The sequence below is a fragment of the Maricaulis alexandrii genome, assembly GCF_005871165.1.
GTDB lineage: Bacteria > Pseudomonadota > Alphaproteobacteria > Caulobacterales > Maricaulaceae > Maricaulis > Maricaulis alexandrii.
Genome location: NZ_SWKP01000006.1, coordinates 200,001 through 254,321, shown reverse-complemented (window position 1 = coordinate 254,321; position 54,321 = coordinate 200,001). Strand labels below are relative to the sequence as shown.

Below are 54,321 nucleotides of genomic sequence, written 5' to 3'. Positions count from 1 at the left end.
GGGTAACAGCTTCCGTCCTCCTGATCGGGGATGAAGTCCTGTCCGGACGTACCCAGGACAAGAATCTCCAGCAGATCGCCCGTTTCCTGGCCCCGCTTGGTATCAATGTCGTGGAATGCCGCGTCGTGCCGGATATCGAGGACGAGATCGTCGAGGCGGTGAACACGCTGCGGGCCAAGACCGATTATGTCTTCACCACGGGCGGGATCGGCCCGACCCATGATGACATCACCGCTGACAGCATCGCCAAGGCTTTCGGCATGGGCATCGATGTCCGCGACGATGCGCTGGAGATCATCGAACACTGGTATGCCAAGACCCAGACGCCGGTCACCGAGAGCCGCAAGCGCATGGCGCGCATCCCGGACGGTTCCAGCCTGATCGACAATCCGGTCTCCGGTGCGCCGGGCTTCCAGACGGAGAATGTCTTCACCATGGCCGGTGTGCCCGCCATCTGCCGCGGCATGCTGGAGGATATCGCGCACCGTCTGGAAAAGGGGGCTGTCACCCTGTCCCGCTCCGTGAAGGGCGACAATCTGCGCGAGGGCGAGATCGCCGAGGCGCTGGGCACACTCCAGGACGAGAACCCCAATGTCTCGCTCGGTTCCTACCCGTATTTCATGGAAGTGAAGGACGGGAAGATCAAACGCGGCACCCACCTCGTCGCCCGCTCCACCGACAGCGCCGCCCTGGACGGCGTCATCGACGCCCTGACAAACATGGTCAGCGATCTGGGCTATGTGCCGCGGGTCGATCCGGAGGATTAGGAGCTGCACCATCGGCCATCCTTCCCCTCGATGGGGAAGGTGTCCGGCGAATGCGGGACGGAAGGGGTGAATCACGGAGGGACCCGTTTGTTTGCCGGGTCGCCCACCCCACCGCGCATATGCGCGGTCCTTCGTCACGTCGACCAGTCCCCCAGACTGTTCTTGGGCTCCTCAGCGCCCATCAAGGGCGAGGAGAGACAAGGACGCCCCCAAATCGCCCTGATTTCGTCTTCTCTCCGCAAACTTTCCCACCCACGGTCGCAATTGAGGGACATCAAAGGGAAGGGGAGAGGCCATGAAACGGGCACTCTTGCTGGCCAGCGCCATCGGCCTGGTCGTCGCCGGCTGTACAGCCACACTCGAAGATCATCGAGACCGGGAGGCTGCGGAAGACGCCTACCAGCCGGTCCCTTCACCGCCGCCTCCGCCACCTCCGTCCATGGACATGTTGAGAAGTGCCGAAAGAGCGATGGCCTCCAGTTCAGCCCTCGAAACAAGCAGCTTGGGCAGGACCAGTCCCCGCCCGCCCGTCATTGTCGGCCAACCGGAACCAGAAGACCGCGAACGCTATGAGGACGTCGACGCCAACCCGGTCATCTCCACCGCTGACGAACCCGTCTCCACCTTCTCCATCGATGTCGACACGGCCAGCTATGCCGTGGTGCGCGATTATCTGATGGATGGTGATCGCCTGCCGCCCTCCGATGCCATTCGCATCGAGGAGATGATCAATTATTTCGACTATGACTATGCCCTGCCGGATGGCCCAGAAGAACCCTTCGCCACGCATGTCACGGTCACCCCCAATCCCTGGAACGCCAACACCCAGCTCATGCATGTCGGCATTCAGGGTTTCGAGATCATTCCGGACGAGCGCCCGCGCGCCAATCTGGTCTTCCTGATCGATGTCTCCGGTTCGATGAGCTCGCCGGACAAGCTGCCGCTCGCCGTCCAGGCGATGCACATGCTGGTTGATGAGCTGGAGCCGGACGACACGGTCTCCATCGTTGTCTATGCCGGCGCGGCCGGTGCCGTTCTGGAACCGACCCGGGCCCGCGACAGCCACCGCATCCATGAAGCCCTCGACCGTCTCAGCGCGGGCGGCTCCACGGCAGGCGGAGCCGGTCTGGCCCTGGCCTATGATTTCGCCCGACAGAATTTCGACGAGGACGCGGTCAATCGCGTCATGCTGCTCACCGATGGTGATTTCAATGTCGGCGTGACCCGCGATGAAAGCCTGGAAGACTATGTCGCCCGCCAGCGCGAGAGCGGCATCTATCTCTCCGTGATGGGCTTCGGGCGGGGCAATTACAACGACCAGCTCATGCAGACCATCGCCCAGGCCGGCAATGGCACGGCCGGCTATATCGACAGCCGCCGCGAGGCGCGCCGCATGCTGGTCGAGGAGAGCTTCTCCTCGCTCTTCCCGATCGCCAATGATGTGAAAATCCAGGTCGAGTTCAATCCGGCCCGCGTCGCGGAATACCGGCTGATCGGCTATGAGACGCGTCTGCTGGACCGGGCCGATTTCAACAATGATGCCGTGGATGCCGGCGAGGTTGGTTCCGGCCATGCCGTCACCGCCATCTATGAGATCGCGGCGCCCGGTTCTGAAGGCGTGCTGATGGATCCGCTGCGCTATGGCGGAACCGGCGAGCCCGCCGCCGACCTGTCCGGCGAATTCGGCCTTGTCCGCCTGCGCTACAAGGAGCCGGGCGAGGATGACAGCATCTTGATGGAACGGACCGTCACCGATGCCGACGCGGTGGAACGCTTCATGGATGCCGACACCGAGGTCCGCTTCTCCGTCTCCGTCGCCGGTTTCTCCCAACTCCTGCGCGGCGATCCCTATCTGGCCGAAGACTACAGTTTCGACAGCGTCATTGGCGCCGCCTCCAGCGCGCTGGGGGAGGATGAATTCGGCTACCGCGCCGAATTCATCGACCTTGTCGAACGCGCCCAAGCGCTCTCGGAAGACGTGACCAAGCCGTAGGTTTTCCTCCCCACGTTGTGGGGAGGTGGATCGCCCGCAGGGCGAGACGGAGGGGCCGCCAGAGCGGAGCGAAGGCGGAATTCGGCGCTGACGCGCCGCCCCTTCGACCCGGTGCTTTGCACCGGCCCACTTCCCCATCAAATGGGGAAGAAACCGGGCTGTTGCCAAACCTGCCCAACCCTCTGGCCCCGCCCCCGAAGGCGTGTAGGATCGCCCCGCACACCAGCCGCGGGCGTGGCGGAATTGGTAGACGCAGCAGACTTAAAATCCTTCCAGTGCCAGTTCGAGTCTGGCCATGGGCACCATTCAAATCTTTGTATTACAAAGGTTTTCAATATTTCTCTGGTTCCAGATATCTGCCTGTGATACCGTGCACAAATGATGCACAAAAACACACTCATTGACGGGAGAGCCCCGCAGGAGCGGCGATAATGGCCGTTCACAAGATTTTAGGTGGCAAAGTTCGGCTCTATCAGAGGCCCGGCACACCGCATTGGCAGTGTGCGGCCCGGTTCGATGGGAAGAACTATCGGAAAACCACCAAGGAAGAGAGCCTGTCGCTCGCTAAAGAGTTCGCCGAAGACTGGTACCTGACGCTTTGTGGAAAGGCGCGGGTAGGCGAGCTCAAAAACGAAAAAACCTTCAAGCACGCCGCCAGGCAGTTCGAACAAGAGTTCGAGATCATCACCGGCGGCACACGAAGCCCGGTCTATGTCGGTGGACATAAGCGTCGGCTGAAAAACTACCTCGTTCCTTATTTCGGTGACATGGGACTGTCCGAAATCACGGGCGGAAAGGTTCAGGAATACCGCATATATCGTCAGACAAACTCGGTGGCGCGGTTTGGGCGTGAAAATAAAAATTATGGCCCGCCGGCTCCGAGCACCATCCACCAGGAGATTGTCTGCCTGAGGCAGGTTCTAAAGACGGCCATTCGGCATGGTTGGCTGACGCATTTGCCGGACTTGTCGATGCCGTATGAAACTGCGCGGAAAGTGCGGCACCGCGCGTGGTTCTCCCAAGAGGAGTACGAGCAGCTCTACAAGGCTACCCGAAGACGAGCGGGTGAGAACAAGGGCAAGCGCTACGAGTGGGAAACCGCCCAGCTGCATGACTTTGTCCTCTTCATGGCCAACACCGGTCTTCGCCCAGATGAAGCCTACAAACTCCAATATCGGGATGTGGCGATCGTCGAGGACTACGATACCGATGAAACGATCCTGGAGATCGAGGTTCGCGGCAAGCGAGGGGTTGGGTTCTGTAAGAGTATGCCGGGGGCTGTCAGGCCGTTTCAGCGATTGGTGAAGCGCAACGACCCTGAACCGACGGATCTGGTGTTTCCGCAGTCGCACCTGACGCTTTTGAACACGATCCTCGACGAGGAGGGGCTCAAGTTCGACCGAGATGGCAATCGGCGGACGGCCTACAGTCTGCGCCACAGCTACATCTGCTTCCGTCTCATGGAAGGGGCCGACATCTATCAGGTCGCGAAAAACTGCCGAACCAGCGTTGAGATGATCGAGAAACACTACGCCGCCCACATCAAAACCAGCATCAATGCGGCGGCCGTGAATGTGCGCCGTGTGAAAAAGCACAAACCCGTCGAGGAAAAGAAGAAGCGCCAACGCTGACGTTGGCTTGTTCCCGGAACCACATCTGGTAATCAGTCAGCGCGGTTGGATTCCAGCCGCGCGTGCGGACGTGGCGGAATTGGTAGACGCAACGGACTTAAGCAATTTGAGTGCGCCAGGGGAAACCCTGGACGTAGAACCGCTCAAATTCGGGGAAGGCTAAAGGGCGAGCACTCGCCCCAAGCTAATCCCGAGCCAAGCCCTAGGCCCTAAAAAGCTCGGGGAAGGTGTAGAGACTAGACGGGCGGCGTCTAAGGCTTCGAGGCATGCTCGAAGTACGACGAAGGGATAGTCCAGACCCCAAACACTCGCGGGATGCTGCATCCTGGAAAGCGAGTGGCGGCGAAAGCCGTAGCAGGTAAGAAAATCCGTCGACCGCAAGGTCATGAGGGTTCGAGTCCCTCCGTCCGCACCACCCTTGTTGCCCGCTCTCCAGGTTCGTTCCGGGGAACACCGGCGCTGATCCGCTCCGGTCTGACCGTTTTCACGGGCCTTGTTTTGGAAACCTGCTGCGCCGGGTTCGCTTGGCGCAACGCTTGTGGGGAGGTTTCTTCGCCATGAGCTGCGCACATTTCCCCGCCCATCCAAGAAACATCCCCGCCAGCGTCTCTCCTACGGGACGCCTCTGACGAGGTGCGCCGCTCTCCCGAACGCAGCCGATCGCTCTCCAACAGGCCGTGAATGAACACGGTCTCGAACAGGAGACAGATCAATGACTACCGGCTTTGAACCCCGCATCTACGTTGCCTGCTTGGCGGCCTACAATAACGGCTATCTGCACGGCTCCTGGATCGATGCCACCGACGATCTGGAGCGTATCCAGGACCAAGTAAACGCGATGCTCGAAGCGTCCCCAATCTCGGATGCCGAAGAATATGCCATCCACGACTATGAAGGTTTCGGCGGTGCCGACATCGGCGAATACGCCGGATTGGCACGAGCCCATGAACTGGCGCTCTTTGTCGAGGAACACCAGGGCCTCGGCGCGTTGGTGCTCGAACACGTCTCAGGAGACCTTGAAGACGCGCGCACGATGCTGGAGCGCTACAGCGGCACATACACCTCAGGGGCTGCATTTGCGGAAGAATATGTTGAGCAGTGGTACGAGATTCCGGAACAGCTCGCGTATTACATCGACTACGATGCCATGGCCCGGTCACTTCAGCTCGGTGGAGAAATCGAAACCGTCACCGAAGGGTTCGAGGAGGTTCACATCTTCTGGGGGCAATAGCCCCCACCGCCGCAAATGTCGGACGTTTGTTTTCTCCATCTTCCGGTTTTGGCCCCGGCCATAAGGCCGTGACAACAGGGTGGAGACTGCAACATGAAACTACGGGCATGGCCGGCCAAAGGGGCCACAAGACGGATCTATATCAACCATCGAGGCCACTGGAGCGTCGATGTCTGGCTGGAGCCTTCCAAGGCGAAACCGGATTGGCAGCTGACCGTCAAACTGAAAGATGCGGAGAGTGAACGGCGGAGCAAGGAGCTCGTCGCCGATTTCACAACCAGTGTTCGGGCGTTTCTTGCCGAGCTGGTCCTCCGCAAATGGGGTGTGGCCGACATCCAGGACATTCACTGGTCGGAATGGCTAGACCTGGCGAGATCGCCACGCAAGCAGTGCTATTGAGCCGGGGCATGTTCTTTCAGGCGCGTGCGACAGCAGATCGTTACGTGCACACCGGCGCGGGCAAACATTTGTCCGAGTTCACACCCGATGACGCCACCGCCGATAACCACCATGCTCTCTGGCAGCCGATCTAGTTCGAGCGCACTGGTCGAATCTAGTGTTTGAACGTTTTCGATGCCAGGGATCGGCGGGATGCTGCTGGAAGAGCCAGTAGCAATGATGATCTTCGCAGCGCGTATTGCCCGCCCGTCGAAAGCAACACCGCCCTCTACTAGGCGGGCAGGAGCTTTCGTTTCGATGTAGTCGATATTTTCGTATTCGGGCAGCAAGGCTTCGTATTTTTTGTCACGAAGACCCGAAACAAGTGCGTCTTTTTGCGCCTGGACCGCTGGCCAGTCATCGACCCTGGATGCCACGGACACACCCGCAAACCTGCGGGCAGCAGCGCCTGAGTGCGCCGCTTCCATAGCGCGGATCAGGGCCTTCGATGGCACGCAGCCAACGTTTACGCATGTGCCGCCAATCGTTCCGTGACCGATTATCGCCACGCGCGCGCCAGCTTCGGCGGCGGTGATCGCCGCCGAGAATCCAGCGGACCCGGCGCCAACAACGGCGATGTCGTATTCGCCATTGTTCCCATCTGAGCAGCAATCTTTCATTCGTGACTTCTCCGTCTGACCAGTGATCTGGCGGCGCTTTTAGTGTTGATGTTCTGCTTCGGAATGGTCGGCATCTTCGGCGTTGGAGGCATGTGCGGGATAACCAGCATCGGTGGATGCCTGACCAACAAGCGCTGCAGTTGTCACACTCGGATCAAATCGAACAATTGCGGTCTTGGTTTCGAAGTCCACTTCAACCGAATCCACGCCTTCAACACGGCTCATCGCAGTCCGAACTGTGATCGGGCAGGTCGCACACGTCATGTTCTCGATGTCGAATGTAGCGGTTTCTGTTTGAGCAACGACTATATTCGTCTTTGCTGATGTCTCTGACGGCGCATAATTGAATGCCGACAAACCGGCTCCTGCGATACCGAGCAGGGCTACGGATAGTATTACGGTGGATGTTCGTTTCATTGTGTGTCTCCTAGTAAAAAAATGGGGCCCACCAGTCGATCGTTGCGGCGAGCAGAACGATCGCCAAGCCGACCCAGAGGGCGATTTGGGTGATGATGTTGGATTGGGGTTTTGCGCAATATGAGCCGTCTTCGCATGGTGGCTCAGACTTGAAATAGACGTGCCAAAATCCCGCGCCGATAAAGGCCAGCGTCACCACTATGAAGTAGGGCTTGTACGGATCGAGCGCGGTGAGCGACCCGATCCACGCGCCACTGACGCCGGCGAGTACCAACACCAAAGGCAAGATGCAGCAGGATGACGCCACAATGGCGCCGATAATGCCTCCCGCTGCGAGCCAGCCTCGTTTTTGACGGGGGGCTGGTGTTTGGTCGCTCGATTGTTCGATTTCGGTCATTCGTTTTCTTGCTCATTCCTCGATTTTCAACTAGGCTAATCCCTGTAGTGACTACAGACTCAAGGAGAAAATGAACACGAAAACACACGCTCGCGTGAAGGCACTTACGAGAGGCGAGCTTGCACGTCTCACCGGCTGCCACGCAGAAACCATTCGCTACTACGAAACTCAGGGCGTGCTGCCTGCGCCTCGCCGCGCAGAAAACGGATACCGACTTTACGACCGCCGCCACATCGCGGTTCTGACCTTCATCAGACAATTCCGAGATCTAGGGTTCTCGCTGAACCAATGTCGTGCGCTGCTGCGTTTGGAGCGCGACCATTCTGGCCAGTGCCAGGCGGTTGCTAGCGAGATCAACGCCCATATTGAGGTGGTCGAAGGGCGTATAGCGGAACTGAAATCAGTCGCGTCCACGCTGCGCGCGGCGGCCAGAAAGTGCTCAATTGAACCGAACGCCGGCTGTCACGTTCTGGACGCGTTACTCCAAGTCGATGCTGATAAGTCCTCCGGCGCGAAGTCGTAGAGAGCATCAACTATCGGGCATTCCGGCACGACACCGCCGTCGCACTGTGAGGCCATGTCACCAAGAACACTTTCTAGACGTTTTAGGTCCGCAATTTTCTTACGCACCGATGCCAAGTGGTCGAGAGTTATATCTCGCACCTGACCACAGCTATAGGCGTTGTTGTCGACCAAGCTGAGGAGGTTCTGGACCTCGGCGACAGCAAATCCGAGATCGCGTGCGCGCATCAAAAACTTGAGCCGTCGAACATCGTCATCCGAATAGGTTCGAAACCCATTTGCCGCACGAGCAGGTTCGGGCATGAGGCCGATGCTCTCATAGTACCGCACAGTCTCTAGATGGCAGCCCGTGAGTTTGGCGAGTTTACCGCGGGTGATGTTCATCAAGTCGTCTCGGTTTGTTGCTGCGCTCAGTCTAGGGTTTTTGACCAAACCGCTTGCGTTCCCAGTTGTCGATGGCCCGGATTGGGCCCGGGCAATAGTGATCACGTGCGCGGCGCCCGGCCAGCCGACCAATCAAAATCGGGAGAGCCCGCATCTCGCAGCCGGCCGTCGCGAAGATCGCCGCGAGCACGAACGATATCCCAAGATGCCCGTAGACATAGATGTTCAATATCGCGATCGCGTTCCAGAGCGATGATGACGCGACTTCACCGGTTGATTGCCAACCCAAATAGGCGGCCGCTGCGATGCCCAGCGCTGCAAGGAGGCGTGGCCAGAACGATAGCTTAATGCCGAAGCCAATGTTCACCGTGTAGGGAATGAGCTGCAATGCGAAGAGCGTAAATCCAATCACGGAGAGATTGGTAAGCGCGCCAACGTCGCCAAAACTCACAATCTGATAGACCCAATAAAGTGAGCCGTAGCCAAAGAGCGCGCGAGCAGCACGACCGATCCACCCTGGCGGTGGAATTGTGCCAGCGTCGTCGAAACGGAACGTCGGTTTAGCGTCTGCCATGTTACCTCCGCGTCCAATCCAAAACCCAACTTTGAAGTTTGAACTCGTACTGCGGCAGGATGAATGCGGCGATGAGGAACGTTGTTCCGATCACCCACCAGATCCAAAAAGATCTCGATGCTTGGCCGCGCCATATTGCATAGGACGCCGCAACGGCGAGCAATCCCGCAGATGTCCAGAAGAAGTAAGGTTGCCAGCGCGCGAACCAGCCAAGCTTCGCGACCAATCCACTCGCGACCCCGAAGTGCACAAGCATTATCGGGATGACGCAACACGACGCGCCTACGAAAGCGGCGAAGCCGCCGAGCACGCCGCCGCTCGAAAGCGCTCTTGAGAGCCAACCTTGATCTGTACCCGCTACTGACATAACGCCACAATAACATCTGTAGTTACTACAGATGCAAGGCGTTCTGGGCCGTAGAGCGATCACGAGTTCGAGACTGCTCGCCCCTTAGGAGGGGCGAGACGCTGACGCTATCCCACCCTTACCCACCCTTTGGGCCTGCGGCCTGAAGCGTGATCCAAATTGGCCTTAACCCGGCCAATTGTGTCTCCCACTTCTTGAAGAAGAATCCGTCTTGTGACGGCTTCTTGGCGACGGCCTTCCTAGAGTCCCCAAGTGGGGACGCGTCAGGCCCTCGTGACACATGTGCCACGGTGTTTGGGGTGAAGCATCGGTGCAACGTCACATGTGTCGGTTGTGCTATAGCTCGGCGTTTCAACCTGGAGTATGCTTCCGCGGATGAGATCGACTTGGGCGAGAGCAAGCAGGATGTATACGGGCAAAAATGCTCCGTTACATGTATACCATTCAGACCACACAAAGTGTGTCCTCAAGGCATATCCTGCTTGTCCTTCAAGTGCCAGGAGGGCTTAACGAATGCCGCCAAAGGGTCATCGAAAGTCACGCGCCGAGGTTCGATCCGAGAGGATCGACGTCTATGTCACGCCAACTGAGTTGGCGGCCATAAACGAGGCGGCGGAGACTTGCGATCAGACCCGTGCGGCCTTCGTGCGTGCATGTGCGTTGGGGGCTCGTCCCCAAGCGAAACCTGCACGCGTCACAGCGGATGCCATTCGCCAACTGACCTCGATTGGGAACAATCTCAATCAGCTTGCAAAGCAGGCCAACGCCGGCTTCGTGGTATCCGCTCCCGCGGTACACGCAACCCTGGACGCCGTCCTGTCCGCTGTGCGCCGGCTCAGCTGAGCTTTCTTGTGATCGGAGAAGCTCAGACCGGAACCGGCTTTGGCGGCCTCGCCCGATACCTCGCCACGGGGCAGCGTGGCGATCGACCTGAGAGGGTCGAGTGGGCAGAGGCGCGCAATCTGCCGACAACCGATCCGGACACATATCCTGCGATGATGCGTGCCACGGCGCGGATGTCGCGACGGGTCCAAGATCCCGTCTTTCATTTTTCTGTTAGTTGGCCAGTAGACGAGCAGCTCGAGCCCGACGCCATGGCGGGCGTCGCAGATCAAACGCTCTCAGATCTCGGTTTATCGGAGCATCAGTCGGTCATCGTCTGTCACAACGATACGGAGCACCCGCATCTCCATGTGATGGTTAATCGGGTGCATCCGGAAACCGGCAAGGCCTGGCCAAAGTGGCGCTACAAGACCCGCCTTGAACGCTCTCTCAAAACCCAAGAGAGGGAGTTAGGCCTACAGGAGGTTCCTGGAAGGCTCTCCCGTGTGTTGAGCTTTGGGGAGCGTTTGAAGAAACGGGCTGAAGGCGGATTTGACGTCAATGCGCTTGTCGCCTGGGGCAAGGACAAGATCGGTGAGTTGCGCCAGTTCATTCGGCCGCACTTCGATGAAGCGTCCTCATGGAATGATCTTGAAGATCGGGTTTCCGAGCGTGGGCTTGGTATCCATGGCAAGGGCCAAGGATTGATCTTCAGCGACGGGAAAGGCTTTGCCAAACTCTCCCAGGTCGGGGGCAAGAGGCATCGGTTGGCTATGCTCGAAGCGCGCTTCGGTGACTGGAAGAGCTATGAGGCGGAGCGGAAGAAGTCCGGTGGCCCCATTCGTCGTGGGGACCTTCTTCTTCATGTAGAAGAACAAGAAGAAATAGATCGCCGGCTAAGCCGTCGGCGTGGGCGTGATCGCGACGATGATGATCGCGAGCGCTAAGGCGTGACGCACGTCACGCTCACCTCAGAAATGTCATGGTATGGCTGCGCGGTTTTTCGAGGGAGCTGATTGTGGCGGAATACATTTTGAATAAGAACAAGCAGAGCGCGGCGGCTGGTGGAAATTACGAGGTTCACAACGTCTCCACCTGCAGCTATTTGCCAAATCCTGAAAACAGAATTCACATCGGTTATTACGAGACGTGCGGCCCTGCGAAAGCCGAGGCTAAGCGGAAGTTTCCAGCCAATGCCTCAGACATCGATGGCTGTGCCCATTGTTGCCCAGCTTGCCATACCGGCTGATTGTTTATGTCGAGTGGTTGTGGATTGACCGTTCGGTTTGAAATTTATCTCAAACATACACTTATGGTGTGAGTTTGAGGGGAAAATTAAACTATTGGGTTGTGGTGGTTTAATAAATGCCGTAAACTTACACCATGAGTGTAAGAAGCGCGACAAAAATAAACCAACTTTTGAGTGACGTGCCGGCTGGTGTCGTGATGCTCTCAGCTTGGTTGAAAAAGCGGGGATATGGTCCCTCGCTACAGCAGCGATACAGAGAGAATGGTTGGTTGGAGGCTCTAGGCAATAGAGTTCTCAAGAGAGCGGGAGATGAGGTTGATTACCTCGGGGCGCTCTATGCGCTCCAAACTCAACTCGGTTCGTCAATACATCCAGGTGGTCGGACGGCCTTAAACCTCACCCGCAATGCGCACTACCTCGAGTTTTCGACCAAACGGGCCGTTCTCTTCGGCGCAGATGGTGAGGCTCTACCAACCTGGTTCAAGAACCATGATTGGGGAGCAAAAATCGATTTTCATGCCTCCAAGTTTCTACCGCCAGAACTCGGATTGGTAGAACTGGAACACAAGGCATTTACGCTCAAGGTCTCGGGGGCGGCGAGGGCTCTCATGGAGTGCCTATATCTTGCGCCTAAAGACCAGGACCTGGTTGAATGTTACGAGGTCATGGAGGGGCTAAACAATCTCCGGCCGGCGCAGGTTCAAAAGCTCCTTGAGGCGTGTGGGTCGATCAAGGTGAAGCGCCTTTTTCTCTTCATGGCGAACAAGGCAGGCCATGATTGGCTGAACTATCTCAAGCTAGATCGCGTTGACCTGGGCAGTGGGAAACGCCGCATCGTCAATGATGGTGTCTACGACGCAACCTACCTAATAACCGTACCAAGAGCGCTGGCGATCGATGCAGAGTAAAGTCTACCAAGATCAGGTTCGATTGTTGCTCAGCGTCCTTCCGGAGGTGGCGAAGGAGGAGTGCTTTGCCTTGCATGGCGGCACGGCCATCAATTTATTCGTGCGAGACATGCCACGGTTGTCGGTTGATATCGATCTGACCTATGTGCCGATCCAAGATCGCCAAACCTCGTTCGCGGAGATCCGCGCAGCACTCGGGCGGATCAAAGGTCGTGTCGAGGGCATACTTGCAGGCGTTCGCATCGAACCGCGTGATGACATTTTAAAACTGTTGATCTCGCACGACGGTGCGAAGATCAAACTTGAGGTCAATCAAATCGGGCGCGGCGTTCTATCGCCTCCGGTCACAATGCCGCTGTGCGACGCTGCCCAAGAAATGTTTGACGCGTTCTGCGCAGTTCCGATGGTTTCGCTAGGGCAGCTCTACGGTGGCAAAATCTGTGCGGCACTAGACCGTCAACATCCGCGCGACCTGTTTGATGTTCGCTATTTGCTCGATAACGAAGGGTTCTCGGACGATATTAGAGAGGGCTTCGTTCTGATGCTCGCAAGCTCAAATCGTCCCTTCCACGAAGTCCTGTTTCCAAACTTGATCGATCAGCGCGATGCTATGGCCAACCATTTTGATGGGATGACCGTAGAAGAGTTCTCCTACGACGACTTTGAAGCAACCCGCGATGAACTCATCAGCGTTGTCCAAAACGCGTTGAAGGGATCGGACAAGGCGTTCCTTCTCAGTCTGAAGAGCGGTCAGCCCGACTGGTCAATCTACGACTTTCAACGTTTCCCGGCGGTTCAGTTCAAGTTGCAGAACCTTGAGAAACTCAAAGAAGCAAACCCTCAAAAGCACGCTGCGCAATATCAAGCGCTCGCGGAGAAACTTGGCATGGAGCAAGATGAGCAAGCCTAACACCGTGCTCGCTCCGGCAACCCCGCAAGGGGGTATGCCCTCCGCTGCGCTCGGTGTTGCTGGGAAGGCGTCGGCTCCGAGGGAATGCCGGTGTGTCTCACCAAGGGAATGGTGACGGAAGTTAGTGGAATAATCCGCGGACGAATGCCCAAGTGCGCTGGAGCCAGCTCGTGGACTCGATTCCTTCCGTTTTCTTTTTCCTGTCGGTCTGTCGAATCTGAGTTATTTGCTGATTGTGCATGTCGCCAGCCCACTGCACCTGTCCATCGCGGATCCAGTAGTGCGAACGACATGGGAAGCTCCAATTGCCAATAGACGGGTGAAGCGAAACTGTTTCACCATCGTAGACCAGCTTCCAGTCTGTCCGGCTAAGCGGTGTGACGACTTCAAGGCCGCAACCGCACTCACAAAGATGAACTGCGGTGGCAAATTCGACTGAAACATACAATGTCCCAGGTTCGATCGCCTCTGGGATCGCATCAACGAACTCGTGTTTGATTTGCTTATTCTTCATGGAAATGGCTGTTCGTTATGACGTTGCCGTCGATTGTGAAATTGGATTGGTGCTCCCGCTCCAGATCCCCGTAAAATCCGAAAAGTTTCTTCCACCGAATAACCGCCAGCGAAGCATTCAACGCATTCAGATCAGCAATCTGAATGTTTTGCCGATACGCATCATCAACGTCGGTTGCGCCGGTGTTTACACAGGTCGTGAAATGAGACCGCTGATTGGGCGAGCTGGTGGTCGTGCGAACGACGCCAAAAAGAGCGTCGTCCACAATACTGATGCCCATTCCGACGTCGATGAAGGGGATTCCATCCGCTTCGAGCTTTTCGGCGATTGCGCCCTTTAATTCGCCTTTGTCGATCGCAACGAACACAAAGTCCATGCCATCAAGGAGCGCCAAATTCTCGACCGACAAATACTCCGGGTGAGGAACGATACCTTTCCGCATCGAGCCATAGGTGTCCGCCAGGTGTTCCACCTTCTTGAGCCGTTTTCGCAGCTGTTCGACGGTAATAGCGCCCGGCGCCCTAAAGGCGTTGTGCTGGATGAACTCGTCACCATCAATCAAATGAATTTCGCGGACGGGCGTCTTGGCAACAAGATCAAGGATGTACGCTCCCGTACCGCCTAGGCCAACAATAGCGATTTTCGAAAGCTTCAGTTTCTCTACAATCCCAGCAACTCCAGCGCGGCTTGAAGCGGTGTCGATGTAATTGAATGGCGAGTCTTCATCGCTCGGTTCTATTACCGCAAAAGTGCGCGCGGTGACTGTCGGATCGATGGCTTCCGCTGGTCCGGAAATCATCGCCGCATAAGTCGTCATTTTCTCGTAGTAATCTGCGTAGCGACCAGTGCCGGTGGGCTTGCATGAGAAGGTTCGTTCAACGACGAGGCCGTCCCCAAGGTTTTCACGAGTTGTGCTGTGGACCATGTTTTTTAAAGCACAGCCGTCTTTGTCGCACGGGTGCTCACCCGCGAATTTCATTACATGAGTGCTGGGTTGCGCCGTTTGATCGCCCGCGAGATCGAGAACGGAAACAAGCGTGCCGCGCCTTATGGTTTTGTCACCGGCGACATAGGGCACATTGCTGACGACAAGATGGCCCGACACGATGGATACTTCGTACCCATCATCAAAGAGTTTTCGTAGATCTGCGCTACGACTTATCAGTTGCTGTGACATTGAAGATCATACCTTTTTTGACCTTCACCATTTCTCCTTCCGCCAGATTGCCGTCCGGCTTGTTGCCGTGCCCCTTACGATAGGTGATGGTGAAACAAATGAATTCGCCGGTCGGCGGATTGTCGAATGCGAGCTCAACAAGCTCATCAGATGAGATTGTTTTCCCGCTCACTGTCTTCTCGCGACCGTTGACGACGATCGAGAGTTCCTTGTTCGGTTTCTTTTCGTTTTTCATTCTGGTGTTCCTTCTGCTCTAACCTTTAGGCGGATACGGATCGTTGCCGTGGCTATCGCTCTGGGCAATCCGTCCATCCTTGTTGTGGATGCGAAGCTCACTACCCTGGTTGCGACTGATCTCGCGTCCACGGCTAACCGCTTCTTGTTTCGTGTCATGGTGGCTACTTGCGCGTTGCGCGCCACCTCCTTTGACGTCCCATCCCCCGTTCGGGTTTGGAACGATGTGGTGGGACTTGGGCCCTTTACTCATTATCTATCTCCGTAGTTATTGGTTCATTTTATGCGCACAAAAAGTTCGCTATACCGAACAACATAATTCATTGATATTCGGAAGTCAAGGTGATAATGTTCGGAAAAACGAACAAGGAGATAGCGCTATGGCAGGGGACCTGGGTGCTCGAATTAAAGAGTTGCGAAAAAAGCGCGGCCTAACCTTAGATCAGCTTGCTGAGCTGACCGGATCGAGCAAAAGTTATATATGGGAGCTGGAGAACAAGGCACCGCCGCGGCCGTCCGCGGACAAGCTCTCGAAGATTGCTGACAAGCTCGGCGTTACCATCACTTATCTGATTGGCGAGCAGGCGGAAGAGGATGCGACCGATGCGAATTTCTATCGCAATTTCCAGAAGCTCGATAAGGAAAAGAAAGAGATGTTGCGGCGCATGGTCCAAGTCTGGGACGATGATGAATGACTAGGGAGCGTTCTCCGACACGCTGGGCATTTGATATAACGCTGGTACTCAATGAAGTGCTGAAGGACGGTCGGTTTCCCGTCCCTGTTATCGATGTGGCAAAGGAATATTCCAAACAGATATATCCCGATGATGCCATCACGCTGATCAAGCCTGGGCGCCTTGATGGGTTCGAAGGCATGCTAGCGCCTGCGCCTCGCGATCGTGGCAAGACTGGCTGGGGGATCTTTTACAATGATGGCATCGAAGTGCCGAGCAGGGTCAACTTCACCTTAGCGCATGAATTCGGCCACTACCTGGTCCATCGAAAGCAATTTCCAGACGGGCGAGAGTGTAGCCAGCGGGATATGACCCGCTGGGATAGCGAGTATGCGAAAATTGAATCTGAGGCGAATTTGTTCGCCGCAAATTTGCTAATGCCGCTCGATGATTTTCGCGGTCAGCTTCCAGCAGATGTAGCGCCAACCTTTGACGACATCGGTGCATGTGCGTCGCGATACGACGTGTCGTTGACGGCAGCCATCCTGAGATGGCTTGAGTACACGTCGAAAAGGTCGTTGCTCGTTGCGTCGACTGATGGCTTCGTGCTTTGGGCAAAACCAAGTCGGCCGGCACTACGATCTAGGCTCTACATTAAAACGCGAGGCGTGCCGCCGGTGCCATTACCGGAAAGTTCACCGGCAGCCGACCGTGCCGTTGTGATCGATCAAACGACTAGTATGGCTCACGCGCCAGGTGTCTGGTTTCCCAAGGAGGGGTGCGAAGAACTGGTGTTGTTCGCTGACCGTTTCGATTTCGCCCTGTCGCTGCTCCATTTTGGCGATGAACCACGCGGCGGTTTCGATGAGGAGGCCGACGACGATGACGCGAGGCTCCTCGCGTCAGATCAAGGTATGCGTTGGAAATAGGCTGTGCACATATGTGCATCTATCTGCTCGGTCCCGAAAATGGCGTGCGCCGGCCTTCCAGCTTTTGCTATCTAGGCGGATACGCACTTCGTACCCATCGACAGACTTTTTCGATCGATTGTCTGGTTATCAAAGAGTTACCGTTCGGAGCGGATAATTCCGGTCTGACGGGTGTGCACACACTCACAACTCGGTGAGGTCGCCAAAGCTGTCAATTTGAACACATTTTCGTACACAATACTAAAGTATATCTAAAATAATCACCTAAAAACAACGGTTTATGTCTTGATGTATACGACTTAAAATCTGTCGGCCGCAAGGTCATGCCGGTTCAAGTCCGGCCGCCCGCACCAGGTTTTTGATCTCACGGCAGTTCGCTGCGCGAACGCATCCGATGGGGCGGCGCATCAGGCGCCGGCGCGCAGTCGCGCTTGCGAGCCCGGCGGGCTCGTAAGAAACTTGCGTCCTGATTGGCGGTGTTAAGTTCAGCCAAAGGGGCGACTAGGATGAAGCGGCGGAAAATATACTCGGTCGGCGAGCACTGCGTTGCCGACAACGGGAATATCATCCGGGTGTTGAACCCGGATATGGCAGGGGTTGGCTCGGATGGCATCAACATCCGCAACCTTGAAGTGGAAGGCCCTGACGGGGCTTTATGGCGAGTTTCTTACACGCTCCCCTACAAGACCGACGTGGAAAATTACATTGTATCCCTGTCGGTAGAGATTGCGGGCGGCTTGCTCGACAGCGGCATGAAATCCTATTTTGCGACCGATTTTCACGGGTTCGAATACAAATTATCGCCTGACATGAAGGCAACCACGACGACGGGACGTCGATCCAAATAGACTAACCCCGCCGCTTCCGCGGCATCATCCATTTCAGCCGGTAAAACGTCAGCACAACTCCGGCCAGGCCGAACACGATCGACACGGCTGCGAACATCTTGATCCACCAGGAATTGAAGTTTTCCCGGGTGTCCCAGTCCATGATGTGCAGGCCCCAGAAGAAGTCGTAGACACGCCAGAGCGTGGTTCGGACGGCGCGCAGCTCGCCGGTCTGGGAATTGATATAGAAGGTCGCCGGATCCTCCGGGCCAAACTCGAAACGCCAGGCAGGCACGCCCAGCCCGGCTTCGCGCGGCGGATTGTCCAGACGGTCCTGCGCGATCAACCCGCCATTCCCGGCATAGCGGAAGAGAGCGATCTGGCGGGCCAGGTCTTCGGAGACCGGGGTGAGGTCGGCGCCGGTACGGGCATCCACCATGGCGGGGCCGTTTTCGGTGGTCAGGCGCCAGACCGGTTCACCGGCCAGCCAGCCGGTCGTCGCATCGGTTACCGGGGAGGTCTGCGTCGCCAGCACATTGGCCAGGGGCAGGGCGTCCTCGGCCCAGTTGATCGCGGCTTCCTGCACAGGCGTGCGCAAATGCTCGCCGCGCACTGTCTCGATGTCCCACAGCACCATGATCAGGCCGGAGACCAGCCACAGCATCACCTGGACGCCGACAACCAGGCCCAGCCAGAGATGGATCTGACCCATCAATCGAAACAGTTTCATGCGATCTCCCCCGAAAAGCCGAAACGGCCACCGCGACCCTAGCCGCGGTGGCCGTTCTCAGGCTAGCCCCGGATGCTGATCCGCACGCCCAGGGAACGCTCATTGCCCGGCAGGCGTTCGCCCAGGGCAATGTCGGAGCCGGCATTGCGGTTATACCCGGCCAGATGGTCTCGCCAGGCCTGGTCGAGAATATTCTCGATCCCGGCCGAGAGGCTGACACCCTCGCGGATATCCCAGCGGGCATAGGCATTGAGCAGGACCTGACCCGGCGTCGCCTGCTCGCCATTGGACAGCGAGACCCGGTCCTGCTCGGCGGTCGCCAGCGTTTCCAGGGTCGCGCTCCAGACCGACGCATCATAGCTCACACCGACCCGCAGATTGGGCGGCGCGACGCGATAGAGATTGTCGTCGATATCGCGGCGCTCCCCGCGCACCCAGGACAGCGTCCCGTCCACACGCCAATGGGCATCGACCCGATAGCCGAAATCGGCGTCCAGCCCGTAGAGTTCCGCCTCGACATTGCCGAAGCGCAGCGGCGTCGGATCGCCATTCATCGCAGAGACCATTTCCACCGGCGTGTCGATCAGGCCGGGTGTGGCGTCAAAGGGGACGCCCTGGATGTAGTTCTCGATCCGGCGGATGAAGAGGGTGGGGCGGGCATAGGCGCGCTCACTCGCCCAATCCAGCCCGATCTCGCCGATCCAGGCGGTCTCGGCTTCAAGGTCCGTATCGCCGACATAGGTATTGCCATCGGCCAGACCGCCACTGGCCGGTGTCGGCAGCCAGGCAAAACGCTCCACATAGCCCGGTGCGCGGGTCTTGCGGGCCAGGGTCACGCGCAATGTGGCGCTGTCATTGAGCGGACGCCACAGGCGGACGACCGCATCCAGCGTGTCATCCTCCCAGCTCCGGTCAGTCTGGTTGAACGCCATGGCCAGCATGCCCGGCATGGCCGGTGCTGCGGCCCCGGTCGTGGCCAGTCCGGCTCCGGCCGTGTGGTGATCCACCCGCAGGCCCAGCTCGCCCTGCCAGCCGGAAGGCAGCGCACCTGCCCATTCCACGAACCCGCCGGTCCGTTCCATTTCGATGTCCGGGAAGGAGGTCAGGAAGAAGGCGGAATTGGCCGGATTGGTGATGGTGACGCTGTGATCGGCGGCCCGGTGATCCAGACCGACGCGCAGCTCGCCACCCATAGCCTCCGTCGCCAGTGCGGCCGACAGGGTCCGGGTCTGGGCCTGCGCATAGGTTTCGCGCCAGCGCATCATCGCCGGAGCCGGACGCAGATCGTAATTGTTCATGGCATGGTCCACATCGCTCCAGCCGGCACCCAGCTCCAGCCGCACCGTGTCGAACTCACCGCGATAGCGCAGCTGCGCCATGTCGGTGTCGAAATAGCGGATATCCATCGGGAAGGGCGGATTGCCGGACGGCCCGGTCTCGGACCGGCGAATGTCCAGCGCCAGCTCATGGCCGCCGGACTGCCAGCCGCCGCCCAGTCCGAAGACACGGCGCTCATGCTCGGACCCGCCGATCGTGCCATAGGGCGTTTCCCGGTCGCCGCCGGCTTCCTGCGATCCCAGCACGTGGAAGCGCCAGCTCGCATTGGCCAGGCTGACCAGTCCGCCCGCGGCGTAGCTCTCATCGGCGCTGTGGGCCGCCAGGGTCAGGTCGTAACCCGTTTCAAAATCCGCGCCTTCGCCGAAGCGCGAGGATTTCAGGACCGCATCCAGGCCGCCCGCCAGGCCCGGGCCGGCGTTGACCGGGCTGACACCCCGGTCCACTTCGATCCGTTCGATCAGCGGCACCGGCGCATAGTGCAGGGGCGGGTCCATCAGATTGGGACCACCGGAGGCAAAGCTCTGGCCATTGATGCGGATATTCAGCCGGTCTCCGAAAAGGCCGCGATACTGGACTTGGCCCGACAGGACGCCATTGCCGATCGAGGCCGCGCCCGGCAGGCGTGCGATCAGGGCGGTGGTGTCGGCGCCGGCGACGACCGGTTCGCTGTCTGGCGAAACGGATTGGGTCTGTGTCAGCGCGCTGCGCTGGCCGGTCACGGTGATGACATCGGTCAGCGGGCTGGTCTGGGCCAGGGCGACCGGGCTGGCAGACAGGGACAGCACGGCCAGGCTGGCCGGCAAAAAGATTTTGGACATGGGGATACGCTCCGAAGCCCGCAGCGCGTCGGGCTGCGGGTCATTGATTCACAAACGGGTTTGGGAATTCAGAGCGTGGCGGGTGGAGCGCGGGCCGGCGGCAGCCGGTCCCGCAGGACCGCACCATTGTGCCGGATGGCTTGCGGCGCGGGCGCGCGTGCCTGCGACAGGCGGGGCACCCAGGTCGCGATCTCGACGAGGGGCGCATCGGCGGCGGCCATTGCGGCAGTGCAGGGCGGACGCGGATCATCCTTGTCCGTCGTGCCATGGGCGGTGTCGCTGACTTCGCCGGTTTCCAGTTCAACCCAGCGGGTTGCGCTGCCTTCACCGGTACAGAAGACGACGGCCAGCCGGCCATCCTCGCCGCGATCGAGCATATAGCCCTGCGGAATGGCCGAATGCACGCTGGCCGCAATCAGGGCCAGGGCGAGCAGGCATTGGGCGAACAGCCCACGCGCATATCTCAGATCCGACAACATCAACCGGCCTCTAGCACCCCGCCTGTGGGCAAGCCATGCGGCAAATCACCCTTTCACTGGGCAAGCGGGCAGGGCGGGGCTAGCGTGGGGGCATGCCGCACCGTGCTGTCCATACCCATTTGCTCGACGCCGCCGAGCCGCTCTTCCCGGACCTCCACGCTGCGCTGACGCGCCTGGGTCCGTTGGAATTTCCCCGGCGGGATGATCAGGGCTTTCCCGAATATCTCTGCCGCGCCATTGCCGGACAGCAGATCTCCGTGAAGGCCGCCCGCAGCATCTGGTCCCGCGTGGAGGAGAGTGCCGGTGGTGTGCCGCTACTGGATCACTTCCATGAGGGCAATACGGCGTGCTTGCGCGGCTGTGGCCTCTCCGGGGCCAAGACGAAGACCATCATCACCATTGCCGACACGCACCGCACGGTCGGGCTCGACACCGAGGAGCTCCGCGCCCTCAGCGTGCCGGAACGCACTGCACGCCTGACTTCGATCTGGGGTGTAGGCCAGTGGACGGCAGACATGATGAACATGTTCTATTTCGGCGAACCGGACATCTGGCCCGATGGCGATGTTGCCGCCCGAAAGACGCTGGAGCGCCTCACCTCCAAACGCCGCAAGACGGTCCGCACGGCGCAGATGTTCAAACCCTACCGCTCCTGGCTCGCCCTCTACATGTGGGCCCATGTCGACGCGCCGCCGGATGGGGACGTGGTCTGAAGCCCCGCCGCAAATTGCCCTATACGTCACTTCATCGCCTGCTCGACATCCCATACCGCCCCCTCTAACGTCCCGGTGAACACGGTTTGCCTGCACGACGCCACCAGAAGCACATGCAGGGCTGGTCACGCCAAGAAGGGGAAAAACATGTCCGAACCCGATATCCTGAAGGGCAAGCTGCGCCTGCCCGTTTTCGGCTCGCCGCTTTTCATCATTTCCAATCCGGACCTGGTCCTGGCCCAGTGCAAGGCCGGCATTGTCGGCTCCTTCCCGGCGCTCAATGCCCGTCCGGTCAGCCAGCTGGATGAATGGCTCGACCAGATCACCTCCGAGCTGGAAAGCTATAACCGCGCCAATCCGGATGCGCCGGCCGCACCCTTCGCCGTGAACCAGATCGTGCACCGCTCCAACCAGCGGCTCGAAGAGGACATGGCCCTGTGCGAGAAGTACAAGGTGCCGGTCGTCATCACCTCGCTTGGCGCGCGCGAGGATGTGAACCAGGCCGTGAAGGGCTGGGGCGGCATTTCCCTGCACGATGTGATCAACCAGAAATTTGCCCACAAGGCGATCGAGAAGGGCGCGACCGGCCTGATCTGCGTCGCCGCCGGCGCCGGCGGCCATGCCGGGGCGCTCTCGCCCTTCGGCTTCATCGCGGAAACCCGGTCCTGGTTTGACGGTCCGATCCTGTGCTCCGGTTCGATCTCGACCGGCGGCGGCGTGCTGGCGGCCCAGGCCATGGGCGCCGACTATGCCTATATCGGCTCTGCCTTCATCGCGACCGAAGAGGCCCGCGCCGAAGAGGCCTACAAACAGGCCATCGTGGAGAGTTCCGCTGAGGACATCGTCTATTCCAACCTCTTCACCGGCGTGCACGGCAATTACCTGAAGAAGTCGATCATCGACGCCGGTCTGGACCCGGACAATCTGCCGGAAAGCGATCCGTCCAAGATGGATTTCGGCTCCGGCGGCGGGTCCAAGGCGAAGGCCTGGAAAGACATCTGGGGCTCCGGCCAGGGCATCGGTTCGGTCCAGAAAATCCGCCCGGCCGCCGAATACATCGCCCAGCTCTCCGCCGAGTACGACGCCGCCAAGGCGCGCCTTTGCGGCTAGTCGCAGAGCCTGACCGACACAGCAAAAGGCCGGTTCCGCGAGGAGCCGGCCTTTTTTGCGGGTGCTGATCTTGGGGTCAGGCCTGGCGGGCTTCGCTGATCTCGGCCTGGGCGAAAGCGGCGATCTCGTTGGCATCGCGGAACATCACGTCCGGGCCCTGCGCTTGCAGCACGGCTTCCGTCGCGAAGCCCCAATTCACCGCAGCGGCAACGCAACCGGTTTCGCGGGCGGCTTCGATGTCGCGGACTTCATCGCCGATGCTCAGCGTGCGCGCCGGCGTTGTGCCCGCCTTCTTGATCACCTTGCGGAAAACGGAGGCCTTGCCGAACAGCGCCGCGCCGCAGGCGAAAATCCTGAAATGCTGGCACAAATCCTCGCCCAGCACGGCCCTGACGGCAGTTTCGCCATTGGAGGAGACGACTGCCAGCGTGATGCCCTGGGCGGACAGGTCCCGGATCATGGCGCGGATGCCGTCGAACAGATGGATCTTGTCGACATTCTCGGCGGCGCGGGCGCGGACATCGGCCGCAAGGAAGGGGATTTTCCAGGCCGGGATGTTCAGCTCGCTCATGATCTGCTTGGGCGTCAGGTCGCGCAGGGCTTCGGCGCGTTCGCCATCGATCGGCGGCAGGCCGTGCTTGTCGACCAGATCGCCCAACTCCGTCCGGAACCAGGTGAGACTGTCGGCGAGCGTGCCGTCAAAATCGAAAATGACCAGATCGTAGCGTGCCAAACTCTACCGTCCCGCTTGTCGTCAGCTGTCGCCTAGCCGCCAAGCGGCCTCCCCATCGGTCATGTCTGACCGATTCTTGTGACAAGTAGACGTCGTAACGCATTCAGTTGGATACGAAAACGGGCGGAGGTTAAAAAACGCTCCGCCCGCTGACAATTTCCACGATCCGCGAATGATCAGATCGAGGTCAGCCAGTCCGGCTTGACGTAGGGCATTTTGAGATCGTCTGCGACCGGCTTGTAGCAGATCTCGCCTTCGGCCGTGTTCAGGCCGCGCGCCAGGTGCGGATTGTCGTTCAGCGCCTGTTTGGGACCCTTGTTGGCGATCTCCAGGCCCAGCGGCAGGGTGGCGTTGTTCAGCGCCAGGGTGGAGGTGCGGGCATAGGCGCCCGGCATGTTGGCGACGCAATAGTGCACGACATTGTCGATCACATAGGTCGGGTCATCATGCGTGGTCGCCTTGGAGGTCTCGAAACACCCGCCCTGGTCGATCGCGATGTCGACGAGCACGGCGCCGTCCTTCATCTCCTTCAGCGTGTCGCGCGTGACCAGTTTCGGCGCGGCAGCCCCCGGGATCAGCACAGCCCCGATCACCACATCAGCGTCCTTGACGGCCTGTTCCAGCGCCGCGGCGGTGGAGTAGGCGGTCTTCACGGCGCCGGAGAATTGCTCGTCCAGTTCGGCCAGGCGCTTGTTGGAGCGGTCGAACACGGTGACATCGGCGCGGGCGCCAATGGCCATTTCCGCCGCATGGGTCCCCGCGACACCGCCGCCGATGATCACGACCTTGGCCGGCAGGACGCCTGGCACGCCGCCCAGCATCAGGCCGCGGCCACCCTGGGCCTTCATCAGGCAGTGGGCTGCCACCGAAACCGACATGCGGCCGGCGACCTGGCTCATCGGCGTGAGCAGGGGGAGGCGGCCATCATTGTCGGTTACCGTCTCATAGGCGATCGACAGGCAGCCGGCCTTGCGCAGGCCCTCGGCCTGGACGGCATCGGCGGCCAGGTGGAGATAGGTGTAGAGCGTGTGGTGCGGCTTCAGCATCGCCGTTTCCGACGGCTGGGGCTCTTTCACCTTCACGATCAGCTCGCCCTTTTCAAAGGCGGCCGCCGCGTCCGGCACGATCGTGGCGCCGGCGGCCTCATACATCTCGTCGGAGAAACCGATGCCGTCGCCGGCGGTCGACTGGACGAAGACTTCATGGCCGTGGCGCACGAATTCGGTGACGGAATTGGGCGTCAGGCCGACGCGATATTCCCGGACCTTGATTTCCTTGGGGACCCCGATACGCATGATTGTTTCTCATTTGGCTTGGTCGCGGGAGGAATATGCGGAATCCTTCGATCCGGACTTCCTGACGCGAACGAAATTGACAACCCGCATCGTTTGGTGTGAATTATCGTGCACCATTCGATGTTGATGGCGACGTATATACGAACCATTGCAGCAAATCCAGAATGATCTGCTGCCAAACCGTAATTATTGGGGAGAGTGTGTCTTGCGGCTTGATAGTGTCGATATCTCCATCCTGACCGAGCTTCAGGAGCGTGGGCGGCTGACGAACGCGGAATTGGCGGAACGCGTCGGCCTGTCGGCCTCGGCCTGCCATCGCCGGGTGAAGGCGCTGGAGCAGGCGGGCGTGATCGACCGCTATGTCGCCATTCTATCGGAAAAGGCGTTGGGCCGCGGCATCACGGTTTATGTCCAGGTGACGCTCGACAACCAGAAACGCGAGACCCTGGTGGCCTTCGAAGGGGCCGTGGAAGAGGTCCCGGAAGTCATGGAATGCTATCTGATGAGCGGCGAGGCGGATTACCTCATTCGCGTGCTCGTCCGGGATGCCAATGATTACGAGCGCGTCCACCGGGAAGTCCTGTCAGGCCTGCCCGGCGTCGCCCGCCTGCATTCCAGCTTCACCATCCGCCGCGTCTTCTCCCGCACGACGATGCCTGTCCCGGACACGGTGGATGTGGCCGAAGGTGTCTAGGGGCGCTGTGTCAGGGATTGGGATTGTCGACGATTGGATAGCCGTCGACGACAAGGCAGTAATTCAGGGCAATGGTTTCGGCTTTGAGTGGGATGGGTTCCGCTTCACCGGTTTGACCCAAAATCTGGGCATTCATGGGCAGTAGATTGACGGGATCGGCGTAGACGACGACCGGGCTGTTCTCGCTGAAGCTGGGAATGAACGCGTCGTCGGGCGAGCCCGTATCGGGTTCGTTTGCACTGGCTTGCAGGAAGTGCGCATGGGCGCGCAGCTGGGCGTCGCTCAGACTGATTTCCGATTGTCCGAACTGAGTGCCAGCATAGCGGGCGTTTGCCGGGTCTATCCCGACCGGAACGCGGCGTGTCAAATCCGGCAGATAAAGCTGTGACGGGTCATGACTGGGCGGACCGTAAATATTCTGGATATACCAGTCCAGGCACATGGCTGTTGCGGTGTAGAGTGAGCGGCCATTCGCCACCCGCGTGAATGACGGGCAATCCAGATTCGTGAAAATGAGATACTCCCCGGCGCCGTAGCCGCTCGCCGGCGTGTTCCCCGAATAGCATTGCTCACCGGGCTCTCTCGGCACATCGCCATCCAACCAGGCTTGCACTCGCGCTACGATGCCGGAGGCATCCGGCGACCGGTCCGGACCGTTCGTGCCGACACTTTGTTCTCGTATTGCCCCGCCCAAATCAGGCATTTCACCGCCATAGGCGATGCAGGCATTGAAGTTGAAATAGGGGTGGACGATGTCGTAGCCGGGGTCGCCCGCGCCTGCGACAGTTTCTGCGTTCAATGTCGTGAGTGTGCCGGACATGTCGCTCGTGTAGGCTTCGATGGCCGGAACAGGCACGGCAAAGGTGTTCTCTTGAGGGGTGGGAGAGTCGGCGGACTGGGTATTTGCAAGTACACGGTGCGTGTGCGCCGGCACGTTGTTCGCGTCGACTTGAACGTTCGAGCGTCCGCTCACAGAAGCAAAGCTGTCGGAGCCCTCCCTTGCGTCCTCTCCGATAAAGGCTTGCTCGACAAAGCGTCCACGAAGATCCGGCAGCAGGACATTGTCACCGTTTGTACCGAAAGAGTTGCCGATGACTTGCTGTAGCTGGGTGAATTCTGGATTCTGGTTCAAATCGATCATTCGACCGTCTGCCAGCGTGTAGTTCGGCGGGCAGGCATAAGGAAAATATTGGATTTGGCCGATGACAGGATTGACCTGACCTTGTGCAATCCCGGGCAGGGCGAAGAGAGCAGAGAGAGCCGCGGCCAGAACGGCAGCCCGAGCGCGCAGTGGCTTGGCCTGCGTAGGGGGCCCCGGAACAGGAGAGTGAAACAGTGTCATTGCCCGGCCTCCAGCAGTGATGAGTCGGGCATGACCCCAAACGCCTGGATGCAAATGATTTGAGCCATGACGGGCTGGTACAGGCTTACCGTCTCCCAGTCTGGATCGCCTGCCGTACTCATCGCCTCGATTGCGAAACTGCGTTCCTGGAAACTCCCCATTCTTGAGGCGTAACGATCTATGTTTTCCGTGGAGGCGGACGTGGGAAGTATGTTCTCTTGGGGTTCGCTGGTGTTGGCCTGGGAACTGCTGGCTGAGAAAGTATGGGAGTGCCGGGGCAACATTCGAGTTGCCTCTGCGCGCCCTCCCGTGCCGAACAAGGGATAATCGATACCGCTTTGCGACGTGCCCGCCCCCATGAGCGAGGCACTGCTCAGATTGGGAACGGCAAATGTCGTCCGCCCATCGCCGCCGTAGCGGGTCCCGAAAATCAGGAACAGTTCCTGATACCGCGCAATCGGGAGCGGTGTGCCGTCTGCGGCCACCGCCATGTCCGGACAAGTTTCGCCTGCCAGTATTCGAAGCTGCCCGACATAGTAATCTTGCTCGGTGTGCCCTGAAACACTTGGCTCTGTGTTGGTAGCACAACCCGCTACAGAGCCGCATATCGCGAGCATCGCTGTGATGGATCGAACGGTTTTCATCTGGCGCCCCGAAGATGACTGAAATTAACCTAAAATTGCTTTGCAGCAGGGGTCAACTTATTGGGTTGGGCGTGTGTTGATACCGGAGAGGCGGTCCTCCGTCTTGCCAGCCAGCGTATTCGCCGCTAACTCCCCGCCATGACCGACAATCGCTATGACGCTCTGGGTCAGCTCGGTGCCTCGACACCGCTGCCCGACAATCCCGAGACCGCCGAGCTGGAGCGGGTCGCGAACCCGTGTGACGCGCCCTACATGACGCGCTTCGTCTGCCCGGAATTCACCTCGCTCTGCCCGGTGACCGGCGCGCCGGACTTCGCTCATCTGGTGATCGATTATGTGCCGGACCAGTGGATCGTGGAGAGCAAGTCGCTCAAGCTCTATCTGGGCAGTTTCCGCAATCACGGGGCCTTCCACGAAGCCTGCACGACCGGCATCGGCCAGCGCCTGGTGAAGGAACTGGATCCGGTCTGGCTGCGCATTGGCGGTTATTGGTATCCGCGCGGCGGCATCCCCATCGACGTCTTCTTCGCCACCGGCGAGCCGCCCAAGGGTGTCTGGATCCCGGAGCAGGACGTGCCCGGATATCGCGGCCGCGGCTGAGCCCCCCAAACAAGACGGACGCACCCGTGAAGGCGCGCCCGCTGAAAGGTGTCTGCCCGGCGAGTGAACGGGCAGATGGGATTTATGATCTCTAGAAGTCGAACTGCAGGCGCATTTGCAGCGTATCGCTGGTTTCGCTGAAGGCCGGGGCGTCCAGTTCCGCAGTAACATAATTGGCCGTCACGCGGACATGATCGAGCGGGTACCAGTTCACGCCGACACTCGTGGCCCGGTAGTGACCCAGATTGGCATCGCTCATATCGGTCACGTCGTGACGCGCGGCGATTTCCCAAGCGCCCGGACCGCCCTCGCGCAGTGAGCGCGCCGGACGGGTCCGGTCGAAGGCGGCCTTGGACATGGAATAATTGCGGCTCTCACCGGTGAGGAACCAGCCGGCCTGAACGTAAGCGCTGTCAAAGGCCGGATCGCCGGCCGGACCATCGATCTGCAGGCGGCTCAGCTCGCCCTGGGCGTGGAAGGGGCCGCGGACCGCAGCGGCTTCCAGGCCGAAATAGTCGGACCGGTCGGCCTCGCCCAGGGCCGAGCCCGGGCGGTAGTCGGCCGCGCGGAAGCGGTTGGACAGATGCGCCTGCGGGTAGGCGCGGACCCGCAGGCCCTGGTCATGATCCAGCCGGCGCCAGGAGCCGCCCAGGTGCAGGCGTGTATCGCCGATTTCGTCGGACCAGGCGATGCGGGCCGCGAGAGCCCGGCTGTCATCGCGTTCGGCAAAGCGGAAATTGTCGTCCATGGGCGCGCCGAACACGCCGGCCGCCGCGTAGACCGTTTCGTTCGACCAGAACCAGGCCAGTCCGATCCGGCGGTCCAGGCCGAACAGATCGGTCGACAGGCCGCGCTCCATGAAGGTGATGTGACGCGAGGAGGTCTGCTCGTCGAGCGAGTTCATCGTCTTGAAATGGCCAAAGCGGACATTGCCGACCGGGCTGGCGTACTGGACGAACACGTCATTGGGCTTGTTGTCGGCACTGGAAAAGTCGAACTCGGCGACGAATTTGAAATCGCCATACTGGCCCTGCACGCCCAGACGGGCAGTGCGGAACTCGTCCCGATCGCCTTGACCACCGCCATTCGGGCTCGACCAGTCCACGTCCGCCAGATCGTAGAAGACCCGGCCGCGCAGCTTGATGGAAAACTCGCCGTCTTCGCTCTGCCAGGACGGCACGCGTTGATACTCGGCCAGGCGATCCCAGCCATTGTCCTGAGCCAGGGCGGACGGGGTCAGACAGGCGCCCAGGGCGAGCGCCAGAAGAGAGATGGATTTGCGCATTGGGGGTGTCCTGTCGTCTTAGGCGGCACGGATCTGTTCGAGGAAGCTGGCGAGCGCTGATTTCAGGCGATCCGTGTCGCCTGAAACGCCGCGGGCTGCTTGCAGAACGCTGGCCGCGCCTTCATCGGTTTCCCGGACATTGCCCGAGAGGGCGGCGATGCTTTCCGTGACCTGGCTGGTCCCGGCGGCGGCCTGGGAGACGCTGTTGGCAATCTCGCGGGCGGCGGCATCCTGCTGCTCGATGGCCGACGCAATGGCTGTCGTGCTTTCGGAGACCTTGTCGATCAGGCCGGTCATCGAGGAGATGGCCGTCACGGCCCGGTCACCAGAGCTCTGGATGGCATCGATCTGGTCGGCGATTTCGTGTGTGGCCCGGGCCGTCTGGTCGGCCAGCGCCTTCACTTCGGATGCGACCACCGCGAAGCCCTTGCCGGCATCGCCGGCGCGCGAGGCTTCGATCGTGGCGTTGAGCGCGAGAAGATTGGTCTGCTCGGCGATGGACTGGATCAGGGTGACCACCGTGCCGATCTTGGTGACCGCTTCGGACAGGCCGGACATGGTTTCCCGCGTGACGCCGGCTTCCTGCACTGCATCACCGGTCAGACCCTGGGATTCATTCACCTGACGCGTGATCTCGCGGATCGAGCTGGTGAGCTCCTCGGCAGCCGAGGCCACAGCCTGGGTATTGGCGGAGGTTTCCTCGGCGGCGCTGGCCACGATGGCGGATCGTTCGTCCGATTGGGCCGCCGTCGAGCGCAGCTGGTCCGAAACGGCGATCATGTTCACGGCCGCTCTGGCGACATCCTCGGCGATAGAGCCGACCGAAGCGTCGAACTCATCCGCCATCTCATTCATGATGCGCCGCTTCTCTTCAGCTGCGCGGGCATCGGCTTCGGCCTGTTCGGCCCGCAGGCGTTCCACTTCGATCAGGCTCTTCTGGAAGAAGACCACAGCCTTCGCCATCTGGCCGATTTCACCGCCCTGGTCGGTGGCCGGGATGGTCTGGTCCGTCTGGCCATTGGCCAGATCGCCCATGGCGTGCGTCAGGTCATTGACCGGTTGGGCAATGGAGCGGCTCACCAGCCAGCACAGCAGGCCGGCGATCACGGCGATGCCGCCGACAATGCTCATGGTCAGGACGCGAATCTGCTGGCGATCCGACTGTAGGGCGGTGCTGGCAGCCCGGCCTTCCTGGCGCGCCCGGTTCATGATCGTGTCGAAATCCGGTTCCATCGTGGCGAAGATTGCGCTGAGCTCGGACACGGTGTCCTGCTTTGCCAGTTCGCCTTCTGCCCAGGCGTGGAAGCCGCTTGCATAGTCGGCCATCAGGGCCGTGATGTCCGCCTTGTCGCGATCAGAATAGTCACGCTGAGCCAGCAGGTCTGCGAACTCGGTCTGGCGCTGGTCGAAACTGTCGATGTATCGGGCGCTGCCGCGAAGCATGAAGTCCTTCTCGTGCCGGCGCATCATCAGCATGAGCACAGTCAGTTCGGCATCGCCAAAGCTTTCCAGGCGCTCTTCCACATTGTGGACCGCGCTGCGCAGTTCGCCTTGCAGGCCGGTGTCATGGGAGAGGCCCAGACGCGTCTGTTCCTCGACCACGCTGGCGAAGGTGCGCTCATGCAGTGGCATGGCTTCGACGAGGTGCTCGATGGCGGCATTGATCTCGGCCGGGGCATCCAGATCGCTGATCTCTTCGAGATGGGCCGAGACCTGTGCCGCATCGGCCAGATAGGCGTCAAAATAGCGGGTCTCCTGGCGCAGAAGGAAATCCTTCTCACGCCGGCGCATCTGCAGGGCACCGATCTCGACTTCCAGCGCCAGCCGCTCGATCTGGGCGAAATTCTGCTGGCGTTCGAGGGCCGCGCTCGTGGCGCGATCCGAATACCACAGGGTGGCGGCCAGGGAGATCAGGGTGAAACCGATCAGCCCGCCCAGAATGCCGACGCGAAAATAAACTGGAAGCCCTTTGAGCCCTCGCATGCCTGTCTCCTTCACCGGCGACCCTCGTGCCTGAAAGGGGCCGGATGTGATTAACTAAGGCGGAGGCTGATGCCGGGTCAGCGGCGGGAGTTACAGTTATATGACATGCGCAAGTGTTTATATTTGAGTAGGAAATTCGACGCCGTTAAATTACGGAAAAATTCGAAATGTAAATTTGCAGTCCTTGGCATAAAGGGCGCGGCTTTTTTGCAAATCTTTGGCGGCAAACGCCAAATTGGACTGCCGTCCTGTTGGATGTGAGGTTGTGCCCCTCGTGCCAGCGGCCGGAGCCAGCCAGGATGCCGGCAGGCGGCTTAACGAAATCCCGGGCCGCAAACGGCCAATCTGCATGAAATATGAGGGGCAGTCTGTCCGGTTCTACGTGAACGGGGTTCGTGTATCGCCTTGGAATTGCTCACCTTGCCGAAAACGGGGCGGTCTCGTCCTACCAGTGATCGACGCGCGCGGCCGGGCGGACGCGTTCCACCGGCTCGTCCTCGGCCGAACCGACATAGAGATAGCCGGCGATCCGCTCGCTCGGTCCCAGACCGAGTTCGGCGTTCACATCCGCATCAAAGGCATACCATTCCGTCAGCCACTGGGCGCCGAAACCCATGGCCGAGGCGGCAATCAGCAGGTTCTGGCAGGCGGCTCCCGACGACAGGACCTGCTCCCATTCCGGGATCTTGTGGTTCTCGGTGACCGAGGAAATCACGGCGATGACCAGCGGGGCCCGTTCGAACCGGCCCGCCTCGAAAGCCACTTGTTCATCGCTCGCATCGGGATTTTTCGCCTTGAACACCTGGCCCAGGGTCTGACCGAAGCGTGTGCGGGCCTCGCCCTGGAAGACGATGAAGCGCCAGGGGGCCAGCTTGCCGTGATCGGGGACCCGGCTGGCAATCGCGATCAGCTGATCGACCTGTTCCGCGGACGGTCCCGGCTCGTTCATGGCCAGCGCCACGGTTGACCGGCGCCGGCTCAAGAGGGCGAGGGTCTCGGCATTGGCATGGTGCGGCGCCAGGCGTTCGCCAGGGGCGGGAAAAGCGAGCTGGGTCGGTTCATCATTCATGACAGGGTTGTCCCGGAAGTGTGTGGCAGTTTTGACCAATTCAGTCCGTGATCGGTATACCTAGTGACGGGCAGGCTCAAATGCGAGCCGGGGAGTGAGTGATAAACATGGCTGCTGAAGCAAGCACGGACGTCGATGACACGCCGGCCGACCGTCGTCGGCGCAAGGTGCGCGAAGCGATCATCGACGCCGCAGAAACCATTTTTGCCACCGATGGGGAAGAGGGGATCTCCATGCGGCGGCTGGCGGAGGCGATCGATTACTCGCCGGCGGCCATCTACAAGTATTTTGCCTCCAAGGATGACCTGTTCACGGCCATTCGCGAGATGTTCTTTGAGCGTCTGATGGCGCGCATCAATGAAGCGATGGAAGAGGGCGGCGGCACTGCCCAGCTCTGCGCCCGCTGCATGCGGGCCTATATCGAAACCGGCATGGAAGAGCCCAATCACTACATGATGGCTTTCGCGCCGTCCGTGACGGCCAAGCCGCATCTGCACGAGGAAAAGGAAGTCGCCTTCGAGGCCGAGGCGGCCCTGGTCGAAATGATCCAACAAGGTCAGGCGGAGGGCAATTTCCGGGCCGGAGATCCGCGGGTCTTCGCCAAAAGCGTCTGGGCCAGCCTGCACGGTCTGACGCAGCTGATCGTCTGCCTGGACGAGTTCCCGAACGGCATTCCGGGCTCAGAGCATGTCACTTTGGACTCGGTGATCGATGTCCATGCGGATATGATCATTCGGGGTCTCATGAATTGATGCATGAGGCGAATACGAAAATAATTTAACGGCGTTCACTTTTCAAACGACGTTCAGTGTCCTACATCTCCCTGCATCTGACAGGCGAGGGTGCAGGCATGTCTCTATACAAACGACCTCTGGGAGCCGGATCGATGGTGGCGGGTGCCGCAATCGGTGTGGCCATTCTTGTATTCGGTGTCTCCACCTTGCGGGCGGAAGCCAATTCGGCTCTGCCGCCCCCGCCGCCCCTGCCGGTCTCCGTGATCGAGGCGGACTATGATGCCGGTCTCGCCGTGGAAGACCTCTATCCCGGCCTTGTCGCAGCCCGGCGCGAAACCGCGCTTGGCTTTGAGCGGGCCGGCCGTCTGGATGCGCTGACTGTGGATGTCGGCGACCGTGTCGCGGTCGGCGATGTCCTGGCCCGGTTGGATACGCGGGCCCTGGACGCCCAGATCATTGCCGCCGATGCCCAGACCGCCGAAGCCGCCGCCCAGACCGCACTCGCCGAGGACACACAGGACCGCCAGGCCCAATTGCTCGAGCGCGGCCATATCTCGCAACAGCGCTTTGACGAGGTCATCACCTCGACCCGCGCCGCCCAGGCCCGCCAGAACGCGGCCGCCGCGGCCGCCGACGCCTTGCGCGTGCAGCGGGATTTGTCGGTCCTGACGGCACCGTTCGAAGGTGTGATCACGGCGCGTTTTGCTGATGAGGGCGCCATCGCCCAACCGGGACAGGCTCTGCTCGAACTGGTCGAGGCCGGGGCGCTGGAAGTCCGGGTCGGCCTGCCGCGCGATACCGCCGCCGGCCTCAGCATGGGTGATGTGCTGGACTTCGTGACGCCTGCGGGCCGTGTGCCGGGCCGCTTCCGCGCCACCACAGGCGTGGTGGACCGGCAATCGCGGACCGTCACCGTTGTCTTCGACCTGGATCAGGCCAGCGGCATTGCGGCCGGTGAAGTCATTCGGCTCTCGCTGGATACGCCCATGGAACAGGCCGGTTTCTGGGTACCCACCCAGGCGCTGGCTGAAGGCCGCCGGGGTCTCTGGTCTGTCTACGTCCTGGTGCCGCAAGAGGGCGAGGGCCACGCCCTGGAGGCCCGTCCGGTGGAAGCCCTGCGCGTCGAAACTGACCGCGCCTTCGTCCGCGGTGCCGTCAATGCCGGTGAAATGATCCTCGCCGGCGGCATCCAGAGGGTCACACCCGGCCAGTCCGTTGTGCCGGCCCGAATCGAGGCCCGGGCCCAATGAGCACGCTCTTCTACCGCTTTCCACGCCTGACCTTGCTCAGCGTGATCCTGCTGATCGCGGCAGGGCTGGGCGCCTTCATGTCGCTGGGGCGCCAGGAAGACCCGTCGCTGACCGAACGCTTCGGCACGGTGGTCACCGTCTTCCCGGGCGCGTCCGCCGAGCGCGTCGAAGCCCTGGTGACCGAACCGATCGAGGACGCCATCCACGGTCTCGCCGAGATCGATGATACCAGTTCCAATTCCCGCTCCGGCATTTCCGTGATTACGCTGCAGGTTCGCGAAGACCTGTCCCCGCCGGAAGTCGATCAGGCCTGGACGCTGATCCGGGAACGCGTGGCCGGCGTGCAATCGCAATTGCCGGCCGAAGCCCTGCCGTCGCAGGTCGAGCGGCAATATGTCGGCGCGGCCACTATGATCGTGGCCCTCAGTTGGGACGGGCAGGGCGCGGAAAATCCCGCCATCCTCACGCGTCTCGCGGACGAGTTGGAAGCGCGTCTGCAAAACCTGACCGGCACCGAAAAGACCGAAGTCTTCGGCGGTGTGGAAGAGGAAGTCCGGGTCGAAGCCGATCCGGATGAGCTCGCCGCCCTCGGGCTGTCGATCACCGATCTGGCGCAGCTCACCGCCCGCGCGGATTCCAAGGCCCCGGCCGGTGAATTGCGCGCCGGCGCCGTCGACCTGTCTGTCGAGGTGGCCGGGGAATTCGACAGTCTGGACCGGATCCGGGACATTCCCGTCGGCCAGGCCGAGGACGGGACCTTCATCCGCCTGGCCGATATTGCAACAGTGGTGAAGGATGCCCGCGACCCGGTGCGGTCTCTCGCCCTGGTCGATGGCCGCCGCTCGGTGCTCGTGGCCGCCTATCTCCAGCCCGAACTTCGCGTGGACCATTGGTCGGATGCCGCCGATACGGTGATCGCCGACTTTGCCGACAGCGTCCCCGGCGTGCGGGTCGATACGGTCTTTCGACAGGGCGATTATGTCGATGACCGCCTGCACGGTCTGGCCCGAGATCTGGCCGTGGCGGCCCTGATCGTCTTTGCCGTCCTCTTCTTCATGATGGGGTGGCGCGCAGCGCTGATCGTCGGGTCGGCCCTGCCGCTGACGGTTCTGGCCGTCCTCGTCCTGATCCGCCTCTATGATGAGCCCCTGCACCAGATGTCGGTGACCGGCCTCGTCGTCGCGCTCGGCCTGCTGATCGATAATGCGATTGTCGTGGTGGATGAATACCGCCTCTTGCGCCAGCGCGGGCAGGCGCCTCTCGCAGCGCTGGAAACCTCGGTCCGTTTGCTGTTTGCCCCGCTTCTGGCGTCCACGGCCACGACTGTCTTCGCCTTCGCGCCGATCGCGCTGATGCCGGGCGCGTCGGGCGAGTTCATCTCCATGATCGGGATTTCCGTGATCTTCGCGATCACCTCGTCCCTGGTTCTGGCCCTGACCGTGGTCAGCGCCTTTGCCGCCTGGTTCGATGATCCCGACCTGGTCCATGCGCCACGCCGTTTCTGGCGTCATGGCCTGGGGGCCGGCCCGTTCGGACCGGTCTATCGCCGCCTGCTCGACACGATCAGCGCGCGGCCCTGGATCGGGCTTCTGGCCGGCGTGGTCCTGCCGGTGGCCGGCTTCTTCGCGGCCTCCACCCTGCCGGTGCAATTCTTCCCGCCGACCGATCGCGACATGTTCCAGATGGAATTGGAACTGCCGTCCACGGCCTCCATCGCGGAAACCCGCCGCCAGGCCGAGCGTGCCCGGGAACTGATCCTGTCCTATGACGGGATCGAACAGGTCAGCTGGGTTATCGGGGAGAGTGCACCGCGCACTTATTACAATGTCGTCGGCAACCGGTCCGACGCGCCGAACTATGCTGCCGGCTTCGTCCGCACTGAAAGCGCCGAGGCCACCGCCCGCATCCTGCCGGACCTGCAACGCCGCGTGATGCAGGAATTCCCCGATGCGCGCTTTCTGACCCTGCCTTTCGAGCAGGGGCCGCCCATCCCCGCGCCGATCGAACTGATCATTGTCGGGCCGGAACTGGGCGAGCTGGACCGGCTCGGCCATGAAATCCGCGGCATTCTCGCCACCACTCCAACGGTGACCCACACGCTCGCCCTCCTGGAACGGGGGGAGCCGGTCGCACGCGTCATGGCGGATGAGGCTTCGGCCGAACTCGCCGGTGTTCGTCTCGCAGACCTCGCCAACCGTCTGCGCGGTGATTTTGACGGTGTGATCGGTGGCAGTGTGTTGGAAGGCACGGAAGAACTCCCCGTCCGGGTTATTGCCCAAGATGACCGGCGGGCGAGCCTGGCTTCCGTGGCAGGGTCCCCCCTGGCATCGCCGGGCGCTGACATTCTGGCCTCACCGGTCGCAGCGCTCGGCGATGTCACCCTTTCCCCCCAGGTCGCCACAATTCCCCATGAGGACGGCATGCGGGTGAATACGGTCTACGCCTATCTGGATCCCTTCACCCTGCCGGCCCCGGCGCTCGACCATTTCTTCAGCGCGCTGGAGGCGGCCGAGATCGAGCTGCCGCCGGGTTATGACCTCCGCATCGCCGGTGAAGCCGCCGAGCGGGGCAATGCCATGGCCGACCTGCTCGGCACGGCCCTGCCGCTCCTGGTCCTGATGATCGGATCCGTGGTGCTGGCCTTCAACGCGTTCCGCTATGCCGGGATCATTTTCGTCGTCGCCTTCCTGTCGGTCGGCCTCGCCCTGTTCGGGGTCTGGCTGTTCGGAACGCCGATGGGGTTCAATGCCATTGTCGGCTCGATGGGGCTGGTCGGACTGTCCATCAATGGGTCCATCGTAGTGCTGTCAGCCTTGCGTCATGATACCGGCGCGATCGCATTGGAAACCGGTTCTGTCACCCGCGTGGTGATGGACGCCTCGCGCCATATCCTGTCGACAACCCTCACCACGATCGGAGGATTTCTGCCGCTCCTCCTGTCCGGTGACAGCTTCTGGCTGCCCTTTGCCTCGGCCATGGTCGGCGGTGTTGCGGGATCGGCCGTGCTGGCCCTGGTCTTCGCCCCGTCCGCTTTCGTCTTCCTGACCCGGCTGTCCCTGAAAAAGCGCAAGCTGGCCGACAGTCTGCGCCGGGCGGCCGACAAGGCGAAGGGCTTGCCCGGCCTTGCCGAACAGGCCTAGAGCCGAAACAGGCAAGTGCGGAGGCTGGCATGGCCCGGAAGCGCGGGCCATGGCTCGTCCATGAGACGCGCCAGGCCTATCAAAATCCCTGGATCGCGGTGACCGAGCATGACGTCACCCGTCCGGACGGCAAGCCCGGCGTCTATGGCGTGGTCAATTTCGCCAATCTGGCGATGGCGATCCTGCCGGTCTTCGAGGACGGAAGCATCATGCTGGTCGGTCAGCACCGCTTCCCCCAGGACCGCTACAGCTGGGAAATCCCGGAAGGCGGCGGCCCGCTGGCCGATGACCCGCTTTTCAGCGCCCGGCGCGAGCTGAAAGAGGAAACCGGTCTGTCGGCGGAGCATTGGCGCGAGATCCTGCGCATGGATTTGTCCAACTCCGTCACGGACGAAGCGGCGATCGGCTATCTCGCCACCGGATTGACCCGGGGCGAAGCCGAACCGGAAGGGACGGAAGAGCTGGAAACCCGGCAGGTTCCGTTCCGGGCCGCTCTCGAAGACGTGTCCAAAGGCGTTATTTCTGACGCCTTGACGGTAGCGATGCTGCTGCGGGCATACTACATGGCCCAGGAAGGTGAGCTGGACCGAGCGCTCGCCAACGCAATGTTGGGCCGATAGGCGCAAGGAGACGACCATGGCAGTCACATCTGCGGAAAAAACGGTAAGCGCACGCACCGGCGTCGATTCCCTCTGGGCCCGGCTCCGGGTTGAAGCGGCTTCCGCGGCGGCCGAAGAGCCGATCCTGGCGAGCTTCCTCAATGCCGCCATTTTGCGCCATGACGAGTTTTCCCACGCCCTGGCCTATCGGCTGGCTGCCAAGATGGCCGACGCCCAGCTCGACATGATGCTGGCCCGGGACGTGGCCGAGGAAGCGCTGGAAGGCGATCCCACCATTGTGGCCAAGGCCGCGGCCGACATGATGGCCGTGGATGAGCGCGATCCCGCCTGCCTCTCGCTGTTGCAGCCCTTCCTCTATTTCAAGGGCTTCCACGCCCTGCAGGCGCACCGCGTGTCCCACTGGCTCTGGAATGAGGGCCGTCAGACCCTGGCTTTCCACCTGCAGAGCCGGGTCGGTGAACGCTTCGGTCTGGACATCCACCCGGCGGCCCGGATCGGGCAGGGCGTCATGTTCGACCACGCGACGTCGGTCGTGATCGGTGAGACCGCCGTGATCGGGGATGATTGTTCCATCCTGCACGAGGTGACCCTCGGCGGGACAGGCGCAGCCCACCAGGACCGCCACCCGAAGATTGGCAAGGGTGTCCTGATCGGTGCCGGTGCCCGGGTTCTCGGCAATATCCATGTCGGTGACGGGGCCCGGATCGCAGCCGGTTCCGTGGTTCTCCAGGATGTGCCGGAAGGCTGCACCGTGGCGGGCGTTCCGGCCAAGGTGGTCGGCGATTGCTGCAAGGAACCCGCGAAATCCATGGATCAGAGCCTGCCGTCTGGCTCGGGCTAGGCCTGAAAATCCCGATTCCCGTGGCAAGACACAGCGCAGGGGACAGCCCTGTACTGGACGCACCCCCCTGCCATGGGCTTAGTTACGGCCAACTTCGAATCCCCCCAAGCGGAGGCTCTTGCCCGTGAACAAGAACATGACCCCCCTGGAAGCCGCCAAGCTCCAAATGTTCCTTCAGTCCAAACTGAACCCGGAACTCGTCGTCCAGTGCCGGAACCGTCCGGATGAATGCGCCGAGATCCATATCGGTGATGAATGCCTGGGTGTGGTCTCCAAGATCATTGATGAAGGCGAGACGTCCTACTCCTTCGAAATCACCATCCTGGATATCGACCTGGAAGATCTTTGATCGATCCGGCCGCGCCTGTCCTGGACATCCGCTCGGTCGGCAAGACCTATCCGGGCGGGGTCGAGGCCGTGCGGAATGTGTCGCTGGCCCTGCCGCGCGGCCAATTGCTGGCCCTCACCGGTGAGTCCGGCTGCGGCAAGACGACATTGCTCAAACTGATCAACCGCCTGGAGGATGCTTCGGGCGGTTTGATTTTGTACGAGGGTGAGGATGTGGCCGAAATGGATCCGGTGCAGCTGCGCCGGCAGATCGGCTGGGTCATGCAGGGCGATGGCCTGTTTCCGCATCTCACCGTGCAGGAGAATGTCGCGATCATTCCGGGGCTTCTGGGCTGGTCCGCGGACCGGACGCGGGCGCGGGTGGCCGAATGGCTCGACATGGTGGGGCTGCCTGCCGGGGACTATGCCGACCGCTATCCCTCCGAACTGTCCGGTGGACAGCGCCAGCGCGTCGGCTTTGCCCGTGCCCTCGCGGGCGAACCCGATCTGATCTTGATGGATGAACCCTTTTCCGCGCTCGATCCGATCACGCGGGACAGTCTGCAGCAGGAGTTTCGGGACTTGCAGGCCCGGCTGGGTTTCTCCGCGGTGATGGTCACGCATGACATGGCAGAGGCGCTGATTATGGCCGATCAGATCGCTGTCATGCAGGACGGGGCGATCCTGCAGCAAGGCACGCCGGTCGATCTGCTCGAAGCGCCGGCCAGTGACTATGTCTCCGGCCTGCTGGAAACGCCGCGCCGCCAGATGCGCGCGATCCGGGAGCTGGGCGCATGAATGCGAATCTCGCCGAACGCCTGGCCGAATTGCCGCATCTCCTTTCGGCGCATGTGATCCTGTCCATGACCGCGCTGGTCTGCGGAATCGCGGTGTCAGTCCCGCTCGGCATCGTGGCCGCGCAGCGACCCGGCCTGTCAGCCGTGACCCTGAACATCGCCAGTGTGATCCAGACGATTCCCGGTCTGGCCCTGTTGGCCCTCATGGTGCCCTTGCTCGGCGGCATGATCGGATTCTGGCCGGCCTTCCTGGCGCTGCTGCTCTATTCCCTTCTGCCCATCCTGCGGAACACGATCGTGGGCCTTCAGGGAATAGAGCCGAATCTGCGCGAGGCGGCCCGTGGAATCGGCATGACCGACGCGCAACGCCTCTGGCAGGTCGAATTGCCCCTGGCCCTGCCGGTGATCGTGGCCGGTCTGCGCACGGCGACCGTCTGGGTCGTGGGCGCGGCGACGCTGGCGACACCGGTCGGCGCAGCCAGTCTGGGCAATTACATCTTTGCCGGCCTGCAGACCCGCAACTGGCTGTCCGTCCTGTTCGGCTGCCTCTTCGCCGCCGGCCTGGCGATTGTGCTGGACCAGGCGATCCGCTGGCTGGAAGTGGCGGCCCGGGATCGCCGTCGCGGCTTGGCGCTGGGGGTGGGGGCCTTTCTCGTCGTCCTGATCGGCGCGTCCATCCTGCCGCGCTATGTCAGCCTGGCCGGTGAGGCGGGGCCGAGCAACCAAATCGAGGCCTCCGCCGCTCCGGGAATCGCCGGCGAGACTGTCGTGGTCGGGGCGAAGTCCTATACGGAGCAGTACATCCTCGCCGCGCTCATGCAGCGCCGCCTCGAATCGGCCGGCGCGCGGGGCGAGAGGCTCGACAATCTGGGCTCGACGATTGCATTCGATGCGGTGCGCACGGGTGAGATCGATGTCTATGTCGATTTCACCGGCACGATCTGGGCCACAGTGATGAACCGGCCCGAACCGGTCGAGCGCCATCTCATGTTCACGCAAATGTCCGCCTGGCTTTGGGAAGAGCATGGCATCCTGACCCTGGGGCGTCTCGGCTACGAGAACGCCTATGGCTTCGCCATGCGCCGTGACCGAGCCGAGGCGCTGGGTGTCGACAGTCTGGACGATCTGGCTCCCATTGCCGGTGAGCTGGAGATCGGCGGGGACCCCGAAGTGTTCGCGCGGGCCGAATGGACCGCGACCCGGGATGCCTATGCGCTGGGGCCGATGCGGACCCGGTCCATGGATTCCACCTTCATGTACACGGCCGTGCGGGACGGGCAGGTCGATGTCATTACCGCCTACACGACTGATGGCCGAATCGCGGCGTTTGACCTGGCTGTGCTGGACGATCCGCTGGCCGTGCTGCCGCCCTATGATGCGGTCATCCTGCTCTCACCGCAGGCCGCCCGGCGTCCGGGGCTGGCTGATGCGTTGGCGCCGCTGATCGGTGCCATTGACGCGACCTTGATGCGTGAGGCCAATCGCCGGGTGGACATGGACGGCCAGACCCCGGCCCAGGCCGCCGCCTGGCTGGACGGGGTGATCTCGGAGTAGGCGATGAGTGGATTTCGCGGCTATGGCCGGCTTCAGGATGCCGAATGGCTGATGCGCGCCTGCCTGATTCTCAATCGGGACCGGCCCTCCCATGCCGATCCGATCACCGAGGATACTCCGCTCAACCAGGTCTATGCCCGTCAGTCGGCGGAGTTCGAGGCGCTGCTGACGCAGATCGATCCGGAAGGCGAGGTGGATCGCGAGATTTTCCCCGTCCTGGGCTTTTTCACTGCGTCCGAGAGCTGGCCGGTGGATATCATCTTTTCCATCGTGGCCGCCCTGGGCGTCTGGCTCTTCCTGCCCAACTGGTACGGCGTGGCGCATCTGGTGGCCTATGTCGCAATTGGCGGATTCGTGGCGATCCAGTATCTGCGCGCGCGGCGCAAGAAGGAGCGAGCGCGGGCCGAGATGATCCGGCTGGGCCTGGATCCGGCCAAGGAACACCCGCTGACCCTGCGCATTCTTGTGAAATTCCGTCGCATGGATGTGCCGCCGGGCGTCACCATCCACTGACAGCTCAGCGCTTCAGCCAGGCCAGTGCCTCGGCTCTGGTGCGGAAGACGCCGAAAACATCCAGCTCGGACGCGCGTGGCATCAGTGCCCAGGTTTCCGCGATCGGGACGGTGGTGTCCGACTGGATGACCCAGGCATTCTTGTTGGGCGGACCGGCGATCTCGGCCGTGTCCTCGAGCAGTTTGACGAATTTGGTCTGGAAGACGTCGATCGTCAGCTCCGACAGGTCGGCGCCCGATTCGACGATGATCAGGCGAACAACATCCGGGCCCCATTCCGGCGAATGGATCATTTCCATGTAGTTCCGGATGATTTCCTCGACCGGAACAACACCGGAGAATCGCGTCTCGAAGCGGCGAGCCTCGGCGTCAAAGCTGCGGGTATAGGGCATGGCGAGTGGTCAGGGTTGCGCCCGGAGCCTGCCAGAGGCTCCGGACTGACTATCCTGATGCGATCCTAGAGAACCGTCAGCATGCTCGCAACCAGAGGGTGGCGGACGATGTCCTTCGCCTCCAGGCGGCAGACCGCGATATCGTCCAGCGCCTCCACTTTCTCCGCGATCTGGGCCAGGCCGGACATTTCCGGCAGGAGATCGGACTGGGCCGGGTCGCCGGTCACGACCATGGTCGAGTTCCATCCCAGCCGGGTCAGCAGCATTTTCAGCTGCGTATAGGTGCAGTTCTGGGCCTCATCGACCACGACGAAGGCATTGTTCAGCGTGCGGCCGCGCATATAGCCGATCGGTGCAATCTCGATCAGGCCTTCCGCCATCAGGAGTTTGAGCTTTTTCGGCGACAGCCGGTCGGCCAGTGCGTCGTAGAGCGGCCGCAGATAGGGGGCGAGCTTTTCCTCCATGGCGCCGGGCAGGAACCCGATCGATTCGCCGGCCTCGACGGCGGGGCGGGACAGGACGATCCGGCTCACCGAGCCTGATTCCAGGGCCTCCACCCCTTTGGCGACGGCCAGGTAGGTCTTGCCCGTCCCGGCCGGGCCGAGCGCCATGACCATATTGTGCTCGTCGATCGCCTTCATGAGGGCGGCCTGACCGTCAGACCGCGGTTTCACATTCTTGATGAAGCGCTGGTCGCGCATGGGTTCTTTTTCGTCAGGGCTCCAGCTTGTGCCGGGGAACAGGGCCCGGACCTTGTCTTCCTCGGCCTGATAGTGCGCCGTGTTGAACTCACCGGCACGCTGACGACGTTTGACGTTACGCTTACCCATGGCTGGAACCTCCACACATGAAAAACCCCTCGGCCAAGCGGCGAGGGGCGAAAAAAGGACGGGGCTGCAGGGACAGTTCGGAGCACTCGAAGGGCGCAGGGCGCGTGGCGCCGGATCCTGGCGGGCTGGGTCGGTGTGCGGTCATGCCGTCTACCCGGGGCCTCCCTAAGGGTGCATCCGATGCGAAACGGGACGATCTGTCTTCGAATCGCGGTTACAGTCTCATTCTAACCCGGTGAAGAAGTTCTGAACGAGTACGTCGCGAATAATTCACGAAAATAAAGTGGGAGACAGGAATGGCCTTGTATGCATTGGGTGAGTCGGAGCCGCAGACCCCGGGCGAAGGAAAATTCTGGGTGGCCCCCGATGCCCAGGTGATGGGCCGGGTCACGCTCGGGGAGGGCGCCAGTGTCTGGTATGGCGCGGTGGTGCGCGGCGACAATGACCCGATCGTCATCGGCAGGAATTCCAATATCCAGGACGGATCCGTGCTTCACACCGATATCGGCTGGCCGATGACGATCGGTGAGGGCGTGACCGTCGGCCACCAGGTCATGCTGCATGGCTGCACGATTGGCGACAACACGCTGATCGGAATTGGGTCCACCATTCTCAATGGCGCCAAGATCGGGAAGAACTGCATCATCGGCGCCCATGCCCTGATCACCGAGGGCAAGGAAATCCCGGACAATTCCCTGGTCGTGGGATCGCCGGGCCGGGTCATCCGCACCCTGGATGACGATACCGAAGCCATGCTGCGCGCGTCCGCCGACCATTATGTCGAGAACTGGCAGAAGCACAGCACGCAGCTGCGCCGTATCGATTGAATCCGGAAAAAGAAAAGGCGGTGTGGGCCGGGCCTAGTGGGCGCGGCTCCACAATTCGCGGATATTCTGGTCGGCTTCCCGGCCCAGATTGAACCAGGCTGCCCGATCATGGGACGCATCAATGATCAGCAATTTGTCATCGCGTCCCAGAATGTGACTGAGTTCATTGCGCAGGACGGCCGAGGTCGTCGGCCCGCGCAGCAGCCAGGTGCCGGACGTGATCGGCTCCAGATCGCCATAGGCGGAGAGTGCATCGCGGAACTCTGCCGCGACGTCCGGCTGCAGTTCGGCAATGATCACGAAATTGGCCGGACGGGCGCCCGGCGTGACACGCTTCTCAGGCTTCGGCCGGTCTTCGGACTGGCCAAGCCATTCTTTAAATTCATCAATTTCCGAGGCTTGTGCCCATTCGCCATCCCGCTCGGCGGAGACTTGCGAATGCGCAGCGATCCGCCCTTCGGCAACGAAGGCGCGCATTTGCTGCGGCGTATAGGGGCCGTAAACACGGCCTTCGACTTTTACAAACCAGGACATTGCGATTCCGTCGTCGCGAGGCATTTCTTACGGCTCTTTCGCACTCAAACTTCTAACGTCTAGCTTTCAGCTACGGCAAGAATTGGGCCGCAATGAGAAAGCGTGACCGCAAGGGGGTTGAAAACGCGTCTTTTAATCAGGCTGCTTCAGGGTCGTTGGCTTCGGCCTCGGGGGGATCGAACACGACCGCGAAGCCATTGTCCAGAATTCGCGCCACACGTCCTGACATCTCACCGACACGCAGACGCTCTCCCACACGGGGGCGTTCCAGGCATTCAAAGCCAGCGCCGGTGACGGATACGTCGATCACATTGGCCTGGATGACTACGCCATCCGACAGGAGAATGCGTGCCCGGCCCCGTCCTGGTTTGCGGGGTGCGGCACGATCTTCTTCCAGGCCGAGCCGGTCCTTGTTGAAGCGCCAGGTGATCGCGTCGGCCAGCTTGTCGCGTTTGCGGGCCGTGGTCATGAAGGTGACGGAGAATTCCTGACCCTCGCGGCGGACGATCTGGCCCTCCACGCGTCCCAGTCCGGGAATCATCAAAACGATTCGGCTGCCTTCGCGCGGCGGCATGCGGCACAGGACGCGGGCGCCACCGGGCGAAATATCGATGACGCGACAGGCATTCTCGCCGGCGGCCTCGGACCAGAAGCGGCCGTGCAGTTGCAGCGGGACGCGGGCATGCCGGCGGCGCTCTTGCGAGCCCCGGGCTGCAATCCTGATCTTCCGGCGATCTAGACGGCCAGGCTCGTCTTGCATGGCAACACCCTTCTTGACCCGGCTACGTTAGCGTGCAGGCGTTAAGAAGGGCTTGCAATTACTGATCGTTTGCGACGCGTTGCACCAGGCTGGCATCGGACTGGGCCAGGCCCGGGAAGATCGTTGCCGGTTGGGCCGGCGGATGGATTTCCCGCAGCGCGGTCCGGATGACAGGGCGGCCCCGGAGATCCTCGGTCGAATCGAGCGGTTGGAACAGGCCCAGCATGCGGTCGATCTCGCCGCTCGGTCCGCGCAGCGGGAAGAAAGCGATCTCGACGGGCAATTCACGCTGATCCATCGACACGGCACGGGCGATCATCGAGGCCGGCGATGTACCGGAAATGGACGCTTCCAGAACGGCCTGGACATGGGTGCGGTCATGGCCGCGCCACAGCGTCAGGAAATTCTGGTCCCGGAACTCTCTTTTATAGAGGTCGCACAAATGCGTGCCGGCCAGGCGGAAGATATGGTGCTGGCTGTCTGCCCGCCACAGGATGAAGACATAGCCCAGAAGCTCGGAGATATCCTGCGGCTCGATATCAGCCCGCAGCGGGGCGGCTCCGCCCTGACGGCGGGTCTGCCAATAGGCATGCAGGGCTCGTGTTTGCGGGTGGCGCATCCCGTGGGCTCCCAAAACTCATCCAGATGACCGGCCTGTTCCGGTCCGGTGCGTTGCGGGACGGGATTACAAGTTCGGGGCCATACCCGCCCGGCGGGAACCCGGTTGCAGGGCATTCACCGGAGGCGCGAACTCCTGGCACGCGAAACGGTATGCGGATTGCAACGAAGGGGGGGAAGACCAAGGAGCAAGCCCATGCGCGTATCAGCCCGGCACGCTTTTCTCGCCCTGGCGGGAGCCGCGATTGCTTTTGTGACCGTTCCCGCGGTCGCATCGGCACAGTGTTGTGAACCGCCACCGCCGCCGACCACCTGCTGTGATCATGGCGGGGGGCACACGGTGAATGTGCCGAACGTCAACATCCATGGCGGCAATATCAATGTCGGCGTGAATGTCTCGACGCGGGTCAATGTGAACACCAATGTGAATGTCGACGCGTCAAGCAATGCCACGGCCAATGCCGGGGCTTCCAGTCGAGCCGGTGCCGGCGCCATCACCTTTATCGGGGGTGGCTCCTACACCCCGATGACGACCGCGCCGGCTGCCACGGCCATTACCGGTCTCAATGTGGTGGGTGTCGCGGAAGAAGCCGAATACGAATGGTATGAGGAAGAGCGCATCCGCTGGGTCGAGGAATGGCGGGTCGTCCGGGCCGTGTGCGTGGATGACAATGGAACACCGCATCCGGCGTCCCGCGTTGATGCCGATGAGCGTGTCGGCCGGTCCTATGAAGGCGAGATCTATCGTTGTATGGCCGGTACGGCGATGCAGACCACGATCGGCTGGGTCCGCGATGGCGAATATGACTGGTCCGAAGCGCCGACCATCATGTGCCGCAAGGGGGAAGCCCTGCGCCATGGTGCCGATGGCCGCCTCTACTGCCAGACCCAGGAACCGCGCCGCAATTGCAATGAACGCTCCCTGCTGCGCCGTCACGGCCCGGGTGTGAAGCTCATCTATATGCGCCGCGAGGAGCATTATACCGAGCGCATGCGTCGCGAAGTGGAACGCGAACGCCGCCAGACCGTTTCCATGACATTGATGCTCGACGGTGGCGTTGGCGGTTACCGCTGAGTCTTCAACAAACAACCACACTCACATGCCACTCGGCATGCCTGCCCCGGCTGGAAACAGCCGGGGCTTTTTTTGTGCGTGGATCGTCTTGGCCTCAGCGCCCTCCTTCTCCCCGGGGAGAGGGGGTGTTTTTCTTCCCCATTTGATGGGGAAGTGGGCCGATGCGCAGCATCGGGTCGAAGGGGCGGCGCGTCATCGCCGTACTTCCGGCGTCGCCGGCCCATCCGTCCCTGCGGGACACCTCCGCCGCGCGGCGGTGGAGGAAAACTTATCCCCACCCCCAACCGCCTCGCATAATCTACCTCCCGCCTCTTCACCACTCGAGGCCCGGCCCGGTCAGGTCGGGGGTGATGAGTTAGCGGAGCGTTTCGGACATCCGGATTGACCACCGGAAGGAAGGAGCGGCTATCGAGGGGGTCCGCTGGTTCCAAGGGTTGGAACCTGTACCCACCCGGTCTTGAATACCCGTCGAGAGGCGGGAGGAAATCTCCGTGTGCGGGACGCCTTTCGGCGTCACTCACAAATTCATTAGCGACGATGCCGGACGGCGTCCCGCACCCCTCATACCGCCAGCGTGACAGCGCGTGGCGTTCTTGGTGTGCCGGCAAAAGAAAACCCCGGACGCCACAACACGGCGCCCGGGGTTGTCCACCTTGCCCCCAGTTGGGTCAGTGGATGGCTCTAATTGCCCGAATTGGGCGTGATCGATTGATAGGTCGCCGAATTGCCGATCGCGGTTGCGGTCCCTGACATGGCCCCGCCGGTATTCATCCGGCCGGTCACATAGGCGTTCACGGCCGAATTATTCGTCTGGTTCGTATTGCCATAGGCGGTCACGGCGCATTCCGAACACACATAGGTCGTCGCGGCATTGCCAAAGGCCGTGGCCGAGGCCAGCACGGATCCGCCCGTGCCGCCGTCAAAGCTGGTCGTCGCCGTCACCACACCATTATTGGTCTGGTCGACACCCATATAGGCGTCCGCACCGATATTGGAGATGATGGCGGAATTGCCGACGCCCTCGGACGACAGGCTGACCAGGTCGATGTCGAAATCGCCGATGGCGACATCGGTTTCGGCGGTCACGTCGCCTTCATTGTCCTGCTCGCCCTGGATGTGGCCATAGCCCCATTCATTCTGCATCCAGGCCGAATTGCCGTTCGCGGAGGAGACGGCGGTCGTGTAGATCGCCCCGCCACCGGCGTCCGTGCCGGCGCGGGCCGTCACATCGCCGCGATTGTCCTGGTCGATATCGGCGACCTGGTCGGGGGCGAGATAATAGCCCTGGATCTGGGCGGAATTGCCGTTGGCGGCGCCGATGATATTGGCGGTGTTGCCCAGCCCGCCGGTCTCGGCGAGCACATAGGAATCGGCGGTGACATCCGCACCACTGTCCTGGCGCAGGGCCAGTTCATTGTGACCGCCATAGCTGACGGCGTCATAGGCATTGGCCGTCGCCGTCGCCGTGGTCACCGAATTCATGGCGTAGGAGTCGATCTCCAGCCGCGCCGATGCCGAGACCGTCGAGCCGTCGAGCGCCGTCTGTCCCACATCGGCATGCATGCCGTTATCATTGATGACGCTGACCGAATTGCCCTGGGCTGCCGCCGTGGTGATGGCGGTGCCGTCAATCGCGGTCGCACGGGTTTCAGCCTGCACGTCGACGCTGCCGGAAAAGGTCTGTTCCGACTCGATGTCGTGGTGTTCCACCACATCCACTGTCAGCGCATTCGCGGAGCCGATGCCTGTCATTGTGGCAGCGGCGGCCTGATCGGTCTCACCCCGGGCCGTCACATTGATGGCGGCATCCAGGTTGAGCTGTCCGTTCAGGATCTCAGTCGTATCGTCCGCGAAGGTAGCTGCGCACGTGCTCGTCGCGGCGATCATGCCCGCGATCAACAGTTTGGCGCGCTTGGACATTCGAGGTCTCCCGGGAGCCATAGGTCGAGGTGGCATTGACGCCGCCGGTGAAATTGGTGTGGCCGCCGCCATTCATGCTGCCGCCGATCGGATCGGAATAGACGCAGGCCGCGGCGGGATCGACGCCATAGAGTTGGGCCGAGATTTCCAGCACGGCGCGTTCAATCACGGAGCGCACGGCCAGCTGGACCGGCTCCAGGGAACGGCCGCCGCCGGAAATGTCGATCACGGCTTCGTCCCAGAAGGCGAACACGCCGGCGGAGATTTCGCGGCCGATGATCTGTTTCTGATAGGAGATGACGTCGACCGTCTCCATGGTGCGGGTCTCGTTGAGACGCAGGTCCAGGCCGATATTCATCACCCAGGCCCGGCGCGAGAACAGGCCCGTCGGGTCACTGTCGATCCGGTCACCGGCCAGAACATCCACGCCGTTGGAGCGGATGTTATAGTTCAGCTCGGTGATGCCACCGACCAGATGATAGTCCGAACCGGGCAGGGAGGCCGCATGGATCTGACGTTGTTGCCCATTGTCATCGCCGATCAGCGAATTGTTGGCATAGCGCAATTCCAGTTCCGACACGGAGGTGTCGAATCGCTCCACCAGGCGGACGCCCGCCTTGGCAAAGGCCGAGATCGCCATCAAGGATGCGCCCTGCGTGATCGCCGCGCCGCCTTCCAGCGAGGACCGGCCGGTATAGTCCGACAGTCGGCCAACCGCGATGCGGGGCGATTGCAGATTGTGTTCCCGGGCATAATTGGCCAGGCAAACCAGCGCTTCGGAATAAGGCGTCGGATTGGCGGTCACCGGTGCGCCACCGATCGGCTGGGCGTAGAGCCCGTCCGATCCGCCCGTGCGGGCGGTGGTCGCACAGCCCGTCAGCGCAAGCGCGCTGGCGAGTGTCGCCATCAGAATCTTAGTCTTGGTCATTGGCACTACTCACATTGCCGTTGGCATTCGCGTTGGCGTTGACGTCGCCATTATTGATTTGGGTCGAATTGACGATGACGGTGTTGTACCGGCCGGTGACATTGACGTTCAGCTGGTTGCCGATCGCCGTTGCGTTGGAGCCCACACCCCCGCCGAACAGGCCGGTCTGGGTGGAGACGCCGACACCGGTCTGGATGACCCCGTCGATGATCACGCGATTTCCGGCTTCCGACCGGGCGGCTGCTCCGGCGCTGGCACCGGCCCCGGACCAGGCCTGGGCCGACGTCGCCGTCGTGCTCTGGCCGTACGGGATTTCCCAGCCTGCCGTGCTCTCGACCTGTTGGGCCTGGGCCGCCGAGGCCGCCAGACTCATCGCAACGGTGAAACCGGCGGTGATGGAGAGCTTGCGCAGTGTCATGTCGTCGTGTCCTTTTAGACGCGTATTCACCGCTCGTACTGCAACGCGCGTGCCAGTAGGTGAGGGGCGCTAAACCTGTTCCCCTGTTGGGGGAATTCGCCTGAAAGACGAGTTCTGCAGGGCCGGTGGGCCAAGGCGGAACGCTTTTGTGGAGAGAAAGTGTGCCGCTACGGGACGGTCGCAGAGACCCGGTTTTCAATGCCATGCCACCCGCCGTCCTGATTCTGGCGACGGGGATCCTGCTGGTGGCGGGTGCGGAATATCTTCTGCCGGACGTGGGCCGCTGGATATTTTCAGCCTCGGTGTTGATCGAACCCGGACCCGGCCAGCTGGTCCCGCAACAACCGCTCGGCCCCTACGCGCCCTATCTCTTGCACGTCTTCATCCATTTCGGCTTCCTGCACATCGCCATGAATGTGGCCATCCTGATCAGTGCCGGACGTTCGGTCGGCATGGCCTTCGGGACCGGGGTGAAGGGATCAGCGGGTTTCCTGATCCTGTTTTTCGCCTGTTCGGTGATCGGGGCGGTGGCCCAGATTCTCCTCCATTCCGGAGAGCCCATGGTGATGGGCGGCGCCTCGACCGGTGTCTCCGGACTGATCGCGGCAGCCGGCTGGGTGATGGGCGGTTGGCGGGGCATGGCCCGGCTGGCCCTGCCCTGGATTGGGCTCAACATCATCCTGGCCTTTGCCGGCATGGCCTTTCCGGTGCCGCTGGCCTGGGCGGGCCATATCGGGGGAACTGTGGCGGGAATCATCCTGACGCCGATTGCGCTCGGCCTTTTCTCCGAGCGCGAGTTCTGATCACCAGACCCGGTCTACCCGCCGTTCACCGTCGACCACAAACCCCTTGATCTGGGCCGCACCATTGCGGTTCAGGGCCAGGATCAGGCTGACGCCGGTCTCCCCGTCCGCATTGCGTTCGCGCAAGCGGTCCTGCAGGGCCAACGCCCGTTCCTGCGAAGCGAAGTAGCGCTCGATATTATAGTCGACCCGATAGACATCGCCCGGCACGACATGGTCCGAGCGCACCCGCCCCTCCATGTAGAGCCCACCCTCCGGCCGTTCGGCCTGGATGCCGCCGGCTGTCACATGACCGGTCGGGCCGGTGTCCAGCAGGACGAAGATCCGGTCACCGCGGTCAAATCCGGCCCCGGCATCCAGCGTCCCGGACTCCAGCCGGTGAAGCGGTGTGCGGATATTGGCGTAATGCCCCAGGAGGATGTCCCGCGGATCATAGCCTTCGACCGGCACCAGGACTTCGGTGCCCTGCGAGCGATGGATCAGGTTCTGGCCCAGCATGAGAGCCAGGAATCCGGTCATCACGGCGCCGATCAGGCTGAGGCGAAGCGTGTGGCTCATGACGCATCTCCCCGGTTGGCGTGAGACGGTCGGTGCTGCCAGCGCATCAGGCCGAATCCCAGGGCAAACAGGATAAGCCCGCCCACCAGGAAGAAGAGGGCGGTGTCCAGCAGGCCGCCGAAGGTCTCGAAGTAGACATAGAGGGTCTGACCGATGAAGGCGCAGATCCCGATCACGCCCGCCGCCCGGGACCCGGTCCGGCTGCCTTCGAGAATCAGGACCACGCAGGCAGCATAGAGACAGGCGCCCAACAGGATTTGCAGCCCGATTCCGTCCCATGCGGTGCCGTAGGCGAAGGGGAGGGCGAAAAGCGCCAAGGCTGCGATGCCCAGACCGGTCGCAGACCGGGCCTGCATCCGGCCGGTGCGAACCCGCCAGGCGGACAGCGCCCCGATCAGGAGCAGAGCCGGGAGTGCCAGGGGCAGGTAAAGCCCGGCTTCTTCCAGAGCGCCCATCGTATTGCGGTCGGACAGGCCGGGCTGGATCAGGATGGCCAGGCCGGCCGTGGTCACCGCCAGCCAGGCGGCCAGACTGCCACCGCCCAACACGTTCCGGTCCCGCAGCTGAGCCGCACCCAGGGCGAGCAGGCCGAAGACCAATACGGCGGCGACCTGAAGAATCGCGGGTTCCAGATCGGTCATCTCCCGGTATTCGGCCAGGCCATGCCCGACCCACAGGACCAGGGCGAAGGCCAGAAGGTGGATTGTCACCCGCGATTCCAACCGGATCGCGAGTGCCAGGCTGGCCAGCCACAGCGGCAGATAGAGCCAGAGCGTGCCGGTGACGAAGGGATTGGCAATTTCCAGCCCGGCCCAGAGTGCGCCGAGCAGGGCAGACAGGATGAGGACGGGACGGGAGGGCAGGATGATCGCTGTGGCCAGGCCCGCCAGGCACCAGACCAGAACGGCCGTGTTGCGATAGGAGGCCAGGTTGAAGGTCTGGGCGGTCAGGAGAATGGCGACACCGAACAAGGCGACGCCCAGCACGGCCAGGGCATGGCCCAGCGCCGTGGCGCCCCGGTCAAAGGCCTGTCCGGCCCCGGCCAGGGACAGCCAGAGCGGAATGAGGATAACCCCGCATCTCGCCAGGCGCGGCATGCCCTCCCAGTTTGCCGCCACAAAGGTGAGGGCCGACAGGGCCAGCAGGACCGCGCCGAGAATCGTCAGTGCGCCCGTGGCGGTCCAGTGACGATGATGGGCGCCGGCATCAGCGAGAATGGTGTCCCGCCGGCCGGGGTCGACCCAGCCCTGCTCGATCCAGCGATCGAGATCCTTCCCGAGACGTGACAGATATCCCACTGCGGACCTCCCGATTAACCGCGCCTGCCGGAAAGGTTGGCCGAGCCGGGAAGCCCTGTCCATGAAAGCTTGATTCACAGGCAGGCCCGCCAAGGTTTCGCGAATTCGTCCCGTGCGCAGACTTTTCGTGTTATCGTGCAACCGTTCCGGCTGACTGAAGGCCGGGCAGCCTGCAGCGAAGGGAGGGCTGGACATGATTGTTGAAGCGATCCTCAGAACAAAGGGGAATGACGTCGTCACCCTTCATGAGACCGCGAGCCTGGGGGATGCGTCTCGGACCCTGGATGAGCACGGGATTGGTGCTGTTGTTGTTGTTGACCGTCAGGCGCGGCCGGTCGCGGTCCTGTCCGAACGGGATATTGTCCGCGAAGTTGCCCTGCACGGGGCTGCAGCGCTGGACCGCCCGGTGTCCGAAGCCATGACCTCGGTCTTTGTGACGGCCCGCCTGGATACCGGGCTCAATGAACTCATGGTTCTGATGACGGACCGCCGGGTCCGGCATGTCCCCATCATGGAGAAGGCCACCATGCTGGGGCTGGTTTCCATTGGGGATGTGGTGAAAGCCAAGATCGCAGACATGGAAGCGGAAACCGCTGCGTTGCACGCCTATATCCGTTCATGACATATTTGCTGCAGACGGGGAGGCCTGCTCTCATTGGCTTCCCCGTGTGTCGGCTGCGAGCTTCTGCAGGAATCTCTGGGCAGGGGGGTTGCGTCCTGAGCGGCGTCCTGTAGAACCCCGCTCACACCGGCGCTGCCGCAGCGGTTTTGCCCTTGCGGACCAGCGTCGTTTCTATATCATGCGAGGTCTTGTCGTCTTTTCAGAGAAGACCGGTGCTTCAAACCGAACGCACCGGGCAGTAAATTTTTCGCCGATTTTTCGGGTCCGAACTACAAACTGCACATCTCTGAGAAATGTCGATTGACTTCAAAAACGGCGCGGCCTAAACACCGCGCTCCTCGCCGGGAGGGCCTCTTCAAACGGGCCGGAACGGAGAGGGGAAGCCAGCCGGTTTCCAGTGTTACATAGGCGCCTTAGAAAATCCTGCGCCGGTCGAAATTCTTCGGAAATTTCAATCGGATGGGGCGCGCTGCACAAACACTGAAAAGCTTGGTTGACTTCAAAACAGGGTGGTTTAAAAGCCGCCCTCCTCGACGGGATGGCCC

At 61.5% G+C, this 54,321-nt stretch carries 59 protein-coding genes and 1 tRNA gene (1 of these 60 cut by a window edge); 31 read left to right on the top strand and 29 right to left on the bottom strand.

The window, feature by feature from the left end:
- The 6 genes from FCS99_RS07570 to FCS99_RS07545 form a co-directional block, all read left to right on the top strand.
- Positions 1-767, top strand: the 3' portion of a protein-coding gene (locus tag FCS99_RS07570) for a competence/damage-inducible protein A (protein ID WP_138511470.1). Its footprint begins 16 nt before the window's first position; the window shows 767 of its 783 coding nt (coding positions 17-783); its start codon lies beyond the left edge, outside the window; it ends in the stop codon at positions 765-767.
- Positions 768-1,062: 295 nt separating this feature from the next.
- The gene (locus FCS99_RS07565; protein WP_138511469.1) at positions 1,063-2,760 is read left to right on the top strand and encodes a vWA domain-containing protein; all 1,698 of its coding nucleotides are present in this window, start codon (positions 1,063-1,065) and stop codon (positions 2,758-2,760) included.
- A 234-nt stretch (positions 2,761-2,994) separates the two neighbouring features.
- Positions 2,995-3,065: transfer RNA gene (locus FCS99_RS16100), tRNA-Leu, on the top strand.
- Positions 3,066-3,191: 126 nt separating this feature from the next.
- Positions 3,192-4,391 (top strand): tyrosine-type recombinase/integrase, encoded by a 1,200-nt coding sequence (locus FCS99_RS07560; RefSeq protein WP_138511468.1) that lies wholly within the window; start codon positions 3,192-3,194, stop codon positions 4,389-4,391.
- A gap of 712 nt (positions 4,392-5,103) precedes the next feature.
- The gene (locus FCS99_RS07550; protein ID WP_138511467.1) at positions 5,104-5,622 is read left to right on the top strand and encodes an antirestriction protein ArdA; all 519 of its coding nucleotides are present in this window, start codon (positions 5,104-5,106) and stop codon (positions 5,620-5,622) included.
- Between the two features lie 93 nt (positions 5,623-5,715).
- Positions 5,716-6,021, top strand: coding sequence for a hypothetical protein (locus tag FCS99_RS07545; RefSeq protein ID WP_138511466.1), 306 nt, complete (start codon positions 5,716-5,718; stop codon positions 6,019-6,021).
- Here FCS99_RS07545 and FCS99_RS07540 read toward each other — a convergent pair.
- Genes FCS99_RS07540 through FCS99_RS07530 form a run of 3 tightly spaced genes read right to left on the bottom strand, consistent with a single transcriptional unit; the run spans position 6,015 to position 7,494 of the window.
- Positions 6,015-6,680 (bottom strand): FAD-dependent oxidoreductase, encoded by a 666-nt coding sequence (locus FCS99_RS07540; RefSeq protein WP_325053214.1) that lies wholly within the window; start codon positions 6,678-6,680, stop codon positions 6,015-6,017. The genes FCS99_RS07545 and FCS99_RS07540 overlap by 7 nt on opposite strands.
- Before the next feature lie 39 nt (positions 6,681-6,719).
- Positions 6,720-7,097: a cation transporter gene (locus FCS99_RS07535; RefSeq protein WP_011644265.1), complete on the bottom strand. Its 378-nt coding sequence runs from the start codon at positions 7,095-7,097 to the stop codon at positions 6,720-6,722.
- A 10-nt stretch (positions 7,098-7,107) separates the two neighbouring features.
- Complete coding sequence (locus FCS99_RS07530) at positions 7,108-7,494, bottom strand: mercuric transporter MerT family protein (RefSeq protein WP_011644264.1); 387 nt, start codon at positions 7,492-7,494, stop codon at positions 7,108-7,110.
- Positions 7,495-7,564: 70 nt separating this feature from the next.
- On the opposite strand from FCS99_RS07530, the gene FCS99_RS07525 reads away from it, so the two are divergent.
- Positions 7,565-8,017: a MerR family transcriptional regulator gene (locus tag FCS99_RS07525; protein ID WP_011644263.1), complete on the top strand. Its 453-nt coding sequence runs from the start codon at positions 7,565-7,567 to the stop codon at positions 8,015-8,017.
- Here the strand turns inward: FCS99_RS07525 and FCS99_RS07520 are convergent.
- Positions 7,957-8,400 (bottom strand): MerR family transcriptional regulator, encoded by a 444-nt coding sequence (locus FCS99_RS07520; RefSeq protein ID WP_171036282.1) that lies wholly within the window; start codon positions 8,398-8,400, stop codon positions 7,957-7,959. The two genes, FCS99_RS07525 and FCS99_RS07520, sit on opposite strands and share 61 nt — an antisense overlap.
- A 31-nt stretch (positions 8,401-8,431) precedes the next feature.
- Entirely contained in the window at positions 8,432-8,974 is a 543-nt protein-coding gene (locus tag FCS99_RS07515; RefSeq protein ID WP_011644261.1) for a hypothetical protein, read from the bottom strand.
- Between the two features lie 880 nt (positions 8,975-9,854).
- Between FCS99_RS07515 and FCS99_RS16395 the strand changes: the two genes are divergently transcribed.
- The 4 genes from FCS99_RS16395 (at position 9,855) to FCS99_RS07490 (ending at position 13,230) form a co-directional block, all read left to right on the top strand.
- Entirely contained in the window at positions 9,855-10,184 is a 330-nt protein-coding gene (locus FCS99_RS16395) for a plasmid mobilization protein (RefSeq protein ID WP_138511464.1), read from the top strand.
- A gap of 8 nt (positions 10,185-10,192) precedes the next feature.
- Positions 10,193-11,110 carry a relaxase/mobilization nuclease domain-containing protein gene (locus FCS99_RS07505; protein ID WP_171036281.1) on the top strand — a complete coding sequence of 306 codons (918 nt, stop codon included), beginning with the start codon at positions 10,193-10,195 and terminating at the stop codon, positions 11,108-11,110.
- A gap of 436 nt (positions 11,111-11,546) precedes the next feature.
- Positions 11,547-12,320, top strand: coding sequence for a type IV toxin-antitoxin system AbiEi family antitoxin (locus FCS99_RS07495; RefSeq protein WP_138511461.1), 774 nt, complete (start codon positions 11,547-11,549; stop codon positions 12,318-12,320).
- A complete protein-coding gene (locus tag FCS99_RS07490; protein ID WP_138511460.1) occupies positions 12,310-13,230 on the top strand; it encodes a nucleotidyl transferase AbiEii/AbiGii toxin family protein in 921 nt (306 codons plus the stop codon). Before FCS99_RS07495 ends, FCS99_RS07490 begins: the two co-directional genes overlap by 11 nt.
- A 121-nt stretch (positions 13,231-13,351) precedes the next feature.
- Here the strand turns inward: FCS99_RS07490 and FCS99_RS07485 are convergent, their stop codons facing one another.
- From FCS99_RS07485 to FCS99_RS07470, 4 genes are read right to left on the bottom strand one after another with little or no spacing between them, the layout of a single operon-like run.
- The gene (locus FCS99_RS07485) at positions 13,352-13,744 is read right to left on the bottom strand and encodes a DUF6527 family protein (protein WP_199288121.1); all 393 of its coding nucleotides are present in this window, start codon (positions 13,742-13,744) and stop codon (positions 13,352-13,354) included.
- The gene (locus tag FCS99_RS07480) at positions 13,734-14,921 is read right to left on the bottom strand and encodes a ThiF family adenylyltransferase (RefSeq protein ID WP_138511459.1); all 1,188 of its coding nucleotides are present in this window, start codon (positions 14,919-14,921) and stop codon (positions 13,734-13,736) included. The genes FCS99_RS07485 and FCS99_RS07480 overlap by 11 nt, the downstream gene beginning before the upstream one ends.
- Positions 14,896-15,156, bottom strand: a complete 261-nt coding sequence (locus FCS99_RS07475; protein WP_138511458.1) for a multiubiquitin domain-containing protein — start codon at positions 15,154-15,156, stop codon at positions 14,896-14,898. Before FCS99_RS07475 ends, FCS99_RS07480 begins: the two co-directional genes overlap by 26 nt.
- An 18-nt stretch (positions 15,157-15,174) precedes the next feature.
- Entirely contained in the window at positions 15,175-15,408 is a 234-nt protein-coding gene (locus FCS99_RS07470; RefSeq protein WP_138511457.1) for a DUF2188 domain-containing protein, read from the bottom strand.
- A gap of 127 nt (positions 15,409-15,535) precedes the next feature.
- Here FCS99_RS07470 and FCS99_RS07465 point away from each other — a divergent pair, with 127 nt between their 5' ends.
- The 3 genes from FCS99_RS07465 to FCS99_RS07455 all read left to right on the top strand — a co-directional run bounded on the left by FCS99_RS07465 (position 15,536) and on the right by FCS99_RS07455 (position 17,606).
- Positions 15,536-15,850: a helix-turn-helix domain-containing protein gene (locus FCS99_RS07465; protein WP_138511456.1), complete on the top strand. Its 315-nt coding sequence runs from the start codon at positions 15,536-15,538 to the stop codon at positions 15,848-15,850.
- The gene (locus FCS99_RS07460; RefSeq protein ID WP_138511455.1) at positions 15,847-16,758 is read left to right on the top strand and encodes an ImmA/IrrE family metallo-endopeptidase; all 912 of its coding nucleotides are present in this window, start codon (positions 15,847-15,849) and stop codon (positions 16,756-16,758) included. Before FCS99_RS07465 ends, FCS99_RS07460 begins: the two co-directional genes overlap by 4 nt.
- 506 nt (positions 16,759-17,264) lie before the next feature.
- Positions 17,265-17,606 carry a hypothetical protein gene (locus FCS99_RS07455; protein WP_138511454.1) on the top strand — a complete coding sequence of 114 codons (342 nt, stop codon included), beginning with the start codon at positions 17,265-17,267 and terminating at the stop codon, positions 17,604-17,606.
- Between the two features lies 1 nt (position 17,607).
- Here FCS99_RS07455 and FCS99_RS07450 read toward each other — a convergent pair whose 3' ends face one another.
- The 3 genes from FCS99_RS07450 to FCS99_RS07440 form a co-directional block, all read right to left on the bottom strand.
- Entirely contained in the window at positions 17,608-18,315 is a 708-nt protein-coding gene (locus FCS99_RS07450; protein WP_138511453.1) for a PepSY domain-containing protein, read from the bottom strand.
- Positions 18,316-18,377: 62 nt separating this feature from the next.
- Positions 18,378-20,471: a TonB-dependent receptor gene (locus FCS99_RS07445; RefSeq protein WP_138511452.1), complete on the bottom strand. Its 2,094-nt coding sequence runs from the start codon at positions 20,469-20,471 to the stop codon at positions 18,378-18,380.
- A gap of 68 nt (positions 20,472-20,539) precedes the next feature.
- Complete coding sequence (locus FCS99_RS07440; RefSeq protein WP_138511451.1) at positions 20,540-20,950, bottom strand: DUF2946 family protein; 411 nt, start codon at positions 20,948-20,950, stop codon at positions 20,540-20,542.
- Between the two features lie 92 nt (positions 20,951-21,042).
- Between FCS99_RS07440 and FCS99_RS07435 the strand changes: the two genes are divergently transcribed.
- Together FCS99_RS07435 and FCS99_RS07430 are read left to right on the top strand one after the other, a co-directional pair.
- On the top strand, positions 21,043-21,663 hold the full coding sequence (locus FCS99_RS07435; RefSeq protein WP_138511450.1) for a DNA-3-methyladenine glycosylase family protein: 621 nt from the start codon (positions 21,043-21,045) through the stop codon (positions 21,661-21,663).
- 147 nt (positions 21,664-21,810) lie between these two features.
- Positions 21,811-22,773 (top strand): NAD(P)H-dependent flavin oxidoreductase, encoded by a 963-nt coding sequence (locus tag FCS99_RS07430; RefSeq protein ID WP_138511449.1) that lies wholly within the window; start codon positions 21,811-21,813, stop codon positions 22,771-22,773.
- A 76-nt stretch (positions 22,774-22,849) separates the two neighbouring features.
- Here FCS99_RS07430 and FCS99_RS07425 read toward each other — a convergent pair whose 3' ends face one another.
- Both FCS99_RS07425 and ald read right to left on the bottom strand, forming a co-directional pair.
- The gene (locus FCS99_RS07425) at positions 22,850-23,506 is read right to left on the bottom strand and encodes an HAD hydrolase-like protein (RefSeq protein ID WP_138511448.1); all 657 of its coding nucleotides are present in this window, start codon (positions 23,504-23,506) and stop codon (positions 22,850-22,852) included.
- Positions 23,507-23,682: 176 nt separating this feature from the next.
- Entirely contained in the window at positions 23,683-24,801 is a 1,119-nt protein-coding gene (ald, locus tag FCS99_RS07420; protein ID WP_138511447.1) for an alanine dehydrogenase, read from the bottom strand.
- A gap of 205 nt (positions 24,802-25,006) precedes the next feature.
- On the opposite strand from ald, the gene FCS99_RS07415 reads away from it, so the two are divergent.
- A complete protein-coding gene (locus FCS99_RS07415; RefSeq protein ID WP_138511446.1) occupies positions 25,007-25,495 on the top strand; it encodes an Lrp/AsnC family transcriptional regulator in 489 nt (162 codons plus the stop codon).
- A gap of 10 nt (positions 25,496-25,505) precedes the next feature.
- Here the strand turns inward: FCS99_RS07415 and FCS99_RS07410 are convergent, their stop codons facing one another.
- Both FCS99_RS07410 and FCS99_RS07405 read right to left on the bottom strand, forming a co-directional pair.
- Complete coding sequence (locus tag FCS99_RS07410; protein WP_138511445.1) at positions 25,506-26,837, bottom strand: tail fiber protein; 1,332 nt, start codon at positions 26,835-26,837, stop codon at positions 25,506-25,508.
- Positions 26,834-27,481: a phage tail protein gene (locus tag FCS99_RS07405; RefSeq protein ID WP_138511444.1), complete on the bottom strand. Its 648-nt coding sequence runs from the start codon at positions 27,479-27,481 to the stop codon at positions 26,834-26,836. The genes FCS99_RS07410 and FCS99_RS07405 overlap by 4 nt, the downstream gene beginning before the upstream one ends.
- Before the next feature lie 138 nt (positions 27,482-27,619).
- Between FCS99_RS07405 and queF the strand changes: the two genes are divergently transcribed.
- Positions 27,620-28,081 (top strand): preQ(1) synthase, encoded by a 462-nt coding sequence (gene queF / locus FCS99_RS07400; RefSeq protein ID WP_138511443.1) that lies wholly within the window; start codon positions 27,620-27,622, stop codon positions 28,079-28,081.
- 91 nt (positions 28,082-28,172) lie between these two features.
- On the opposite strand, the gene FCS99_RS07395 is transcribed toward queF, so the two are convergent.
- From FCS99_RS07395 to FCS99_RS07385, 3 genes are all read right to left on the bottom strand, one after another.
- Positions 28,173-29,366, bottom strand: a complete 1,194-nt coding sequence (locus FCS99_RS07395) for an OprO/OprP family phosphate-selective porin (protein ID WP_138511442.1) — start codon at positions 29,364-29,366, stop codon at positions 28,173-28,175.
- 18 nt (positions 29,367-29,384) lie between these two features.
- Complete coding sequence (locus FCS99_RS07390) at positions 29,385-31,349, bottom strand: methyl-accepting chemotaxis protein (protein ID WP_138511441.1); 1,965 nt, start codon at positions 31,347-31,349, stop codon at positions 29,385-29,387.
- Between the two features lie 445 nt (positions 31,350-31,794).
- Positions 31,795-32,418, bottom strand: a complete 624-nt coding sequence (locus tag FCS99_RS07385; RefSeq protein ID WP_138511440.1) for a nitroreductase family protein — start codon at positions 32,416-32,418, stop codon at positions 31,795-31,797.
- Between the two features lie 107 nt (positions 32,419-32,525).
- Here FCS99_RS07385 and FCS99_RS07380 point away from each other — a divergent pair, with 107 nt between their 5' ends.
- The 9 genes from FCS99_RS07380 (at position 32,526) to FCS99_RS07340 (ending at position 42,194) form a co-directional block, all read left to right on the top strand.
- A complete protein-coding gene (locus tag FCS99_RS07380; protein WP_138511439.1) occupies positions 32,526-33,170 on the top strand; it encodes a TetR/AcrR family transcriptional regulator in 645 nt (214 codons plus the stop codon).
- Between the two features lie 98 nt (positions 33,171-33,268).
- Positions 33,269-34,402, top strand: a complete 1,134-nt coding sequence (locus FCS99_RS07375; RefSeq protein WP_138511438.1) for an efflux RND transporter periplasmic adaptor subunit — start codon at positions 33,269-33,271, stop codon at positions 34,400-34,402.
- Positions 34,399-37,542, top strand: a complete 3,144-nt coding sequence (locus tag FCS99_RS07370; protein WP_138511437.1) for an efflux RND transporter permease subunit — start codon at positions 34,399-34,401, stop codon at positions 37,540-37,542. The genes FCS99_RS07375 and FCS99_RS07370 overlap by 4 nt, the downstream gene beginning before the upstream one ends.
- Positions 37,543-37,571: 29 nt before the next feature.
- On the top strand, positions 37,572-38,162 hold the full coding sequence (locus FCS99_RS07365; RefSeq protein ID WP_138511436.1) for an NUDIX domain-containing protein: 591 nt from the start codon (positions 37,572-37,574) through the stop codon (positions 38,160-38,162).
- A gap of 16 nt (positions 38,163-38,178) precedes the next feature.
- A complete protein-coding gene (cysE, locus tag FCS99_RS07360; protein WP_138511435.1) occupies positions 38,179-39,003 on the top strand; it encodes a serine O-acetyltransferase in 825 nt (274 codons plus the stop codon).
- A 136-nt stretch (positions 39,004-39,139) separates the two neighbouring features.
- Positions 39,140-39,352, top strand: a complete 213-nt coding sequence (locus tag FCS99_RS07355; protein ID WP_233352700.1) for a DUF3126 family protein — start codon at positions 39,140-39,142, stop codon at positions 39,350-39,352.
- Positions 39,349-40,128 carry an ATP-binding cassette domain-containing protein gene (locus tag FCS99_RS07350; RefSeq protein WP_138511433.1) on the top strand — a complete coding sequence of 260 codons (780 nt, stop codon included), beginning with the start codon at positions 39,349-39,351 and terminating at the stop codon, positions 40,126-40,128. Before FCS99_RS07355 ends, FCS99_RS07350 begins: the two co-directional genes overlap by 4 nt.
- Positions 40,125-41,681, top strand: coding sequence for an ABC transporter permease/substrate-binding protein (locus FCS99_RS07345; protein WP_138511432.1), 1,557 nt, complete (start codon positions 40,125-40,127; stop codon positions 41,679-41,681). The genes FCS99_RS07350 and FCS99_RS07345 overlap by 4 nt, the downstream gene beginning before the upstream one ends.
- A 3-nt stretch (positions 41,682-41,684) precedes the next feature.
- Positions 41,685-42,194 (top strand): hypothetical protein, encoded by a 510-nt coding sequence (locus FCS99_RS07340; protein WP_138511431.1) that lies wholly within the window; start codon positions 41,685-41,687, stop codon positions 42,192-42,194.
- A 4-nt stretch (positions 42,195-42,198) separates the two neighbouring features.
- Here the strand turns inward: FCS99_RS07340 and FCS99_RS07335 are convergent, their stop codons facing one another.
- Positions 42,199-42,585 (bottom strand): hypothetical protein, encoded by a 387-nt coding sequence (locus FCS99_RS07335; protein WP_138511430.1) that lies wholly within the window; start codon positions 42,583-42,585, stop codon positions 42,199-42,201.
- A gap of 65 nt (positions 42,586-42,650) precedes the next feature.
- Positions 42,651-43,415, bottom strand: a complete 765-nt coding sequence (locus tag FCS99_RS07330) for a PhoH family protein (RefSeq protein ID WP_138511429.1) — start codon at positions 43,413-43,415, stop codon at positions 42,651-42,653.
- Positions 43,416-43,711: 296 nt separating this feature from the next.
- On the opposite strand from FCS99_RS07330, the gene FCS99_RS07325 reads away from it, so the two are divergent.
- Positions 43,712-44,242, top strand: a complete 531-nt coding sequence (locus tag FCS99_RS07325; RefSeq protein ID WP_138511428.1) for a gamma carbonic anhydrase family protein — start codon at positions 43,712-43,714, stop codon at positions 44,240-44,242.
- Positions 44,243-44,275: 33 nt separating this feature from the next.
- Here FCS99_RS07325 and FCS99_RS07320 read toward each other — a convergent pair whose 3' ends face one another.
- From FCS99_RS07320 to FCS99_RS07310, 3 genes are all read right to left on the bottom strand, one after another.
- Positions 44,276-44,776 carry a DUF4339 domain-containing protein gene (locus FCS99_RS07320; RefSeq protein WP_233352699.1) on the bottom strand — a complete coding sequence of 167 codons (501 nt, stop codon included), beginning with the start codon at positions 44,774-44,776 and terminating at the stop codon, positions 44,276-44,278.
- Positions 44,777-44,912: 136 nt separating this feature from the next.
- Positions 44,913-45,536 (bottom strand): PilZ domain-containing protein, encoded by a 624-nt coding sequence (locus FCS99_RS07315; RefSeq protein WP_138511426.1) that lies wholly within the window; start codon positions 45,534-45,536, stop codon positions 44,913-44,915.
- A gap of 58 nt (positions 45,537-45,594) precedes the next feature.
- Positions 45,595-46,155, bottom strand: a complete 561-nt coding sequence (locus FCS99_RS07310) for a PAS domain-containing protein (protein WP_138511425.1) — start codon at positions 46,153-46,155, stop codon at positions 45,595-45,597.
- Between the two features lie 195 nt (positions 46,156-46,350).
- Here FCS99_RS07310 and FCS99_RS07305 point away from each other — a divergent pair, with 195 nt between their 5' ends.
- Positions 46,351-47,229 carry a hypothetical protein gene (locus FCS99_RS07305; RefSeq protein WP_138511424.1) on the top strand — a complete coding sequence of 293 codons (879 nt, stop codon included), beginning with the start codon at positions 46,351-46,353 and terminating at the stop codon, positions 47,227-47,229.
- A gap of 681 nt (positions 47,230-47,910) precedes the next feature.
- Here FCS99_RS07305 and hfaD read toward each other — a convergent pair.
- From hfaD to hfaA, 3 genes are read right to left on the bottom strand one after another with little or no spacing between them, the layout of a single operon-like run.
- Entirely contained in the window at positions 47,911-49,149 is a 1,239-nt protein-coding gene (gene hfaD / locus FCS99_RS07300) for a holdfast anchor protein HfaD (protein WP_138511423.1), read from the bottom strand.
- Positions 49,064-50,083: a holdfast anchoring protein HfaB gene (gene hfaB / locus FCS99_RS07295; RefSeq protein WP_456085643.1), complete on the bottom strand. Its 1,020-nt coding sequence runs from the start codon at positions 50,081-50,083 to the stop codon at positions 49,064-49,066. Before hfaB ends, hfaD begins: the two co-directional genes overlap by 86 nt.
- Positions 50,064-50,495 carry a holdfast anchoring protein HfaA gene (gene hfaA, locus FCS99_RS07290; protein WP_138511421.1) on the bottom strand — a complete coding sequence of 144 codons (432 nt, stop codon included), beginning with the start codon at positions 50,493-50,495 and terminating at the stop codon, positions 50,064-50,066. Before hfaA ends, hfaB begins: the two co-directional genes overlap by 20 nt.
- Positions 50,496-50,698: 203 nt before the next feature.
- Here hfaA and FCS99_RS07285 point away from each other — a divergent pair, with 203 nt between their 5' ends.
- Complete coding sequence (locus tag FCS99_RS07285) at positions 50,699-51,298, top strand: rhomboid family intramembrane serine protease (RefSeq protein WP_138511420.1); 600 nt, start codon at positions 50,699-50,701, stop codon at positions 51,296-51,298.
- On the opposite strand, the gene FCS99_RS07280 is transcribed toward FCS99_RS07285, so the two are convergent.
- Together FCS99_RS07280 and FCS99_RS07275 are read right to left on the bottom strand one after the other, a co-directional pair.
- Positions 51,299-51,856: a GDYXXLXY domain-containing protein gene (locus FCS99_RS07280; protein ID WP_171036280.1), complete on the bottom strand. Its 558-nt coding sequence runs from the start codon at positions 51,854-51,856 to the stop codon at positions 51,299-51,301. It abuts the gene before it with no gap.
- Positions 51,853-53,154, bottom strand: coding sequence for a DUF2157 domain-containing protein (locus FCS99_RS07275; protein ID WP_171036279.1), 1,302 nt, complete (start codon positions 53,152-53,154; stop codon positions 51,853-51,855). The genes FCS99_RS07280 and FCS99_RS07275 overlap by 4 nt, the downstream gene beginning before the upstream one ends.
- A gap of 193 nt (positions 53,155-53,347) precedes the next feature.
- On the opposite strand from FCS99_RS07275, the gene FCS99_RS07270 reads away from it, so the two are divergent.
- Complete coding sequence (locus FCS99_RS07270; RefSeq protein ID WP_138511417.1) at positions 53,348-53,776, top strand: CBS domain-containing protein; 429 nt, start codon at positions 53,348-53,350, stop codon at positions 53,774-53,776.
- The last annotated feature ends 545 nt before the right edge of the window (positions 53,777-54,321 follow it).

Coding starts and splice junctions, on each gene's coding strand:
- FCS99_RS07565 (WP_138511469.1), top strand. CDS start 1,063: ATGAAACGGGCACTCTTGCTGGCCAGCGCCATCGGCCTGGTCGTCGCC.
- FCS99_RS07560 (WP_138511468.1), top strand. CDS start 3,192: ATGGCCGTTCACAAGATTTTAGGTGGCAAAGTTCGGCTCTATCAGAGG.
- FCS99_RS07550 (WP_138511467.1), top strand. CDS start 5,104: ATGACTACCGGCTTTGAACCCCGCATCTACGTTGCCTGCTTGGCGGCC.
- FCS99_RS07545 (WP_138511466.1), top strand. CDS start 5,716: ATGAAACTACGGGCATGGCCGGCCAAAGGGGCCACAAGACGGATCTAT.
- FCS99_RS07540 (WP_325053214.1), bottom strand. CDS start 6,680: ATGAAAGATTGCTGCTCAGATGGGAACAATGGCGAATACGACATCGCC.
- FCS99_RS07535 (WP_011644265.1), bottom strand. CDS start 7,097: ATGAAACGAACATCCACCGTAATACTATCCGTAGCCCTGCTCGGTATC.
- FCS99_RS07530 (WP_011644264.1), bottom strand. CDS start 7,494: ATGACCGAAATCGAACAATCGAGCGACCAAACACCAGCCCCCCGTCAA.
- FCS99_RS07525 (WP_011644263.1), top strand. CDS start 7,565: ATGAACACGAAAACACACGCTCGCGTGAAGGCACTTACGAGAGGCGAG.
- FCS99_RS07520 (WP_171036282.1), bottom strand. CDS start 8,400: ATGAACATCACCCGCGGTAAACTCGCCAAACTCACGGGCTGCCATCTA.
- FCS99_RS07515 (WP_011644261.1), bottom strand. CDS start 8,974: ATGGCAGACGCTAAACCGACGTTCCGTTTCGACGACGCTGGCACAATT.
- FCS99_RS16395 (WP_138511464.1), top strand. CDS start 9,855: ATGCCGCCAAAGGGTCATCGAAAGTCACGCGCCGAGGTTCGATCCGAG.
- FCS99_RS07495 (WP_138511461.1), top strand. CDS start 11,547: ATGAGTGTAAGAAGCGCGACAAAAATAAACCAACTTTTGAGTGACGTG.
- FCS99_RS07490 (WP_138511460.1), top strand. CDS start 12,310: ATGCAGAGTAAAGTCTACCAAGATCAGGTTCGATTGTTGCTCAGCGTC.
- FCS99_RS07485 (WP_199288121.1), bottom strand. CDS start 13,744: ATGAAGAATAAGCAAATCAAACACGAGTTCGTTGATGCGATCCCAGAG.
- FCS99_RS07480 (WP_138511459.1), bottom strand. CDS start 14,921: ATGTCACAGCAACTGATAAGTCGTAGCGCAGATCTACGAAAACTCTTT.
- FCS99_RS07475 (WP_138511458.1), bottom strand. CDS start 15,156: ATGAAAAACGAAAAGAAACCGAACAAGGAACTCTCGATCGTCGTCAAC.
- FCS99_RS07470 (WP_138511457.1), bottom strand. CDS start 15,408: ATGAGTAAAGGGCCCAAGTCCCACCACATCGTTCCAAACCCGAACGGG.
- FCS99_RS07465 (WP_138511456.1), top strand. CDS start 15,536: ATGGCAGGGGACCTGGGTGCTCGAATTAAAGAGTTGCGAAAAAAGCGC.
- FCS99_RS07460 (WP_138511455.1), top strand. CDS start 15,847: ATGACTAGGGAGCGTTCTCCGACACGCTGGGCATTTGATATAACGCTG.
- FCS99_RS07455 (WP_138511454.1), top strand. CDS start 17,265: ATGAAGCGGCGGAAAATATACTCGGTCGGCGAGCACTGCGTTGCCGAC.
- FCS99_RS07450 (WP_138511453.1), bottom strand. CDS start 18,315: ATGAAACTGTTTCGATTGATGGGTCAGATCCATCTCTGGCTGGGCCTG.
- FCS99_RS07445 (WP_138511452.1), bottom strand. CDS start 20,471: ATGTCCAAAATCTTTTTGCCGGCCAGCCTGGCCGTGCTGTCCCTGTCT.
- FCS99_RS07440 (WP_138511451.1), bottom strand. CDS start 20,950: ATGTTGTCGGATCTGAGATATGCGCGTGGGCTGTTCGCCCAATGCCTG.
- FCS99_RS07435 (WP_138511450.1), top strand. CDS start 21,043: ATGCCGCACCGTGCTGTCCATACCCATTTGCTCGACGCCGCCGAGCCG.
- FCS99_RS07430 (WP_138511449.1), top strand. CDS start 21,811: ATGTCCGAACCCGATATCCTGAAGGGCAAGCTGCGCCTGCCCGTTTTC.
- ald (WP_138511447.1), bottom strand. CDS start 24,801: ATGCGTATCGGGGTCCCCAAGGAAATCAAGGTCCGGGAATATCGCGTC.
- FCS99_RS07410 (WP_138511445.1), bottom strand. CDS start 26,837: ATGACACTGTTTCACTCTCCTGTTCCGGGGCCCCCTACGCAGGCCAAG.
- FCS99_RS07405 (WP_138511444.1), bottom strand. CDS start 27,481: ATGAAAACCGTTCGATCCATCACAGCGATGCTCGCGATATGCGGCTCT.
- queF (WP_138511443.1), top strand. CDS start 27,620: ATGACCGACAATCGCTATGACGCTCTGGGTCAGCTCGGTGCCTCGACA.
- FCS99_RS07395 (WP_138511442.1), bottom strand. CDS start 29,366: ATGCGCAAATCCATCTCTCTTCTGGCGCTCGCCCTGGGCGCCTGTCTG.
- FCS99_RS07390 (WP_138511441.1), bottom strand. CDS start 31,349: ATGCGAGGGCTCAAAGGGCTTCCAGTTTATTTTCGCGTCGGCATTCTG.
- FCS99_RS07385 (WP_138511440.1), bottom strand. CDS start 32,418: ATGAATGATGAACCGACCCAGCTCGCTTTTCCCGCCCCTGGCGAACGC.
- FCS99_RS07380 (WP_138511439.1), top strand. CDS start 32,526: ATGGCTGCTGAAGCAAGCACGGACGTCGATGACACGCCGGCCGACCGT.
- FCS99_RS07375 (WP_138511438.1), top strand. CDS start 33,269: ATGTCTCTATACAAACGACCTCTGGGAGCCGGATCGATGGTGGCGGGT.
- FCS99_RS07370 (WP_138511437.1), top strand. CDS start 34,399: ATGAGCACGCTCTTCTACCGCTTTCCACGCCTGACCTTGCTCAGCGTG.
- FCS99_RS07365 (WP_138511436.1), top strand. CDS start 37,572: ATGGCCCGGAAGCGCGGGCCATGGCTCGTCCATGAGACGCGCCAGGCC.
- cysE (WP_138511435.1), top strand. CDS start 38,179: ATGGCAGTCACATCTGCGGAAAAAACGGTAAGCGCACGCACCGGCGTC.
- FCS99_RS07355 (WP_233352700.1), top strand. CDS start 39,140: ATGACCCCCCTGGAAGCCGCCAAGCTCCAAATGTTCCTTCAGTCCAAA.
- FCS99_RS07345 (WP_138511432.1), top strand. CDS start 40,125: ATGAATGCGAATCTCGCCGAACGCCTGGCCGAATTGCCGCATCTCCTT.
- FCS99_RS07340 (WP_138511431.1), top strand. CDS start 41,685: ATGAGTGGATTTCGCGGCTATGGCCGGCTTCAGGATGCCGAATGGCTG.
- FCS99_RS07335 (WP_138511430.1), bottom strand. CDS start 42,585: ATGCCCTATACCCGCAGCTTTGACGCCGAGGCTCGCCGCTTCGAGACG.
- FCS99_RS07330 (WP_138511429.1), bottom strand. CDS start 43,415: ATGGGTAAGCGTAACGTCAAACGTCGTCAGCGTGCCGGTGAGTTCAAC.
- FCS99_RS07325 (WP_138511428.1), top strand. CDS start 43,712: ATGGCCTTGTATGCATTGGGTGAGTCGGAGCCGCAGACCCCGGGCGAA.
- FCS99_RS07320 (WP_233352699.1), bottom strand. CDS start 44,776: ATGTCCTGGTTTGTAAAAGTCGAAGGCCGTGTTTACGGCCCCTATACG.
- FCS99_RS07315 (WP_138511426.1), bottom strand. CDS start 45,536: ATGCAAGACGAGCCTGGCCGTCTAGATCGCCGGAAGATCAGGATTGCA.
- FCS99_RS07310 (WP_138511425.1), bottom strand. CDS start 46,155: ATGCGCCACCCGCAAACACGAGCCCTGCATGCCTATTGGCAGACCCGC.
- FCS99_RS07305 (WP_138511424.1), top strand. CDS start 46,351: ATGCGCGTATCAGCCCGGCACGCTTTTCTCGCCCTGGCGGGAGCCGCG.
- hfaD (WP_138511423.1), bottom strand. CDS start 49,149: ATGTCCAAGCGCGCCAAACTGTTGATCGCGGGCATGATCGCCGCGACG.
- hfaA (WP_138511421.1), bottom strand. CDS start 50,495: ATGACACTGCGCAAGCTCTCCATCACCGCCGGTTTCACCGTTGCGATG.
- FCS99_RS07285 (WP_138511420.1), top strand. CDS start 50,699: ATGCCACCCGCCGTCCTGATTCTGGCGACGGGGATCCTGCTGGTGGCG.
- FCS99_RS07280 (WP_171036280.1), bottom strand. CDS start 51,856: ATGAGCCACACGCTTCGCCTCAGCCTGATCGGCGCCGTGATGACCGGA.
- FCS99_RS07270 (WP_138511417.1), top strand. CDS start 53,348: ATGATTGTTGAAGCGATCCTCAGAACAAAGGGGAATGACGTCGTCACC.